Consider the following 49267-nt stretch of genomic DNA (forward strand, 5'->3'; position numbering starts at 1 on the left):
GGTCCGGGCGCGAACAGCGGCCCGGACCCGCCACCCGCTGGCGTGGTTTCACTCGATCCTGACCCGCAAACGCGGTGTTGCCGTCCAGACGCCGCCCGCCAGTGCCGGTGAGGTGCTCGAACGTCTCGTCGACATGCCGCTCAGCGTCTGGACCTACGGTTTCGATCACGAATCGGTGCGGCACCTGGGCCCGATGGCACAGGATTTCGCCACCGCATTCGGTCTCGGTTCCAACGACCGCCGCATCGCGATGGTCGACGCGAACGGGGTGTGCATGGCGAGCATCCAGGCCCTGTACCGGCGCGTCATCGCGCTCGAAGCGGAAGTGGAACGCCTGCGGAGGTAGCGTCCGAGTCCGGTTTTGCGTCCCGGCGTCCGCCCGGCCGCCACCAGTTGGCGTTGCCCAGCAGGTACATCGTGGCAGGCACCAGCACCATCCGCACGATCGTCGCGTCGATGAGGACCGCGGTCGCGAGGCCGACGCCCATCATCTTCACGGTCACGTCCCCGTCGAGCGCGAACCCGGCGAACACCGCCACCATGATTGCCGCGGCGCTCGTGATCACCCGGCCCGTCGACGCCAGTCCCTCGACGACGCTCCGATGCGAGTCGCCCGTGTCGAGCCAGCGCTCACGTATCCGGGAGAGCAGGAACACCTCGTAGTCCATCGACAGTCCGAACAGGATGGTGAACATCAGGATCGGCACCCAACTCGACACGGGAAGCGCGTGCGGAAGTCCGAGTAGCTGCGCGCCCCAACCCCATTGGAACACCATCACCATCACGCCGTAGGCGGCGGCCACCGACAGCAGGTTCATCACGGCCGCCTTCACCGCGACCACCGGCGCGCGGAACACGAACGTGAGCAGCACCACCGACAGTGCGACGACGAACGCGATCACCAGCCACAGCCGTTCGGCGAGGCGGGCGGAGATGTCGGCGAACGTCGCGGTGAGTCCGGTGACGTGGACGCCGTCGGCCGCGTCGGACCGGATCCGCTCCAGCAGTTCGGTACTGCGGGGGTCGCTGGGACCGGTGGTCGGCTGCACCGAGATCAGCGCGGCCGTCGAGTCGGCGTTCATCAGTACGGGCGTCACCGAGGCCACCCCGGGTTCGGCTGCCAGTTCGCGCGCGAGGGCCGGAAGCTCCGCTGCCGGAACCTTGTTCAGGTCGACCGCCACCATCAGGGGTCCGTTGGCGCCGGGCCCGAACTCGGAGTCGATAAGGTCGTACGCCTGACGGATCGTGTTGGCGGCCGGCGCGCTGCCCGCGTCCTGCGGCCACGTCCGCATGCCCAGAACCGGCGCGGCCAGGAGGAGCAGCACCCCGAGCGCCGTCAGGGCCCACAGCCACGGGCGGCGGCTCACCCGGATCGCCCACCGTTCCGTCAGCGGCGACGTCGTGCGACGTTCGGCCCGGGCACGGGACCGCTTGCCCAGCACCCGCGTGCCCGCCAACCCGCACAGTGCGGGAACCACCGTGACCGAGGTGAGCATCACGATGCCGACCATCGCGAATGTGGCGTAGCCGAACGACGCGTACATCGGCAGCCCGGACAGTCGCAGCCCGAACAGGGAGACGAGGACGGTGGTGCCGGCGAAGATCACCGACGTCCCGGCCGTGGAGTTGGCGGCCGCGACGGCGTCCCGCACCGACATGCCGGCCCGCAGTCCCTCCGTGTACCGGGTGACGAGCAGCAGCGCGTAGTCGATCCCGACGCCGATGCCGACCATCGTGGCGATGGTCGGGGCGATGGTGCTGATGCTGGTGAACCCGGCCATGATCGTGATGAGCCCCGACCCGATGCCGACGCCGACGAGTGCGACGGCCAGGGGCAGTCCGGCTGCCACCACGGAACCGAACGCGAACACCAGGATGATCAGCGCCAGGATCATGCCGACCGCCTCGGCGGTGCCCGACGGCGTGGAGATGTTCTCCGGCACCTGCCCACCCAGTTCCACCTGCAGCCCCTGCGCCTGAGTGTCGGCCACCGCGGCGTCGAGGGCGTCGACTCCCTCGCTGCCGTGGAAGTCGGTGACCGGGATGCGGTAGTTGAGGCTGATCACGGCCGTGTCGGAATCCTGGGACAGGCGGGGCGGCGACACGGAGCTCACACCGTTCACGTCGGCCAGCCTGGTGCCGAGATCGGTGAGGACCGCGGGGTCGAGCGGACCGCTGTCGGAGTGCACGACCACCCGGGCGTCCGCTCCCGACATCTCCGGGAATCGTTCACTCAGCAGATTCGTCCCCCGCTGCGACGGCAGACCGGGCACGTTGTAGTCGTCGTGGTTGGTGCCACCGAACGCGGACGCGGCGGCGAACACCAGAACGAGCAGCGTCAGCCACGTGGCGATCACCCGCCAGGGGTGGGCAGCGGCGGCCGAGCCGAGGCGCGCGAGCAGGGAACTCATGGGGGGAGCCTCCAGGAAAGCCGGTTGGTTCTGTCGCCTCCGACTGTGCGCCCGGCGGCTAGTGGCCCACTTGGAACTCGCTTGGGTGGGTGGTCACCCGGGTGCGCGCGGCCTCCACCCAGGCCGGGCAGCCGCAACGTTCGGCCAGTTCGAGCGCCGCCGCGTAGTGGGTGCGGGCGTCCTCGGGCCGGTCGAGGAGCACCTCGAGGTCGCCGAGGATCGTGTCGACAGGGCCGACCGCGAACGCCGCCGTGTCGCCGCCGCCGATCCGGCCGCTGTACGGGCTCAGCTCCGCGTGCACGGCGGCCGCCTCGTCCCGTTCACCCAGCTGCGCGACGACGATGCCCCGCAGCGACATCATCAGGGAGTGGAAGAAGTCGCGGCGGACCGGGCGCAGGTGACGCCGGACCTCACGCGCCCGGTCCGGTTTGCCGTTGCCGAGTAGCGCGAGGGCGTGCAGATCGGCGATCACGTCCGTCGCGGCACTGTCGACGGTCTCGATCACCGCCTCCAGTTCCCCGGCGCGTCCCTCGGTGAGCCGGAGCGTGAACTGTGCGAGGGCGAAGACGCTGTCGGCGTCGAGACCCGCCCGGGTCATCAACTCGTGGCCGCGCCCGTAGTGTCGTTCCGCCGCGGCCAGATCGCCGGTGAGGTGAGCGACCATCGCGCGGCTCATCTCCCGGGTCGCCTGCGCCTGCTGGAACTGATACCGGTCCGCCAGCTCCGACTGGATGCCCATGTGGTGTTCGATCGCCGGGATGTCACCGTTGCCGGAGGCGATCTCGGCCAGCAGGTGGTGGCCCAGCATGGTGAACACGGGAAGCTGCGTCCGGTCGCCGATCCGGAGCAGCTCGTCGCCGATGACGTGGTCGCCGAGCGTGCTGGTCGGGGAGCCGGTGCCGGCGTGGACGGCGCAGAGCACCAGCCCGAGCAGCACCGGGTCGTCCAGGTCGCGGGCGAGAGTCTCGGCCTCCCGGACCGCGGAACCGGTGCGCTCGTGGTCCTCCGCCCCGATCTCGTGGACGAGTGTCACCAGCAGCCGGCACCGCACCGCCGGTTCCAGTTGCTCGTGCCGCAGCAACGCCTCGATCTGATCGACGACGGCCGTGTCCACTTCGCCGTATCGCCGATTGATCCACGGCGTCGGGGTGTCGACGAACGCGAGCACCCGGATCGCCAGGTCGGTGCGGCCCGCGTCCCGGGCGAGCGCGAGAGCCCGCCTCCGCGAACGGGATCCCGCCAGTCCGCTGCCGGCGGCGAGTTGCGTGCGGCTCAGTTCGGTGAGGAGTTCGACGCGCTCGTCCACGGACGCCACTGCGTCCGGCGGCAACCGGTCGGCCGCTCGAAGGGCGTTGTCGAGGAAGGCGATCTCCGCGTCGTGGGCGTAGCGATCGGCGGCCTGCGCCGCGGCCGCGACATTGTGGTCGAGTGCCTGCCGCGCGGTGGCAGCAGACAGCGCCTCCGTGAAATGGTGGGCGAGAGCCGCGACGTCGTGCGGCCGCAGCTCCTCGAGTGCCGTCCCGACCCGCGCGTGCCAGCGGCTCCTGCGCAGCCGGGTGAGGTCGGAGTAGAGCGTGTCGCGGACGAGGGCGTGCGTGAACCGGACGGTCCCGGCGCGCGGCTCGCCGAGAAGTCCGGCGATCACGCCCGATTCGAGTGCGTCGAACACGGCGTCCTCGTCGATTTCGGCGGCACGGGTGAGAACGTCGATGTCGGATTCGCGGCCCACGACCGCGGCCAGCCGGAGAACGGACACGGTGAGTTCGGGGAGACGGGCGATCCGCCGGCGCAGGACGTCCCGCACCCCCTCGGGCACCTCCGACGTGGCCACCAGTTCACCCTCACTGGCCAGGAGCCGGGCGCTCTCCTGCAAGTAGAACGGGTTTCCGCCGGTGCGGTCGGCGAGTGCGCGGAGGGTGTCGGGATCGGGGTCGCGACCCGCCACGTGCCGGATCAGCTCGGCCGAATCCTCGGGTCCGAGTCCGCCCAGGCGGATGCGTGTCGGCTGCAGTGACGCGAGATCGGCGAAGCAGTTCTCCAGGTTCGGGTCCACCTCGTCCGGGCGGAACGCGAGGATCAGCAGGATCGGCGACCGCTGCTGCGCGAGCCGCACGAGGATCGCCAGGGTGTCCTCGTCGGCGCGGTGGACGTCGTCGAGGACGACGGCGAGAGGACCGTGCTCGCGGACGGTCCCGATGTAGTCGGCGACGGCACGGTGCAGCAGGAACCGTCCGCTCGGAGCGTCCGGCCGCGCCGCGTGCGAACGGTCGTCGGAGAGCAGGGGTGCCAGCGCGGCCGTCTCGGTGCCGGGGTCGACTTTCTCGGCCAGTGCGCGCAGGATCTCCACCCACGCCCACGCGGGCGGGGCGCCGTCCACTTCGGGGCAGCGACCCACCGCCACCTGCCACCCGGCGGCGTGCAACGTTCGACGGAACCGGCGCAGCAGCGACGACTTCCCGGATCCGGCGTCGCCGCCCAGGAGGACCACGGGGGTGCCGGGGTCGGCCATCAGATCGGTCAGGGTCGCCATTTCCTCGCTGCGGCCGAGGAACCAGGGGTCCGGGGTGGTGTCGACGGGCCCGGCGGCGAGGGCGGGTGCGGGTGCGGCCGGGACGGTGCCGGTGAGGATCTGGCGTTCGAGTTCCGTCAGGGCGGGACCGGGGTCGAGGCCGAGTTCGTTCGCCAGCCGGCCGCGGGCCTCGCGTAACGCGGCCAGGGCGTCCGCCTGTCTCCCGCTGCGGTGCAGGGCCAGAGCGAGCAACCGCCATCCCTCCTCCCGGAGCGGGTGTTCCCGGGTGAGGGTCTGCGCGTCGAGCACGGCGCCGGCCGCATCGCCGCTCGCGAGGGCGGACGCCACCAGACGTTCGCGCGCGACCACCCGCAGTTCCTCGAGCCGGGCGATCTCGGCGAGAGCCCAGTGCTCGCCGGCCACCTCGGCGAACGCAGGCCCCCGCCACAGGCTCAGTGCGCGCTCGAGATCGGCTCGCCCGGTGTCGGCGGTAGACCGGACCAGGTTCTCGAACTCCCACGCGTCGACACCGGACGGGGGCAGGGTGAGCGCGTAACCCGGGGCCCGGCTCACCAGGACGGTGGAGTCCGCCCGGGGCGCGCGGTGCGGCTCCAGCGCCCGGCGCAGGTTCGAAATGTAGGCCTGAAGCGCGCCGACAGCCCGCGGTGGGGGAGCGCCGTGCCAGAGATCGTCGATCAGCCGATCCACCGGCACCACCTCGCCGCGCGCGACGAGCAGCAACGCGAGCACGGCGCGCTGGCGGGGGCCGCCGAGGTCCACCGCCCCCGATTCGTCCTCCGCCTCGAGCGTCCCGAGTACTCGAATACGCAGCATCGTTCAGCAAGCGTAAGCACTAGTGGCCTCCAAGTCCTCTCCAAGACGCCGAACCGACCCTGAATGCATGACTACGTCAACTGCTCACACCGTCCGCCCCGACACCCGCGAGATGGTGGTGGTCCACGACTGCTTCCGTCGGCAGTTCGCCGCGCTGCCCGCACTCGTCCGGGGTGTTCCCGCCGGCGACACCGCCCGGGCCGGGGAGGTGGTGACGTTCTTCGCGGAACTCGCCACCGCCCTGCACCACCATCACACGAGTGAGGACGACCTGCTGTGGCCGAAGCTGCTCGACCGCGCGCCCACCGACGCGGCGCTGGTGCTGCGGATGGAGGAACAGCACGAACGCATCTCCGAGCTGCTGTCGCGGGCGCAGTCGCAGGGTGCCGCGTTCACGGCGGACGCGGTGGACGGCGAACCGCTGGCGAAGACGCTGACCGCGCTGTCCGCCGCGCTCGACGAGCACCTCGGCGAGGAGGAGCAGCGGATCCTCCCGATGGCGGAGCAGTTCATGACGCTCGCCGAATGGCAGGAGATTGGCGATCGTGGCCGCGCGTCGATCCCCAAGGACCGGCTGCTGGTGTTCCTCGGCTTCATCCTTCATGGGGCGACCCCCGAGGAGCGTCGAATGTTCCTGTCGGAGATGCCCTTCGCGGCCAGGATGGCGTGGTCGATCCTGGGGCGTCGGGCATTCCGCAAGGACTACCGGCGGATCTACGGCACCGAACCGGCCGCCTTCTGACGCCGGATCACCCTGCGCCGCAGCCGGCCCCGGCTGGTGCGCTCCCAGAGGCTGGGTGGTGTGCGCTCGGGATCCATCAGTTCGTTCTCGGCCAGCGGACTGTCTTCGTCCTCGACCGTCTCCGGCTCGAACTTCTCGAGGGTCCGGCCGCCGCCGCGCAGTGCCTCCACGGTGCCCAGGAACGACGTCTCGGTCAGCGTGTCCTCGAACAGCCCGGCCGGGACACCGAGGTGCTCGCAGACGAGCTGACGGCGAATTCCGAGAATGGTCTGCCGCAGCTCCTCACCGTTCGCTGTGTCCGCGGTGACCTCGACCGCCAGATCACACTCGGTGTCGAACCCCATCGACCGGTTGTTGAGGTTCGACGAACCCACGCGCAGGAGCCGGTCGTCCATCACCAGCACCTTGGCGTGGACGTAGATCGGCTCACCGCCCGGCGTGACGGGGTAGTAGACGCCCAGCCGGTTCCCGGTATCGGCCTGCCAGAGCAGGTGCAGCAACCGGCGGCGGGCGCCGTCCATGGCCTTCTGCTCGAGCCAGCCGTCGGCATTGCGCGGCAGCACCAGCACGATCTCCGGTCCGTCCGGTTCCTGTAGTCGCGCGGCGATCGCCTCGGCGAGGGTGCGGGAGGCCAGGTACTGACTCTCGATGTACAGCGTCCGCTCGGCGCCCGCGATCGCAGCCAGATACAGGGCCTCGATCTCCCGGACCTCGTCCCGATCGGCGAGCTCCGGCAGCGTGCGCGCGATGCCCACGTCGACGGAGCGCATCGCCGGCTTCAGCCCCTCCGGCCACGGAGTCCTCCCCGCGATCTCGTCGACGGGCGCCAGATCCTGCCCCGTTGCCGCCTTCCACCGGGTGCGGGCGAGCTCGCCGATGGCCTTCGCCGCGTCCCCGTCGACGGCGGTCGTCGCGTCGTGCCACGGCCCGTACCGCTTGCCGTTCGGCTGCGTCCGGTAATGGTTGCGGTCCCGATGTTCCGGGGTGTCCCACCGGTCCACGGTCATGTCGATGCCGCCGCAGAACGCGAGCGCGTCGTCGATGACGACGATCTTCTGGTGGTGCGCCGAGCCGACGGGGTGGGCGGCGTCGAGTTCGAAGTGCAGGCGGCGGTCGGTCACCCAGTTGACCACGAAGATCGGCGTCATGCCGCGCCCGATCGCGGTAAAGGCCCCGATGTTCCATTTGAGCAGGTAGATGTCGAGATCGGGGCGTTCCCGCGTCAGCCAGGCCAGGAACCGGCCGAGCTGGTTGGGGCCCTCGAGCGTCTTCTCGTCCGGCTCGAACTTGATCCTCGTGTCGAAGTCCCAGCCGATGAGGATGATGCGCCTGCGAGCCTGCAGCATCGCGGACTTGGCATGGCGGAAGTAGTCCGCCGCATCGACGATGCACGCGAGACGATCGGCGTGGGCAACCTGCCAGCACGTGTCACCGGGAGTCAGGATCGTGCCGTCGTCGCTCATGTGTTTTCCGCTCTCCCGGTCTCGTTCGTCCACCCCGTCCCCTGCGGGTGGACGATTCACAGTACTGCGCCACCCCCGCGCAGCTACCGTTGAGAGGTGCGGAGGTGGTGGCGCATCGTGGCGTTGCTCGCACTGGTCAGCGTGCTGTGGGCACCAACTGTCGGTGCGGTTCCGTTGCGGGCCGGTTCGAGCCCCGGCACGGTCGTCGCCTCGTCCGAATTGCCGGCGGAACTCTGGCTCCGCGGAACCGGCAGTGCCTACCGGATGACATATCTGACCACCGACCGGCACGGCATCACCCCGTGCACCGGGATGGTGTTCGTGCCGCCCGGTTCACCGCCCGCCGGAGGCTGGCCCGTCATCGCGTGGGCGCACGGAACGGTCGGGGACTCCGACGCCGACGCACCGTCCGTGACCGGAGTCGACAGGGAATCCTCCGACTACGTGAGCAGCTGGCTGCAACTCGGTTACGCCGTGGCCGCCACCGACTACGTGGGCCTGGGCACCCCCGGGGTGCCGCCCTACCTCGACGGGAAGGTCGCCGGGCGCAGCGTCGTGGACTCCGTGCGCGCCGCCAGGGCGATCGATGCCGATCTCTCCGCCACGTGGATGGCGGTCGGACTGTCCCAGGGCGGGCAGGCCGCGGTGTTCGCCGCACACGCTGCCACGACGTACGCGCCGGAACTCGACTACCGCGGGGCAGTCGCGAACGGGGTGCCGTCGAACATCGAGATGGTGGCGGACTGGAGCGGTCCGTCGTTTCCGCCGCAGGGCCTCGCCGGTCTCACCGTGTACATCTCGTACCTGATCGCCGGGGTCCGTGACGCGTATCCCGAACTGGACATCGACAGCTACCTGACCCCGGTCGGGAAGCAGTTCGTGGACGCCGCTCCCGAAGTGCCGTTCCGGCAGTTCGCGGCCATGACCCGCAACGTGTCGGTGGCGCAGATGCTGTCGCGGGCACTCGACGTCCCGGCGCTGCAGGACGCGTTGCGCGAATATCTCGAGGTCCCGGTCGCGGGTTACGACCGACCGCTGCTGCTCGTCCAGGGGGTCACCGACGCGTCGGTGCCGATCCCGCTGACGGAGAAGCTTGTCGCCGAGATGCACAGTGCAGGAACCGATCTCGACTACCGCGTGTATTCGGGCGGTCACTTCGGCAGCATGTACCAGGCCGGCCCCGACCAGGCGGCGTTCGTCGCCTCGCTGATCAGGTAGGGCGTTCGGATCCGGCCGGCACGCCGAGGTGCCGGGTGAGTTCGCGGGCCGCGGCCTGCCCCGCCCGGTTCGCACCGATCGTCGACGACGACGGGCCGTAGCCCACGAGGTGAATCCGCGGATCCGACGCCACTTGGGTGGCCAGGCGCCCCGTCATCGTGATCCCGCCGCCCGGCCCGCGCAACCGCAGCGGCGCGAGGTGATCGAGGGAACTGCGAAAACCGGTGCACCACAGGATCACATCGACCTTCAGCTCGCGGCCGTCCGACCACCGGACCCCGTCCGCGGTGATCTCACTGAACATCGGTTGCCGCGCCAGCACCCCGCGTTCGCGGGCGGCGCGGATCGCAGGCGTCACGGGCAGTCCCGTCACCGACACCACCGAACCCGGCGGCAGCCCGCGCCGGACCCGGTCCTCGACGAGAGCGACGGCGGCACGGCCGATCTCGGGCGTGAACGGCTCGTCCCGGAACTCCGGTGGGCGGCGCGTCACCCACGTGGTGGTCGTGACGCGGGAGATCTCGTCCAGCAACTGCACCGCCGAGATGCCACCGCCCACGACGAGCACGTGCTGTCCCGCGAAGTCCTGCGCCGAGGCGTAGTCCTTGGTGTGCACCTGGCGGCCGGTGAACGACTCGGCGCCGGGGTAGCGGGGAATGAACGGGCGTTCCCACGTACCCGTGGCGTTGATCAGACCGCGGGCCGACACGACGCCGCGGTCGGTCTCGATCCGCAGACGCTCGCCGCGCGCACACACCACCCGCGTGTGCACGGGACGGTGCACCGGCAACTCGAACTGTTTCTCGTATGTCGCGAAGTACTGGGGAACCGCGGCCGCCGCATGCACCAGCGCGGCCTCCGGGTCGTTCGGGTCCACGCCGATCGTGTCGGCGAAGCCGAGCCCGGGAAGGTCGTGGACACCGTTGACGGTGCTCAGTGTCAATGACGGCCACCGGAACTGCCACGCGCCGCCGGGCCCCGGGGCGTGATCGAGCACCACGAAACCGGACTCCGGTTCCACCCCGAACCTGCGCAGATAGTAGGCGGCAGACAGCCCCGCCTGCCCCGCGCCGATCACGGCCACGTCCACATCGCTGTTCATGTCGGTCCTCACCTCCCCCCTCACAACTACCGGAGAGCCTCGTGTGTTCCGGCCGATTCGGCTGTGGTTGGCTGAAGACGTCCAGTCGGGTGGGCAGGGGAGAATTCGTCAGTGGACAGCAATCACGAAGAAAGCGAGTGGACATGATCGGGACGAGTCGTGACGGCGACGTCTTCACCCTCGAACTGCAACGCCCCGACCGTCGCAATGCGTTGAACACCGAGATCTGCGAACTCCTGCGGGAGGAGACGGAGAAGTCCGTCACCGACGGCGCGCGGGTGATCGTCCTCACAGGGCAGGGCAGCGCGTTCTGCGCCGGCGCCGACCTGTCGGGCGACGTGTACGCCGACGGATTCACGGACACCCTGCTCGAGATGCTGCACACCATCGACTCGGTGCCCGTCCCCGTCATCGCCGCGATCAACGGCCCCGCGATCGGCGCGGGCAGCCAGCTGGCGCTCGCCGCGGACCTGCGTGTGGTCGCTCCCGAGGCGCGCTTCGCCATCCCGGCCGCCAAACTCGGGATCTCCGTGGACCGGTGGACGGTGCACCGTCTGGCCGCCCTGATCGGCGGCGGACCGGCACGAACGATCCTGCTCGGTGCGGAGGAGGTCGGTGCGGACGAGGCACTCGCGCACGGCCTCGCCAACAAGCGCGGCGACCTCGCCGTCGCACAGCAGTGGGCGCACTCGATCGCGCGCCTGGCGCCGCTGTCGCTGCAGCACCTCAAGATGGTGCTCAACGACGACGGCACCCAGAGCCCGCCGCCGCCCGAGCAGCTCGCGGCGTTGCATGCGGCGTGGAAGAGCTACGACGCGCAGGAAGCGCGCGCGGCACGCGCCGAGAAGCGTCCGCCGGTCTTCCGGGGTCAGTAGCCGCTCGCCGCACCTTTCCCGCACGCGTGGTTACAGTTGTCGGGGTGAAAGCGATGAACGCTGTGACGACTGTTTTGGCCACCGCCGCCCTCGGGTGGCTGACGCGGGCTGCGTGGGGGCTTCCGTCTCAGATCGGTGCGTCGCGTGCCAAGGTGCGCCCGTACGCCGCGACGTCGCCGCGGTACCGCGACCGGCAATTCCACAACACCGATCCGAGCAGCATGATGCTGCCCGGATCGGAGACCGGGATCGTCAAGGCACTGATCACGCGGGGCAGCGCGGGACGCCCGCGCAGGCCGATCCCGCTCGCGACACCCCTCGCGCCCGTCGAGGCCGCCGATGCAGCGGTCACCTGGTACGGCCATTCGAGCGTGCTCGTCGAGGTCGACGGGTTCCGGGTGCTGGCCGACCCGGTGTGGAGTCATCGGGTGTCGCCGTCCGCGATTCTCGGTCCGTCCCGCATGCACCCGACCCCGGTCCCGCTGGCCGACCTGCCCGTTCTGGACGCGATCGTCGTCTCGCACGATCACTACGACCACCTCGACATGGCCACCGTGCAGCAACTCGCCGCCACGCAGAAGGCGCCGTTCGTCGTTCCGGTCGGGCTCGGTGCGCACCTGCGGCAGTGGCGGGTGCCGGAGGAGCGGATCGTGGAACTCGACTGGGACGAGTCGACGACGTTCGGCGCACTCACGCTCACGTGCACCGAGGCCCGGCACTTCTCCGGGCGCGGGCTGGTACGCAACACCACCCAGTGGGCGTCGTGGGTGCTCGCCGGACCGAACCGGAAGGTGTTCTTCGGCGGCGACAGCGGGTACACGCCGCGGTTCGCCGACCTGGGCCGCCGGTACGGGCCGTTCGATCTCACGCTGCTGCCCGTCGGCGCCTACGACACGCGGTGGGCCGACATCCACATGAACCCGGAGGAGGCGGTGCAGACCCACGTCGACCTCAACGGCGGCGACGGCACCCGCGGTCTGCTGGTGCCGGTGCACTGGGCCACGTTCAATCTCGCGTTCCACGCGTGGTCCGAGCCGATCGTCCGGCTGCTCGCGGCCGCGCAGGAGAAGGGCACCCCGGTGGCCGTGCCGATGCCCGGACAGCGCATCGACGCGTTGAAGCCGGCGGCCCAGACACCGTGGTGGTCCGCGCTCGGCTGAGTCCGGCGCGCATCCCCTCCGAGCGAAGCCTCGTTGCGTAGCCTTTGACCATGGCATACGACGAAACGGGCACCGACAGCGTTGCAGTCGTCGCAGTGGAGGGGTTGACGGCCGCCCAGGTGGCGGAGCGGGTGGCGGCAGGCAAGACCAACGACGTGCCCGATCGGGCCAGCCGATCGGTACGCGACATCGTCCGCGCCAACGTGTTCACCCGGATCAACGCGATCCTCGGTGTCCTCCTGATCATCGTGCTGGCCTCCGGTTCGATCATCGACGGCATGTTCGGCCTGTTGATCATCGCCAACAGCGGGATCGGCATCATCCAGGAAGTGCGGGCCAAGCGGACCCTCGACAAGCTCGCGATCGTCAGCCAGACCAAACCGGTGGTGCGCCGCGACGGTGCCGCCGTCGCGATGGCACCCCGGGAGGTCGTGCTCGACGACATCATCGAGCTCGGCGCCGGCGACCAGATCGTCGTCGACGGTGTCGTGGTCGAGGCGATGTCCCTCGACATCGACGAATCCCTCCTCACCGGTGAGGCCGACCCCGTGCACAAGGACGCCGGCCAGCAGGTGCTGTCGGGAAGCTTCGTCGCGTCCGGCAGCGGCTGTTACCGCGCCACGAAGGTCGGAAGCGACGCGTACGCCGCCAAACTCGCGGACGAGGCCAGCAAGTTCACGCTCGTGCACTCGGAGTTGCGCAGCGGCATCGACAAGATCCTGAAATTCATCACGTATCTGATGATTCCGGCCGGTCTGCTGATCATCTACAACCAGTTGTTCTCCAGCGGCGAGTCGATCCGGCCGGCGCTGAGCGGGATGGTGGCCGCGCTGGTCCCGATGGTGCCGGAGGGACTGGTGCTGATGACGTCGATCGCGTTCGCGGTCGGGGTGGTCCGGCTCGGTCAGCGGCAGTGCCTCGTGCAGGAGTTGCCCGCCATCGAAGGTCTCGCGCGCGTCGACGTGGTGTGCGCAGACAAGACCGGAACGCTCACCGAGAACGGCATGCGGCTGTCGGAACTGCGTTGCGCCGACACCGCCGACACCGAACCGTCCCGTGCGGCACTCGCCGCGATGGCGGCGTCCGACCCGCGGCCGAACGCCAGCGTCCTCGCGATCAAGGAGGCGTTTCCCGACGACCCCGGGTGGGGTGACGCCACCGCGGAGGCGCCGTTCTCCTCGGCCGAGAAGTGGAGCGGACAGTCGTACGGCACCCACGGCAACTGGGTCCTCGGTGCGCCGGACGTCCTGCTCGACCCCGGCAGCGACATGGCCAGGCAGGCCGAGGAAGTGGGGTCCTCGGGACTGCGGGTGCTCCTGCTCGGCAGTTGCGACGTTCCGGTCGACCACCCCGCGGCGCCGGGTGCGATCACACCCCGGGCGCTGGTGATCTTGGAGCAGCGGGTGCGTCCCGACGCCCGCGGCACCCTCGAGTACTTCGCGAGCCAGAACGTCACGGTGAAGGTCATCTCGGGTGACAACGCCGTGTCGGTCGGCGCCGTGGCCGGATCGCTCGGACTGCCCGGCGGCGACCGTCCCGTCGACGCCCGCGAACTGCCCGACGACCGCGACGCCCTCGCCGAGACCCTGGAAACGTCCACCACGTTCGGCCGCGTGCGCCCCGATCAGAAGCGGGAGATGGTGGGGGCCCTGCAGTCTCGCGGTCACACCGTCGCGATGACCGGCGACGGCGTCAACGACGTGCTGGCCCTCAAGGACGCCGACATCGGGGTGTCGATGGGCTCGGGCAGCCCCGCCACCCGCGCGGTGGCGCAGATCGTGTTGCTGGACAACAAGTTCGCCACCCTGCCCTACGTGGTGGGTGAGGGCCGCCGGGTGATCGGCAACATCGAACGCGTCTCGAACCTGTTCCTCACCAAGACCGTGTACTCGGTGCTTCTGGCGTTCCTCATCGGCATTACCGGTGTGCTGTCGCAGATCTTCCATTTCGAGCCCGTGCCGTATCCGTTCCTGCCGCGGCACGTGACGATCGCCGCCTGGTTCACCATCGGCATTCCTGCGTTCATCTTGTCGCTGGCTCCCAACAACGAGCGGGCGCGCTCCGGCTTCGTGCCGCGCGTGATGCGTCTCGCCGTGCCGTCGGGCGTGATCATCGGTGTCACGACGTTCATTTCGTATCTCCTCGTCTACGCCGGCCCGGATCAGACGGAGACGCAGAAGATCCAGGCGGGCACGTCGGCACTGATCACCCTCATCATGATCGCGCTGTGGGTGCTGGCCGTGGTCGCGCGGCCGTACGTGTGGTGGAAGCTGGTGCTGATCTTCGGATCCGTAGCGGGATATCTCATCCTGTTCGCGTTGCCGTTCACGCGGGAGTTCTTCAAACTCGATCCGACCGACGTCGGCGCCACGACCTCCGCTCTCGTGTGCGGGCTCGTGGGAGTGGTTCTCGTCGAAATCGGATGGTGGGTGACGGGCCGCCTGCACGGTGAGCATCGCCGCCTCTTCGCGGTGCCGGAAGACCTGCCGGGCGTGCACTGACGCGATTACCGCTCGCGACGATTCGAACGGTTGGCGTCGCCGAGTCAATGCTGTGAGACTGGGTGCACGGCGAGTGATCGAACTCGGTCGGAATGCGTGCGCATGCACCGGAGGAGGAAGAACGATGAGTTTCGTCGACACACTGAAGGGCCTGCTGGGCAAGGGGAGGGAAGCCGCTTCGCAGAACGCGGACAAGGTTCACGGCGCCATCGACAAGGCCGCCGACGTCGCGGACAGCAAGACCGGCGGCAAGTACAGCGACAAGATCGACAAGGCCGCCGACGCGGCGAAGAAGGCTGTTCCTCCGAAGGAGTGAACACTTCTCACACAGACGCGCGTGGGCCCCGGTTCTCGGACCGGGGCCCACGCGCGTCTTCGGAGATGACCCGCGCACGGCGGGCAGGCGCGGCAGAATCGGTGTCGTGAACGGCGTCCTCGTGCTCCTCGTCATCATCGCGGCCATCGCGGTGACGAGTTTCGCGAAGCGCCGGGACCTGCAGGCGCCGCTGGTGCTCGTGACGATCGGGTCGGCGGCGTCGTTCATCCCCGGGATGCCGCGCCTCGAACTGGACCCGGAGGCCATTCTCGGTGTGGTGCTGCCGCCGCTGCTGTACTCCGCGGCGCTCAAGTTCTCGGTGGCCACGTTCCGGCGCCACCTCGCACCGATTCTCCGGCTGGGGATCTTCACCGTCCTGGCGACCGCCATCGGGGTGGCCTTCTTCTCCAACTGGCTGGTCCCCGAATTCACGCTCGGCGCGGCCCTGGTCCTCGGCGCCGTGGTCGCGCCGACGGACGCGGTCAGTGCCGTCGCGGTCGGCCGCAGGCTCGGCCTGCCGAACCGGGTGATCGCGATCCTCACCGGTGAGGGACTCGTCAACGACGCCACCGCGCTGACCCTGTTCACCGTCGCCGTCTCCGCTGTCGTCGGGGCGAAGATCCCGGTCCACCCCGTGGTGTTCTTCGGCTACGAGGTGGTCGGCGGGGTCCTGATCGGACTGGTGCTCGCCAAGATCGTCGAGTGGGTGCGTCACCGCATGTACGATTCCCCGCTGGAAACGGTGCTGGGGCTGATGCTCCCGTTCGCCGCGTACCTCGCCGCCGAGGAGGTGCACGCCTCTGGTGTGCTGTCGGTGGTCGCCGCGGGGTTCCTGATGGGGCACAAGGCCACCGACGCCTCCGTGGCCACCCGCATCCAGGAGCGGTCGCTGTGGGAGAGCGTCGACCTCCTGCTCGAGATGTTCGTGTTCGCCTACATGGGACTGCAACTGAAGTTCGTCATCGACGACGTCCGAGACCAGGGCCTACCGGTGCACCACGTCTTCTTCTACGGCTTCGCGGTCCTCTTCGTGGTCATGGCGATACGGCCGGCGTGGATCCTGCTGCACTGGCTCCGCCGCCGGGTCGGGCTGGCGATCGAGGCGCCGGGCGGCTCGGTGGAACTCGGATGGCGGGAGAGCCTCGTCGTGTCCTGGGCGGGAATGCGTGGGGTCGTCACGCTCGCCGCCGCGTCCGGTGTGCCCGTGGTCATCGCGAGCGGGCAGCCGTTCCCGGGGCGCGAGGTGATCCAGGCGATCGCGTTCGTCGTGGCCGTCGGCACGCTGCTGATCCAGGGCGCCACCATGCCGCTGCTGATCCGGAGACTCGATCTGGCGGATCCCGGCGAACGCGAGCGCGAGGAGGAACAGGTGAAGCTGGCCCGCGCGATCTCCCGCGACGCAGGCGAACGGGCCCTCGTCGAGTTCGCCGCACACCCGCCGGAGGGAATCGACCGAGCCGACCTGACCGACATCCTCGACCGGGTGCGGCGGTCGATGCGGGCGCGGCTCCAGGCCGAGGAAGCGGAAGACGCCGCGGAGAAGCAGCGGGCCGGCGCACTGTTCGACCACTACCGTCGCGCGGCCCTGCGCGCGCAACGCGAGGCGATCATCGCCGCCCGCGACGCGGGCACGCTCGACGACGAGGTGATGCGTAGCGTGTTGGAAGGCCTCGATGTGGAGGAGGCAGCAGCCGAGGAGCGGGTGCGGAGACGTCGCGAATGAGGTGCGAGGTGGGTGTGCGTCCGGTGCGAACCGCCGTGGTCGCCCTTGCCGGTGTCGTAGCGCTGACCGCCTGCGCCACGGACGAGGCGTCCCCGGGCCCGTCTCCCACCACCTCGCTGGCCGCACCCTCCGCCCCTTCCGTTCCGCAGGCGCCGACAGGGGATCAGCGTGGCGCACTGATGAGCCAGGAGGCGGTGCCCGACATCGATCCGGCGATCACCGCACTCGGCGCGACGGCCACCCGGGTCGTCTACCGGTCGACGTCCGGTGTCGACGGCGGCGGCTCGGAGGTCGTGGGCACGGTCTTCACTCCCGCAGGCCCCGCACCGGACGGCGGCCGGCCCGTCGTCACGGTCGGGCACGGCACCACCGGCGTCACCGACGAGTGCGCCCCCTCGTCGTCGCCGACCCTGCTGGGCACGACGAACCTCGTCCGCCCGCTGCTGCAGCGGGGGTACGTCGTGACCGTCACCGACTACCAAGGACTCGGCACCGACGGCCCACATCCTTACCTCGAACCCGACACCGCCGCCTACGACCTGATCGACGCGGTCCGGGCGGCGCGCAACTTGGTGCCGGACGCGTCGACGCGCTGGGCGGCGATCGGGGTCTCTCAGGGCGGTCAGGCGTCGTGGTCCGCGGCCGAGCACGCCGACGACTACGGCGACGGGCTGGAGTTCGTCGGCTCGGCGAACCTGTCACCCGCGGCCGATCTGTCGGGGATCGTCGCCGACGGGACCGTCGAACCTCTGTCGTGGCCGCAGAAGATGTTCCTTCCCTACCTCCTCGAGGGACTGAAGGTGGTGCACCCCGAGCTGAATCCGGACGACTACATGCGCGGCGCGCTCGCCGCCACTCCCGACGTCACGCTGTCGTGCGTCGCCGCGAAGCTCCCCGAGAAGTGGACGGTGGCAACCCAACTCACCCCGGCCGACACGGGTCCGCGGACGGAGGCCGACGCCGAGCGCATGCGAGGGTGGCTCGAGGACATCGCCCTGCCGAAGAACGGGGCGGGCGGGCCGATGCTCGTCGTCGTGGGGGAGCGGGACAACCTCATTCTGCCGCAATGGACTTCGCAGTCCGTCGACCACGCGTGCGCACTCGGCGACGTCGTCGAGTTCGACTCCCGGCCCGGCGAAGGGCACGCCGACGGGCGCTCCGTCCCCGGCGCGGTGCAGTGGATCGCCGACCGCTTCGCCGGCGTGCCCGCACCCGACACGTGTCCCGAGGGAGGAACACCGTGAAAAACGGCGATCTCGAACGGCTGCGGACGCTGTGCCTCGCCCTGCCCGAGGCGACGGAACGGGTCAGTCACGGCGAACCGGCGTGGTTCGTCCGCAAGGCACCGCAGTTCGCGTCACTCGCCGACCGTCACCACGACGACCGGGTGTCGTTCTGGGCGGCGGCTCCGCCGGGAGCGCAGCAGGATTGGGTGCAGCGTGATCCCGGCAGGTTCTTCGTCCCGCCGTACGTCGGGGGACGCGGGTGGATCGGCGTCTATCTCGACGTCCCGCAGGATTGGGACGACGTCGCCGACATCGTCGAGGACGCCTACCGCACCGTCGCCCCGAAGACCCTGATCGCCCGACTGGACGCCGGCGAATGACGGGAACCGTCGTCGCCGTCGTCGCGTTGCTCGTCCTCATTCCCGTCGTCGCGTTCACCGCGGTGTGGCTGCGCGCCCGGCGCGAGCTGACGACCCCCACCGAACGGGCCGTTCACACCACCCTGCACACGGCGTCGCTGGCGGCGCGCCCGTTGCGGCGGGGACTCGACGAGACGTCGGCGGAGGAGGCCGCGCCGCACCTGCGCCAGCTGACCGGCGCGCAGGCGCTGGGCGTCTTCGACGCCGCCGGTGACCTGCTCGCATGGAGCGGACCGCACGAAGCCATGACCGAACAACTGCACGACGCGGCCGCCCGCGCCGTCGACGGGGAGCGCCGGGTGCTCGTCGCCTACGGTGGCCTCGTCCGGGGCGCGGGCGACAACGCGGTGCGGGCGTTGATCGCCCAGCCCCTGCTCATCGAGGCCACCGGCGTGGTCGGGGTGCTCGGCATCGTCACCACGGAAGACCCTGGTCCGGGCATGCTCGGCGCCGTCACGGAGGTCGCCCGGTACGCGTGCAGCCAGATCGAACTCGCCGACCTCGACGCGTCCCGCGCCCGACTCGACCGCGCCGAGGTCCGGGCGCTGCGCGCGCAGATCAGCCCCCATTTCATCTACAACGCGCTGAACACGGTGGCGTCGTTCGTCCGCACCGATCCCGATCGCGCCCGGGAACTGATTCTCGAGTTCGCCGACTTCACGCGGTACTCGTTCCGTACGGCAGGGGAGTTCACCCTGCTGGCCGACGAACTACGCAACATCGACCGTTACCTCACCCTCGAGCGCGCCCGGTTCGGCGACGCCCTCGCGGTGAAATTGCAGGTGGCGCCGGAGGTGCTGAACGTGGTGCTGCCGTTCCTCGCGCTGCAACCGCTGGTCGAGAACGCGGTGCGGCACGGAATCGCCGCCAAACCGGACGGTGGCACCGTCAGCATCGTCGCCGCCGACGAGGGCACCGACTGCGTGATCAGCGTCGAGGACGACGGGGTCGGCATGGATCCCGACCTGCTGCGGTCGGGGTCGCTGGACTCGGTGGCCGAGACGTCGGGGGTGAAGGAGGCGGCGCACGTCGGGCTCGCCAACGTCGACGACCGCCTGCGCGCCGCGTTCGGCAACGACTACGGACTCGTGGTGGAGACCGCGCCCGGTGCGGGCACCAAGGTGAGCATGCGCGTCCCGAAGTTCCGGCGGGGGATCTCGACGTGAACGGGAAGAGTCCGTGCGACGATTGCTGTCGTTGTGAACCACACTGACGACAAGTCTCCGGACGCACCCCTGACCGTGCTGGCCGTCGACGACGAGAAACCCGCCCTCGACGAGCTGGCGTTCCTGCTGCGCGCCCAGGACGCGGTCGGGGACATCCGGACCGCGGGAGATGCCACCACGGCGCTGCGCATACTCCGCGACGGCGAGATCGACGCCGTCTTCCTCGACATCAACATGCCCGGACTCGACGGACTCGAGCTGGCCGGGATCCTCGCGAACTTCGCGTCCCCACCGCAGGTGGTGTTCGTGACCGCCCACGACGACCGGGCCGTCGCCGCATTCGACCTCGGAGCCGTCGACTATCTCCTCAAACCCCTGCGCGAGGAGCGGCTGGCGGAGTCCGTGCGCCGCATCGTCGAGGGGCGCCGCAGGCGGGTCGACGCGGGACCGGCCGCCCCCACCGACGAGGTGATCCCGGTCGAACTCGGCGGCATCACCACGCTCGTGCACCGGTCCTCCGTCGAGTGGGTCGAAGCGGACGGCGACTACGCCCGACTGCACACCGCGGACGGCTCCCACCTCGTCCGCATCCCCATCTCGGCACTGGAGACACGCTGGGCGGACGCCGGGTTCCTGCGGGTCCACCGCTCGTACCTCGTCGCGTTGCCGCGGGTCACCGGAATCCGGACCGTCGGCAACGGTCTCGTCGTGTGCCTCCGCGCGCACGGCGACCACCCGCCCGTCGAACTGCCGGTCAGCCGCAGGCACACCCGGATGCTCAAGGACCGGCTGGTCCGGGCGCCGAAACAGACATGGACCGCGCGATGAGTTCGCCGGAGCGGGTGCGGGTCGTCCTCGCCCAGCGCCGCGGTGCGCGGATCGTCCGCACCCGGGTCGAGGTGCAGGAACAGACCGCGGTCGGGGACGCGATGATCCGGGGACTCGTGCGCACCCAGCTCGTGCTGGCCATCCGGCTCGCGCTCCTCGCGGCGTGCCTGCTGTGCGCGGTGCCGCTCGTGATGTTCCTGTTCCCGGCGTTGTCCGACGTGGCGGTGCTGGGGATCCGGCTGCCGTGGGTGGTGCTCGGGGCGCTCGTGTACCCGGTGCTCCTGACCACCGGCTGGATCTACGTGCGGCAGGCCGAGCGCAACGAACAGGAATTCGCCGACCTGGTGGACGACTGAGCATCCCGTGACCACCGACCAACCCATTCCCTGGCTGACCCTGGCCGGTCTCGCCGCGGCCGCGGTCGCGACGGTGGCCATCGGCATCTACGGAGTGCGGTTGGCGCGCACCACCTCCGACTTCCTCGTCGCGTCCCGCAGCGTCGGGCCGCGGTGGAACGCCGCCGCCATCTCCGGCGAGTACCTCTCGGCCGCATCCTTTCTCGGTGTCGCCGGCCTGATCGCGAAATACGGTGCCGACGCCCTCTGGTACCCGATCGGCTTCACGGCCGGCTACCTCGGGCTGCTGCTGTTCGTCGCCGCGCCGCTGCGACGCTCCGGCGCGTACACGGTGCCCGACTTCGCCGAGTTCCGGCTCGGCTCCCGCCGGCTCCGCACCCTCGCGATGCTCGTCGTCGCCGCCGTCTGCGCGCTGTACCTCGTCCCGCAACTCCAGGGCGCAGGGCTGACTCTGAACATTTTGCTCGGGGTGCCGACCTGGGTCGGGGCCGTCGTCGTCGGGCTCATCGTCATCGCCAACGTGGTGGGCGGCGGCATGCGGTCCATCACATTCGTCCAGGCCTTCCAATACTGGCTGAAACTCACCGCGGTCGCGATCCCGGCGCTGGTGCTGTCGGTGTACTTCTTCGGCGACCACCACGAGCTGGGCGCCGCCGCACCACCCACCGTGAGCGAGCAGACCACGGTCGACATCACCACCGACGTCGTCGTGCAGGTGTCCGAACCGGTGACCGTCGGCGGGTCGGGGACGATCGACGGGGCCGCGGCGACCGGTGACGTTCTCCTCGAGCCGGGCGAGCACCACCTCGGCGAGGGCACGTCGATGACCCTCGAGGCGGGCGCCCCGGTGCCCGTGGTCGCGGGCGCTCCCGCCGACAACTCCGACTGGATCGCCCCCGGCTGGGGATTCGGCGGCGACCACCCGATGTACCAGGTGTACTCGCTGATCCTCGCGACGTTCCTCGGCACGCTCGGGCTGCCACACGTGCTCGTCCGGTTCTACACCAACCCCGACGGGCGGGCCGCGCGGCTGACGTCGCTGGCCGTGGTCGGGCTGCTCGGAGTGTTCTACCTGTTCCCGACGCTGCTCGGGGTGTTCGCCCGGCTGTACGTGCCGCAGCTGCTCATCACCGGCACGTCCGACGCCGCGGTCCTGCTGCTGCCCGGCTCCGTGATCTCCGGGTGGGCCGGGCAACTCCTCGCCGCACTGGTGGCGTCCGGGGCCATCGCGGCGTTCCTGTCCACGTCGTCCGGCCTGCTCGTCAGCATCGCCGGGGTGCTCAGCACCGACGTCCTGCGCGGGCGGATCCGGGACTTCCGGATCGCCGCAGTCCTGGCCGGGGCGGTGCCGCTGGTGCTGTCGCTGGCGGTGACGTCGCTGGACCTGTCGCGCACGGTCGGGCTGGTGTTCGCGGTCGCGGCGTCGACGCTCTGCCCGCTGCTCGTGCTCGGCATCTGGTGGCGTGGACTGACCGCCGCCGGGGCGGGTGCCGGGATGGTCGCAGGCGGGCTCGTCGCCGGCTGCGCCGCCGGGATCTCGGTGCTCGGCGGCTTCACCGTCGACGTCTGGAACGGCTGGCCCGCGGCGATGGTCGCGTACCCGGCCGCCGTCAGCGTTCCGCTGGCCTTCGTCACGATGGTGCTGGTCAGCAAGGTGACGAAGCGTCAGATTCCCGCCGACCTCAGCCGGATCTTCACCCGCATGCACGCCCCCGAGCGGCTCGGGGTGGGCTCCGACCGCGAGCGGGAGCTCCGCTCCCCGTGAGTGCTTGACGAGTCTCTGCACTCCTCGAGCACGCACGGGCGGCGAAGCCGCTCGTCGCGGTCGGGTGACCGTTCGACGCACAGTCCGGCAGCTCGTCGTGTGACAGGCGCCACAACCTATTTCTGTGACTCAACTCTCACTAACGTCGGTGGCCAGTTCACTTCACACGACCAAGGAGTCTGCAGTGACCACAGCCGATCTCAGTGAGGGCGCACCGCAGAAGCGGCGCGCCCCTGATGCGCAAGCCTTCGTAGACATGCAGGCGAGCCCGGAGTTCCAGGAGTTGCGACACCGCCTGCGTAGTTTCGTCTTCCCGATGACGGCGTTCTTCCTCGCCTGGTACGCGGCGTACGTCCTACTGGCCACGTACGCGCCCGAGTTCATGGCCACCAAGGTGATCGGCAACATCAACCTGGGCATCATCCTCGGTCTCGGCCAGTTCGTGACCACGTTCGTGATCACCGCGCTGTACGTGAAGTTCGCCAACCGGGAACTCGACCCGCGCTCCGCCGCGATCCGCGACGAGCTGGAAGGACCGCTCAAGTGATCACCACACTCGCCGCAGGCACCGACGTCGGCAACCCGATCCTCAACATCGCCATCTTCGTGGCGTTCGTCGTGATCACGATGACCATCGTGATCCGTGCGAGCCGCACCACCAAGAAGGCCTCGGACTTCTACACCGGCGGCGGTCAGTTCTCCGGACCGCAGAACGGCTTCGCCATCGCCGGCGACTACCTGTCGGCCGCGTCGTTCCTCGGCATCGCCGGCGCCATCGCGGTGTACGGCTACGACGGCTTCCTGTACTCGGTCGGCTTCCTCGTCGCCTGGCTGGTGGCCCTGCTGCTGGTCGCGGAACTGCTACGCAACACCGGCCGGTTCACGATGGCGGACGTGCTGAGCTTCCGGCTCAAGCAGCGTCCCGTGCGGATGGCCGCGGCGCTGTCCACGCTGGTGGTCTCGCTGTTCTACCTGCTCGCGCAGATGGCGGGCGCCGGCGGACTCGTCGCGCTGCTGCTGAACATCGACGGCAAGGTCGGTCAGGGCGTCGTCGTCGCGGTCGTCGGTGTGCTGATGATCGTGTACGTGCTCGTCGGCGGCATGAAGGGCACCACCTACGTCCAGATGGTCAAGGCGGTGCTGCTGGTCGCCGGTGCGGGCATCATGTTCTTCCTCGTGCTGTTCGCGGTGCGCGGCAACTTCTCCCAACTGCTCGCCGACGCCCAGGCGACGGTCGCCGGTTCGACGAACGAGGCGATCGCGGGCCGCGACATCCTCGCTCCCGGCGCCAAGTACGGCATCAGCTCGATGAGCAAGCTCGACTTCATCTCGCTCGGCATTGCCCTGGTCCTCGGCACCGCGGGCCTGCCGCACGTGCTGATGCGGTTCTACACGGTCCCCACCGCCAAGGAAGCCCGCCGCTCGGTCACCTGGGCGATCGGACTGATCGGCGCGTTCTATCTGTTCACGCTCGTCCTCGGCTACGGTGCCGCCAAGATGGTCGGCCCCGACGTCATCCTCGCAGCGCCCGGCAAGGAGAACGCGGCGGCGCCGCTGCTCGCGTTCGAACTGGGCGGCACCATCTTCCTGGCGATCATCTCCGCGGTCGCGTTCGCAACGATCCTCGCGGTCGTGGCGGGGCTGGCGATCACGGCGTCCGCGTCGTTCGCCCACGACATCTACGCCAGCGTCATCAAGCGCGGACACGCGTCGGAAGAGTCCCAGGTGCGGGTTTCCCGGATCACGGTCGTCGTGATCGGTCTCGTGTCGATCGTCCTGGGCATCATGGCCATGGGCCAGAACATCGCGTTCCTGGTGGCGCTCGCCTTCGCGGTGGCCGCCTCGGCCAACCTGCCGACGCTGCTGTACTCGCTGTTCTGGAAGAAGTTCAACACGACCGGTGCCTTGTTCAGCATCTACGGCGGCCTGGTCAGCTGCCTCCTGCTGATCGCGTTCTCCCCGGCCGTGTCCGGTAAGCCGTCGTCGATGTTCCCCAACGCCGACTTCGACTACTTCCCGCTCGCCAACCCGGGCATCGTCTCCATCCCGCTGGCGTTCGTGCTCGGCGTCGTCGGCACCTACATCGGCCGCGGCAAGGCGGAAGATCCCGCCAAGCAGGCCGAGATGGAGGTCCGCTCCCTCACCGGTGTCGGTGTGGAGAAGGCCGTCTCCCACTAATGCCTTCGGCCTGTGAGTACTTATTAACCGCCCGCGGTTAATAAGTACTCACAGGCCGTTAGGCTGCACCAATGGCGAAACTCACGGTCAAGACCGATGTTCCCCTCAGCCCCCAGGACACCTGGGAGAAGGCCTCGAATCTGCAGGACTTCGACAAGTGGTTCGTCGTCCACGACGGCTGGCGCGGCGAACTTCCCGAGACCCTCACGGCCGGAACCGAGATCAGTTCCGTCGTCACGGTCAAGGGACTCCGCAATCGCGTGAAGTGGACGATCAAGGAGTACGACGCCCCGAACCGCATCGTCCTCAAAGGTGACGGCAAGGGTGGCGTGAAGCTCGGAATGGTGCTCGACGTCCAGGCGAAGGGCGACGCGTCCGAGGTGGCGTTCACCATCGAACTCGGTGGCGCACCGCTGTTCGGACCCATCGGCTCGGGTGTCGCGAAGGCACTGAAGGGCGACATCGAGAAGTCCCTGACGACGTTTGTCGAGCTGTACCGCTGATCAATCGAGGACGTGCGCGCCGCCGGTGTCGGTGATCCACTCGGCGGCAAGGGCGTCCAGCGTCCCGTCGGCATAGAGCGAATCGACGGCCGCCGAGACGCACGCGGTGAGCGGACTGTTCTTCTCCAGCACGAGGCCGAAGAATTCGGTGACGGCGTTCGGGCGCGGGAACTGCCCGACGAGGACGCTGTCCTTCACCTCGTTGGCGGTGATCTGAAATCCGGTCGGGATGTCGACCACCAGCGCGTCGATGTCGCCCGCGGCCAGGGCGGCCTTGGCGTCGTCGGTGGTGGTGAAACTGACCGGTGCCTGGCGGGGCTGCACGGTCTGGGTGATGGCGTCGAAACTGGTGGACCCCACCTGCGCCCCGAGGCGGAACGGCGCGAGGTCGGCGAGCGATTTGGCTCTCGCCGCTGGCGAGTTCTTCAGCGCCAGCACCGACTGCGTGACGGCGTAGTAGGGCGTACTGAAATCGACCGTCTCGCGCCGGGTGTCGGCGATCGTGAACTGGTCGATGGCGAAATCGAAGTTCTTCTCGCCGGGTGCCAGCGCGTCGTTGAATGCGACGGTCTCGAATTGCACCTGGTCCGGACCGTATCCCAGCTTCCCGACTACTTCCCGGGCGACGGCGCCCTCGTAGCCCTTGCCGTTGGACGGGTCACCGTCGACGAACCACGGCTGGTACGACGGACTGTCGGTGGCGATGGTGACCACGCCGTCCTGCGCGGTCACGCCGCTGCCGGGGGCGCAGTCGCCGACCGCGCGGGTGGACGGAAGTTTGGTGAACGCTTCGGGAATCGTCGAGGCTTCGGCCCGGGCGTCGACCTCCGACGCTGTGTCGGTGGAGCAGGATCCGGCGAGCAATGTCAGTGCAGCGGACATGGCGGCGACGGCTGTCTTGGGACCTCGGTGCACCCCGCCATCTTGCCTGGCGGGTAGCGATCCGGCCAGCGAAGCGGCCGCGCGGCGCACAATATGTATGTATTGGCGGAGGGAGGTGCGCGTGGCCACGGCGGGAACTCGGCAACTGACGGTCGACGGACATCGCCTGTCCCTGACCAATCTCGGCAAGGTCCTCTACCCGGAATCGGAAACGACGAAGGGCGAGGTCATCGACTACTACACGCGGATCGCGCCCGCCATGCTCCCGCACGTCGTCGACCGTCCCGCCACCCGCAAACGCTGGCCCAACGGGGTGGACAGCGAGCCGTTCTTCGAGAAGAACCTCGCGGCCTCCGCACCGGCGTGGTTGGAGCGTCGTTCACTCGAGCACTCGGATCGGTCGGTGCACTATCCGCTCCTGAACTCGGTCGCGGCGCTTGCGTGGGCGGGGCAGCAGGCCGCACTCGAACTGCACGTCCCGCAGTGGCGGTTCGACGGCCCGCATCGGGGGCCCGCCACCCGGATCGTCTTCGACCTCGATCCCGGTCCCGGTGTGGGCCTGACCGAATGCGCGGAGGTGGCACGGGCCGTGCGCGACCTGGTCGCGAACCTCGGCTGGACCGCGTACCCGGTCACCAGCGGCAGCAAGGGTATTCACCTGTACGTGCCGCTCGACCGGAAGCTGGACGGTTCGGGCGCGTCGACCGTCGCGAAACAAGTGGCGACGGGTCTCGAGAAGCTGCGGCCCGAACTCGTCACCGCCACCATGGCCAAGGCGGTGCGCGCGGGAAAGGTGTTCGTCGACTGGAGCCAGAACAATCCGTCCAAGACCACCATCGCACCGTATTCGTTGCGGGGACGCTCCCAGCCGTATGTCGCGGCGCCGCGGAGCTGGGACGAACTCGACGACCCCGACCTACGGCAGCTGCGGTTCGAGGAAGTGCTCGAACGGTGGGAGTCGGACGGCGACCTGCTCGCCGGACTCGACCCGCCGATCGAGGACGACGCCGCCCTCGCCGAGTACCGCCGCAAGCGTGATCCCGGACGGACACCCGAGCCGATGCCGGACACTGTGCGGCCGGGGAAGGGGAACAGTTTCGTCATCCAGGAACACCACGCCCGGCGCCTCCACTACGACCTGCGGCTCGAACGCGACGGGGTGCTCGTGTCGTGGGCGGTGCCGAAGAACGTGCCGACGACGACGGGGGAGAACCGGCTCGCCGTGCATACCGAGGATCACCCGCTCGAATACCTCACGTTCTCCGGGACCATCCCGAAGGGCGAATACGGCGGCGGCGGGATGACCATCTGGGACACGGGCACCTACGACACCGAGAAGTGGCGCGACGACGAGGTGATCGTCCAGTTGCACGGCGGGCAGGTGGACGGCCGGTTCGCGCTGATCCGCACGAAGGGCGACCAGTGGCTGATGCATCTGATGAAGGATCAGTCGCCGGGTGGGTCGCACACGTCCGAATTGCCGCGGGGACTGTCACCGATGCTCGCGAGCCCCGGCACCCTCGACGGACTGGACGCCGACGAGTGGGCGTTCGAAGGGAAGTGGGACGGGATCAGGGTGATCGCCGAGATCAGTGGCGGCGAGCTGAAGCTGACGAGCCGGGCAGGCAACGACAAGACCCGCGACTACGCCCGATTGGGTTGGATGGCAGACGCTCTCGGCGACCACGAGGTGGTCCTCGACGGTGAAGTCGTCGCGTTCGACGAGCGGGGTGTCGCGAACTTCGGCCTGCTGCAGCAGGGCAACGAGCCGCACTTCCTGGCGTTCGACGTGCTGTATCTCGACGGAGTGTCGTTGTTACGCAAGAAGTACACCGACCGGCGCCGCGTCCTCGAGGCACTGGCGGCCAAGGTGGACAACCTGGTCGTTCCGCCGCAACTGCACGGGTCCGCGCAGGACGCTCTGGACGAGAGTCGCGGCAAGGGCTGGGAAGGTGTCGTGGCCAAACGCCGCGAGTCCGTGTACTTGCCGGGCAAGCGGGGGTCGAGCTGGATCAAGGTGAAGAACTGGCGCACACAGGAAGCGGTGATCGGCGGGTGGCGCCGGGGTCAGGGCGGGCGGTCCACGGGAATCGGGTCGGTCCTGCTCGGCGTCCCCGAGGACGGTGGGCTGCGCTACATCGGGCGCGTCGGAACCGGCTTCACCGAACGGGATCTGCAGGAACTCGCGTCCACCCTGGGGCCGCTCGAAACCGACACCAGCCCGTTCGTCGAAGACCTGCCCACCGCCGACCGCAAGGGCGCCGTGTGGGTGACCCCCACGCTGGTCGCGGAGGTGCGATTCATGGATTGGACCGGCTCGAAGAGACTGCGGCACCCCAGCTGGCGTGGGCTCAGGGACGACAAGACACCCGAGGACGTCGAAGTGGAGGTCTCGTGATGACCGGTATCCGATTTCAATCGACTCCGGAGAACGAGATCCCCGTCTCCGTGCCGGTCGACACCGTGCTGGCCCGCACCGAGTCGCTGGTGCTGTGGCTGACCGACGTTCACGTCTACAGCTGTGGTGTCGAATTCACGATCCAGGCACGCAGACCCGAGTCCACGGTGCTGCTCGACATGTTCGGCTTCGGCAAACCCGCGTCGTCGAACAGCAGCGGGCCGTTTCTGTTCGGCGTCGAGTACGCGGACGGCAGTGTGTTCACCAACCTTCCCGGCGCCCGGATGACCGACGGCCTGCACGGCGGAGCGGGGCGCGGCGGGCCCCTCACCGGTGACAAGACGTACTTTCTGCAGCCGCTCCCGCCGCCGAAACGCTGGTCGATGATCACGGCGTGGCCCTACTTCGGTGTCCCGGAGTCTCGGACCGACCTCGATTCCGCCGTGTTCGCCGAAGCCGCGGAGCGGGTGGAGACATTGTGGCCGGAACCGGTCCACGCACTCGTCGAGGCATCGGACGGTCGACAGCAGCCGCCGGCGCTCGAATTACCGCCAGGGGGCTGGTTCGAATGGGCCGGCCGACGCCGTGTCGAATGATCCGGGCGGTTCCTGTGTCGGGGTGCGCAGCGCCGGGGGTGTGAAGACCGGCAGGGGTGCGGACGTCGTGTCCTCGTCCGGGTGCTGCTCGGAGACACTCACGTCTGCGTTCGGTGACGCCGTGCCGCTGGCGACGGCGATCCCGGCGGCGCCGACGACCGAGAGGACGAAGGCCGCGCCCCCGCCGATCGCGATGCGGGTCTTGGTGTGGGACATGGTGTGGATTTCCTCCGGTGATCAGGGACCGACGACGGTTCCGCCGTCGACGGGGCCGACTCCGCCGGGCGACTGCGGGGCTGCGGGCGGGGCAGGCTTCGGGCCGCCGCCGACGGGGAATGGATTGGTTTCGGGTTCGAGAACGCCCGGCTCGACCTGGCCCGGTCCTTCGAACGGACCCTTCGGGGGGTGAACGGGGTCGACGACGACGGGCGGATCGACGACGACGGGCGGGTCCACCACGACGGGCGGCTGGGCGATGGGCGGTTGCGCAACCGGCGGCTGGGCGATGGGCTCCTGGGCAACCGGCGGCTGGGCGATCGGTGCTCGGACGATGGGCGGTGCTGCCACGATGGGCGGAACGACACCCGGTCCCGGCGCCACCGTTTCGGTGTCGGCCGAATAGCCTGGCGCCGAATACTCGGGATTCACCGAGTAGCCGGGGTCTGCGACGACGATCCGACTCGGGGCCGGCGCGATCGCCGGAGCGGGCTGCTGCTGCGAGTTGGCCCCCTCCGAGCTCGGGGTCGGAGCCCCCTCGGTGTGTCCACCGGCAAGAACGATCACTGCGGCTCCTGCGAGGGAGAACGTGAGGGCGGCGGTTGCGCCGATCGCGATGCGGGTTGCGGTGTGGACGATGGGGTGCCTCCGGTGGATTGGGTGGTCTAGCTGGGCTGTCAGACCAAGCTTGCGCCGGACGCGAGCCTTTCGACAGGCACCCCAGGGTGCGCATCCCCCACCCCGCGGCGGAACCGCGGGCAGCCGCCCCCGCGCTGTTTACCGACGGATGTGCCGGAATCACAGGCAATTGCGTCGGAATCCGGCCAATGTCCCTGCGGCTGTGGTGCGGTGAGCGCTACCCACTCACGACAGGTCGCGGAACGTCATGACGAAGCCGGCCATGGCGGCGAGCACGGCCAGGACGTAGACCGGCACCTGCACCCAGACGGGTGCGGTGCGGTTGACGATCATCGCCGCCGCCAGTGCGACGACGATGAGCACCACACCGTAGAACGGGGTGCGCTGAGGGTGGTCACCTCGTGCCATAACCACCAGTGTGCCCCGCGTCGGCGGCTATCCGACCGCCTCGGGCACCCGCGTCTGCGCGACCCACCGGCCGCGTTGCCGGGTGATCTCGATCGGGTGGTCGAAGCATTCGCTGATGTTGTCGGTGGTGAGGACGTCCGCGACGGGGCCCTGCGCGATCACCCGGCCGTCGCGGATGAGGACGGCGTGGGTGGTGGTGGTCGGGATTTCCTCGAGGTGGTGGGTGACGAGGATGCTGGCGAGGCTCGGGTACGTGACGCGCAGCTCGTCGAGCGCGGTGAGAAGTTGTTCTCGCGCAGCCAGATCCAGGCCGGTGGCGGGCTCGTCCAGCAGAAGGAGTTGCGGCTCGGCCATGAGGGCTCGCGCGATCAGAGCCCGTCCGCGTTCGCCCTGGGACAGGTTGGGCCACAGGGCATCCGCGTGCTTCTGCATGCCGAGGGACGCGATGAGTTCGTCGGCTCGGGCGACCTGGCCGGCGGTCGGTGACCACCTCGGCACGAACTCGGGTGTGTTGGTGAGACCGGTGAGCACGACGTCGCGCACCGTCAGTGGCGCGTCGATCCGGTGTCGCGGGTTCACGTGCCCGATGTGGGCGCGCAACTCCCGCATGTCGACCCGGCCGAGCTGATGGCCGAGGACGTGGACGGTGCCGTGGGTGGGGTGCGCGAAGGCGCCGAGCATGCTCAGCAGCGTGCTCTTGCCCGCACCGTTCGCGCCGAGCAGCACCCAGTGCTGTCCGCGTTCGATGTGGAGGGTGATGTCGCTGAGCAGATACCGCCCGCTCCGCACGAGGTCGACATGGTCGGTGCTGACGACCGAATTCGGGGTGGTCACTGATGTTCGCCTTTCCGCAGAATCGACATGGTCGGATCGAGATTGGCGGCGGTGGCGGCGACGGCAGCCTCGGCATCGCCTGCTTCCAGCGCGCGAACCAGGTCGTCGTGTGCGCAGCTCGTGTCGGGTCGGCCCGGTTCGTGGTCGACGAGTTCGGCGAGCGCGTCGACGAGGAGCGGCCGGATCGAATCGAACAGGGCGGACAGGATCGAGTTGCCTGCGATCTCCAGGATCGCGGTGTGGAAGTCGAGGTCGGCCGCGACGAAGACGGCGGTCGACGCGGTGGTGCTGTCGTGCCGGGCCGACAGCTGCTCTCGCAGTCGCCGAAGATCCTCGGGGCGTGCGCGTTCCGCGGCGAGCCGGGCGGCCTCGATCTCGAGGGCGCGCCGCACCTCGTACACCTCGAGCAGGCGGGCGCGGCGCAGCAGCTTCTCGAGTCCCGCACCGCCCGTGGGTGGTTTCGCGACGAACGTGCCGACCCCGTGCCGCACGTCGAGCAGGCCGTCGCGGGCGAGCAGCCGGACTGCCTCGCGGACGGAGGAACGGCCGACGCCGAGTTCGGTGGCCAGTTCGGCCTCGCTGGGGATGCGACTGCCGAGTGTCCACTTGCCGTCGCGGATCCACGCGGTGAGGAGTTCCTCGAGCTGGGGAACCAGCGGTCCGCTGCGGAGGGTGTGACGTCCGGCCATTCGGCGACGCTAACACAGTCCTCAGACGTCTGAGGACTGTGGCGGAGCCTATGGTGAACCGGAGAGAACCACCGCAGCAGAGGAGAGGTGCACCATGGCCATCGCCACCGCAGACCGTGTCACACGGGAAGAGTTGCTCGACTTCGTCCGTCCGCGCCATCGCAGCGTGCTGATCACCCGGAAGCGCTCCGGCGGGCTGCAGATCTCCCCGGTCACGTCGGGACTCGACTCGGAAGGCCGGATCGTCGTCGCCACGTACCCGCAGCGCGCCAAGGCCGCGAATGTGCGACACGACCCCGCCGTGAGCATGTGCGTGCTCTCCGACGAGTTCAACGGCGCCTACGTGCAGATCGACGGCACGGCCGAGGTACTGGACATGCCCGACGCACTCGAGCCGCTGGTGGAGTACTTCCGCGGCATCTCCGGCGAACATCCCGACTGGGACGAGTACCGGGACGCCATGCGGAAGCAGAACAAGAGCCTGATCCGGATCACCATCGACGAGTGGGGACCCATCGCGACCGGTGGCTTCCCGCCGGACACCGATCGCGGATAGGTCCCCGTCACCTACTCGACGGCACCCGCCGAGCGCAGCTGCTCGATGCCCGCCGCGTCGTACCCGGCCTGCGCGAGGATCGCATCGGTGTCCTGCCCGGGCCGCGGGGCCGGCCGGGGAACGGGCGCCGGGGTGCGGCCGAAGCGCGGTGCCGGTGCGGGCTGGCGGATGCCACCCACCTCGACGAACGTTTCCCGTTCCTTGTTGTGGGGGTGCTCGTGCGCCTCCCACGGCGACAGGACGGGCGACACGCACGCGTCGGAATCGGCGAACAGTGCCGCCCATTCGTCCCGCGGTCGGGTCGCGAACACCTCGGCGAGGCGCTTCTTCAGTTCCGGCGCCGCATCGAGGTCGTACTGCAACGGCAGATCCTCGCCGCTCAACCCCAGCACCTCGAGGAGTTCACCGTAGAAGTGCGGTTCGACGCACCCGACCGCCACGTGCAGACCGTCGGCGCACTCGTAGGTGTCGTAGAACGCGGCGGCCCCGTCGAGGACGTTCCGCCCCCGACCTTCCTGCCACAGCCCGGCGGCGTTCATGCCGTGGACGAACGCCGTCAGCAGCGCCGCGCCGTCGACCATCGACGCGTCCACCACCTGCCCGCGGCCCGACCGGGAGCGCTCGTGCAGCGCGGCCAGGATTCCCATCGTCAACATCAGGCCGCCACCGCCGAAGTCGCCCAACAGGTTCAGTGGCGGCACCGGCCGCTCCCCGGCACGCCCGATGGGTTCGAGCGCGCCTGCGAGCGCGATGTAGTTGATGTCGTGCCCGGCCCGACGTGCGAGGGGACCGTCCTGGCCCCAGCCGGTCATGCGCCCGTAGATCAGACCGGGATTGCGGGACAGGCAGTCGTCGGGGCCGATGCCCAGGCGTTCCGCGACGCCGGGACGGAAACCCTCGACGAGGATGTCGGCGCGTTCGACGAGCGTCCGAACGGCCTCCAGCCCCTCCGGAGTCCGCAGGTTCACGGCGATCGACCGTCGTCCGCGGTCGAGCACACCCGACGGCGCCATCAGCCCGCTGCCGCCGTCACCTGCCCGCTCGACGCGGATCACGTCCGCGCCGAGGTCGGCGAGGATCATGCAGCCGAACGGGGCGGGCGCGAGGCTCGCGAGCTCGACGACGGTCAGCCCGCTGAGCGGCCCGCCGGTCACGACACCCCCTGCGCGTCGCGGGGCAGCCCGAGCATGCGTTCCCCGATCACGTTGAGCTGCACCTCGGTGGTGCCGCCGTAGATAGTGGTGGCGCGGCCGGCGATCAACTGCTCCATCGCCTTGTCGCTCGGCTCCCCGGGAATGCTCACGGCGCCCGCCGCCCCCAGTTCGGCGACGACGAATTCGGCGATCGACTGTCCGAGCCCCATGCCCAGCAGCTTCCCGACGCTGGACGTGATGCTCACGTCCGCCCCCGACAGCTGCTTCAGCACGATCCGTGCACCGATCAGATCGATTGCCTGGCTCTCGGCCACCAGTTCGCCGACGCGGAAGCGTGCCAGCGGGCCGAGGTCGCGGCCGCGGGCGAACTGCAGCAGATCCTTGTCGGTGGCGTAGGCCTCCATCTTCTGGCTCAGGGCCACCCGCTCGCCCGCGAGGGTCGTGCGGGCCACGTTCCAGCCGTCGTTCACGTTCCCGACCACGTTCTCGTCCGGGATGAACACGTCGTCGAGGAAGACCTCGTTGAACAGGGCCGAGCCGGTCATCTCGCGCAGCGGACGGACGGTGACCCCCGGCGTCGACATGTCCAGCACGAAGTACGTGATGCCCTCGTGTTTCGGCCTGGACGGGTCGGTGCGGGCGATCAGCATCGCCCAATCGGAGAACTGTGCCACCGTGGTCCAGATCTTCTGCCCGGTCACCGTCCAGCCGCCGTCGACCTTCTCGGCCTTGGTGGTCAGCGACGCCAGATCGGAACCGGCCCCCGGTTCGCTGAACAGCTGGCACCACACGAGATCTCCGCGCAGCGTGGGGACGGCGAGATCCCGCTTCTGCGCGTCCGTGCCGTGGGCCACGACCGCCTGTACCGCCCAGCCGCCCATCAGCAGCTGCGGCATCGGGATTCCGGCGGCCTTGATCTCCTGAGCGATGACGATCTGCTCGAGCGGGGACGCGCTGCGCCCGTACGGTTTCGGCAGGTGCGGCTGCACCCAGCCGCCGTCGCCGAGTGCGATCAGCTGGTCGTCCTCGTCGAGGCCCACCAGCGGGGCGAGTTCCGCCCGCACCTCGGTCCGGATCGCCTCGGCTTCGTCCGGCAGTTCCAGTTCGGAGGTGCGGGCGGTGCCTGCGAGGGACTGGTCGGCCACCCGAGTGGCCCGCTCCTCGCGGGTGCCGAGGAGCCCCCGGATGGCCAGCGCCCGGCGGTAGAACAGGTGTGCGTCATGCTCCCAGGTGAATCCGATGCCGCCGTGGACCTGGATGCAGTCCTGTGCGCACTGCACCGCGGCATCGGGAACGACCACGGCGGCGATGTCTGCAGCGAAATCGGCGGTGTCGTCGCCGTTGTCGAGGGCGGAGGCGGCATCCCACAGCACCGCGCGCGCCTTCTCCAGGGCGATGCCCATGTGGGCGCACTTGTGCTTGACGCCCTGGAACTGGCCGATCGGTCGCCCGAACTGCACCCGCGTCTTCGCGTACTCGGATGCGGTGGACACGCACCAGGACATCACGCCGATCGCCTCCGCACCGAGGACGACGGTGGCGACGGACCGGACGCGCTGCTCGCTCAGACCGTCGAGGATCCGGTCGGCGCCCACGTGGACGGCGTCGGCGGTGATCCGTGCGGAACCGCGGAGCACGTCGATGCTGTCCTGCACCGTGACGGTGACGTCCGCGGAATCGACGACGGCCCAGCGAATGTCGTCGCCGACGGTGATCGGGAGTAGCAGGATATCGGCGTGTTCGCCGCCGAGAACCGCGTCCGCGACCCCGGTGACGCGGTATCCGCCCTCGTCCGCCGATACGTCGAGTGGGCGGCCCAACGCGACTGCGGCGGTGTGTGATCCGTCGAGAAGACCCGGCATCACCTCGATGCCGACCTTGGAATCGGCGGCCGCCACGAGCGCGGCGGACAGCGCGGTCGGGACGAACGGACCCGGGGCGGCCGTCCGGCCCAGCGCTTCGAGAGCCATCGCCAACGTGAGGAGCCCGGCGCCGTGACCGCCCTTGTCCTCGGGGACGTGCAGTCCCAGCAGGTCCTGGCCGACGAGAGCATCCCAGAACGGCGGAAACTTCTCCTCGCTCGTGGACTCGACCGCGGACCGGACATGATCGGAGGTGATGGTGTGTTCGGCGAAAGCGCGGACCGAGTCGGCGAGGGCCCGGTGTTCCTCGGTCAGCCCGAGCCCGAGCTCGTACGTGTTCTTGGCCATGTCGCGGCCCTTCAGCCGAGCCGGTCGGCGAGGTCGGCGACGGTCCACGGGCCGTCGCTCTCGATGGTCGTGACGTCGTGCCAGCCGGCGAGCTCGGAGATGGCCCCGCCCTGCACGGCGAACACCTTGCCGGTGATCTTGCAGTTCGCGTCGGCGAGACGCGCGACGAGCGGAGAGATGTTGGCGGGGCTGAACGCGTCGAACTCGCCCTCCGGCACCTCCTCGGCGAACAGCGCTCCCATACCAGGGGTGGCCAGCGTGAGCCGGGTGCGGGCGATCGGCGCGATCGCGTTGACCCGGACGCCGTAGCGCTCGAGCTCGTCCGCGGCGACCAGAGTGAGTGCGGCGATGCCCGCCTTCGCGGCGCCGTAGTTGGCCTGGCCCGCGTTGGGCATGAACGTGCCCGACGCCGACGCGGTGTTGATCACGGACGCGTTCACGGTTTCGCCCGCCTTGGTCTGCGCCTTCCAGTACGCCGCCGCGTGGTGCAGGGTGGCGGCGTGGCCCTTGAGATGCACGGCGATGACGGCGTCCCACTGGCTTTCGGTCATACCCGCGATGAAGGCGTCCCGCAGGATGCCCGCGTTGTTGACGAGGACGTCGAGTCGGCCGAACTCCCTGACCGCTTGATCGACGAGTCCTTCGGCGCCGTCCCAGGACGCGACGTTGTCGGTGTTCGCGACTGCCCTGCCGCCCGCGGCGACGATCTCGTCGACGACCTGCTGCGCCGGGCCCGCGTCCTCGCCGGTGCCGTCGTTCGCACCGCCGAGGTCGTTGACGACCACGGCAGCGCCCTCACGGGCGAAGAGCAGTGCGTGCTCCCGGCCGATTCCGCGTCCGGCGCCGGTGACGATGGCCACCCGTCCGTCGAGTGTTCCCATGTGCGTACTCCTAGGCTTCTGTGTCCGCGATGACGGCGAGGCCGTCCTTGATGACGAGTTCGTCGCCGACGGTGGTCTCGTAGGCGTACGACGTTGTCCCGCCCGGGGACTCGGCGACCTGCCGGAACTGCGTGGCGATGTCCTGGCCGGGCAGGACGGGTTTCGCGAACCGCACCGCGAGCCGGCGGAGGCGTTCGACCCGGCCGTCGGCGAGTTCGGTGAGCGCCGCCCACGACGTGAACGCCATGGTGCACAGGCCGTGGTTGATGATTCCGGGAAGTCCGGACATCCGGGCGATCTCGTCGTCCAGGTGGATCGGCATCGGATCACCGGAGGCGGGCGAGTACCGGAACGTCTGGTCCTCGTCGATGTGCTGGGTGATCGACGCGACCGGGGCCTGTCCGCGCAGGGACTCGTCGAACCGGTGCGCGGGTGCCTGCTCGCCGAGTCCGGCTCCCGCATCGACCTTCCGGAAGAACGCGGTCATCCACTGCTTGTTGACCAGTTCACCGTCGTCCGTGGTGGTTTCGACGTAGACGACGACGGTGGAACCGTTCTCCCGACCCTCGAATCCGATCGGTTTAGCACGGACCATGAGGTTGTCGCCGGGACGGATCGGACGGTGGAAGTGGAAATCCTGCTCCCCGTGCACGAGTTTCATGAGCAGTTCGACCGGGGCGACGGACAGTGCCGCCGGTGCCATCGACGTGAACGCGGGGACCACGGCGAACACCGGTGGCGCGACGTCGCCGGCGAGATGGCGTTCGATGGGATCGTTGGTGGCCGCGGCGTATTCGGCGATGCGCTCGGCGGTGACCTCGAACCGTTGCGGATCGGTCCACTCGCCGAGGCCGCTCGTGTCGAATTCGACTGTGGGGGTGGTCATGCGGATCAGCCCACCATGTCGGCGAACCCGGCCAGGGACGCCTCCAGATCCGCCTTGGCGTTCTTGGCGACGGCCTTGCCGATGGGGCCGACGATCATCGTGCCGGTGAAGCTCGCGTCGATGATCGCCGTGGATCCGGCGCCGTCCGGCTCGACCTTCAGCGTGAATTCGACGGTCACCCCCGCCATGCCGGTGCCGGAGATCTTCACCATCTCGGGCACCTGCACCTCGGTGACGGTCCACTCGATCTTGTTGGCCATGCCCATCACGGAGACGACCTCGGTGAACTTCGATCCGAGTGACACGTCGGCGGGGATTTCGCTCTTCCACGACTGGTGGATGGTGAGCCACTCCTCCCAGCGGGACAGGTTGGAGAGCGCGTCCCACGCCTTGTCGGGGGAGGCGGGCAGGGACGCTGCGACGGAAACGGAAGCCATTATGTACTCCTGGTGTTCGGGGTGAAAGGAATTGTGAGAGAGACGGATCAGAGTGCGCGGTAGGCGGTGACGACGACGGCACCACCGAGGCCGATGTTGTGCTGGAGGGCGACCGCGGCGCCGTCGACCTGGCGCTTGTCGGCCGTGCCGCGGAGTTGCCAGGTGAGTTCGCTGCACTGGGCGAGGCCGGTGGCGCCGAGGGGATGCCCCTTGGAGATGAGTCCGCCGGACGGGTTGACCACCCAGCGCCCGCCGTACGTGGTGTCGTCGTTGTCGACGAGTTTGCCGCCCTCGCCCTCGCCGCACAGGCCGAGCGCCTCGTAGGTCAGCAGTTCGTTGGTGGAGAAGCAGTCGTGGAGTTCGATGACGTCGATGTCGTCCGGCCCGATGCCTGCCTGTTCGTACACGCGGGCCGCGGCCGTGCGGGTCATGTCCGCGCCGACCAGACTGATCGCACTCCGATCCTCGAACGTGCTCGGGAGGTCGGTGACCATGGACTGGCCGACGATCTCCACGGCCTGCCCGGCGAGGTCGTGCTTGTCGACGAACTCCTCGCTCGCGACGACGACGGCACCGGAGCCGTCCGAGGTGGGGGAGCACTGCAGTTTGGTGAGGGGCCCGTAGATCGGCTTCGAGCCGAGGATCTCGTCGAGCGTGTACTCGACCTGGAACTGGGCGTACGGGTTGTTCTGTGAGTGGCGGTGGTTCTTCACGCCGATCTCGGCGAACTGTTCCGCCGTGGTCCCGAACCGTTCCATGTGTTCCTTGCCGGCGGCGCCGAACATGTAGGGGGCCGGCGGCATCGCGAACTCCTGAAGTTCGGCGAGCGCGAGGAGGTGGCGCATCATCGGCTGTTCCCGGTCGTCGTACGTGGACCCGAGCGAACCGGCCTGCATCTTCTCGAAGCCCAGCGCGAGTGCGCAGTCCACCTGCCCGCTCCGGACCGCCTGCGTGGCGAGGAAGAGCGCGGTCGACCCCGTCGAACAGTTGTTGTTGACGTTCACGATGGGAATGCCGGTGAGGCCGAGTTCGTAGACGGCCCGCTGTCCCGACGTCGACTCGCCGTACACGTATCCGACGTACGCCTGCTCCACGAGCCGGTACTCGATCCCGGCGTCCTCGAGTGCCCTGCCACCGGCCTCACGCGCCATGTCGGGGTAGTCCCACTCGCGTGCACCCGGCTTCTCGAACTTCGTCATCCCGACGCCGACGACGAACACTCTGTTACCCATTGCGGCTCCCTGAGTCCGGAGAAATGTGTGTGTGACACCTTGTCTCACCAAAGTATGTGAGACAAGGTGTCCAGTCAACAGTCGGGTGGGTAACGTATGCGTGATGCCGGACAAAGTGGAAACCGCCGCGTCGCCCCAGGGGGACGGCCGCGCCACGCGCTGGGAGGACCACAAGGCGGAACGCCGCAGCCGGATTCTCGAAGCCGCGATGGACGCCATCAACGAGGACGGTCCCGACGTGGGCGTCCAGCAGATCGCGAACCGCGCCGACGTCCCGCGATCGGTGGTCTACCGGATCTTCACCGATCGCGGTGACCTCGACGAGCAGCTACGCGGGCGCATCATCGAACGACTGATGGCGGACCTCGCGCCCACGTTGACACCGGAGGGGACAGTGGGCGAGGCAATCGCCCGCGCCGTGGAGACGTACCTGCGGTGGATCGTGGAATATCCACGGCTCCACCAATTCCTCGGCACCGGATCGCCGGGCAGGCGGACGACCGGCTCACGTGTGGTCACCGGAACGAAGACCGCGATCGCGCTCCAGCTGTCGGGTCTGCTCGCGACTGTCCTCGACACGGTGGCCGGCAACTCTGACCTGGCCGAGGCGCTGGCCTTCGGGTTGGTGGGACTCGTGGATGCCAGCGTCAATCGATGGCTGAGCAACCCGCAGTCGGCGCTCGGCAGCGACGAGCTGGCCGAGTTCCTCGAGGTGTCGATCTGGCAAGTGCTGCACGGCAATCTGGCGCGGATCGGCGTCACCATCGACCCGTCGACCCCGGTGTCGGAACTGCAGTAGTCGGCCGGGTATGGCCAGCTACCATGGCTTTCATGCCCTCCCGGCGAGGTTCACCGGCCGCTTCCGAGCAGGCCTGGGTGTCGGACACGGCGGTCGGTGACGCCGTCGCGCGCTTCGCCAGTGCCTGGGAATCCTCGTCGTCCGCGCCCGATCTGGTCGCCTACCTGCCCGCGTCTCCCGCGCTCCGCCGGGTCACGCTCATCGAACTCGTCAAGGTCGACCTGGAGAACCGCTGGCTGCGCGGCGACCACCCGAAGCGGCTCGGCCAATACTGTGAGGAGCTGCCGGAACTGCGGCGGTGGCCGTTGCCGCCGGATCTGCTGTACGAGGAGTTCCACATCCGGCGGCGCAGCGGGGAGTCGGTCGAGGCGAGCGAGTACACGCAGAATTTTCCGGGTCAGGCCGGTGAGCTCGACGAACTGTTCGGCACCGGGGAGTACCACAGCACGGTGCTCCATCGCGGGGAGACGACGCTGTCGGTGTCTCCGGGGAGCGGCGGAACGCTCGACGATCTGGAGGTGGGCCAGCGGATCGACGATTTCGATCTCGTGACCGGTCTCGGCAGGGGCGCGTTCGCGCGGGTGTTCCTGGCCCGGCAGCGGTCGCTGCAACGGATGGTCGCCGTCAAGATTTCCCTGGACCACGGCACCGAGCCGCAGACTCTGGCCCAGTTCGACCACGACTACATCGTCCGGGTCTTCGATCAACGCCTCCTCGCGGGCCGCGACCTGAGACTGCTGTACATGCAGTACGTCCCGGGCGGCACCCTGCTCGACGTGGTCGCCCGGGTTCGTGAGACGCCACCGGATTCGCGCAGCGGCGCCGTGCTGCTGGACGCGATCGACCGGGCCCTGGTCGGTCGAGGCGAGATCCGGCCCAGCGAATCCGGGGTGCGCCGGGAGATCGCGGCGCTGACCTGGCCCGAGACGGTCGCCTGGCTCGGCAGGCGGCTGGCGGAGGCGCTCGACTACGCCGGACGCCACGGCGTCCTGCACCGCGACGTCAAACCGGCGAACGTGTTGCTGACGACGGAGGGCGTCCCCAAGCTCGCCGACTTCAACATCAGCTTCAGCCGCAACGTCGCCGGGTCGAGTCCGGTCGCGTACTTCGGCGGCTCGCTGGCCTACATGTCACCCGAACAACTCGAGGCGATCCACCCGGACCGGCCGGGCGCACCCGGTGATCTCGACACCCGCAGCGACCTGTATTCGCTCGCAGTCGTCCTGTGGGAGTTGCTGACCGGCAGAAGACCTTTCGACGACAGCGACGCCGAACTGCGCTCCCACCCGCCCGGCGACCGCACCACTCTGGACGCGATGCTCGCGCGGCGGCGCGGACCGGACGAACCGGCCGCCGACGCGCTGCCCGCCGACTGTCCGAACGCGCTGCGGCGAGTGTTGCTGAAATCGCTGGCGCCGGCACCGAAGGATCGGTTCTCCTCCGGTGCCGAACTCGCCCAGCAGCTCGACGTCTGCCTCGACGCGCACGCCCGAGATCTGGTCGATCCGCCGCCGGGAAGCTGGCGGCTGCGGATGCGGCGGTGGACGCACCCGATCATGTTCCTGGCCATCGCAGTTCCCAATCTGCTGGCGATCCTCTACAGCTACCAGCACAACAGCACCCTGATCATCAGCAAGCTGCCGCCCGCCGCGCAGGAGAATTTCGAGCGGATCACCCGGATCGACTACACGGTCGCGTTCCTCATCGGAGCCGTGGGCACGGTGTCGATGGTGATCTACCTGACGATGGTGGCCGGCGGGCTGCGCCGGGGGCGGGTCTACACCGGCGCCCAGCTCGCCCGGGCGCGCCAGGACACCCTGCTGCTCGGCCAGCGGTGTGCACTGCTCTGCCTCGGTCTGTGGATCGTCAGCGGCCTCGTCGTGCCGATCACGTTGGAGGTGAGCGGCAGTCAGGTTCCGTGGAACACGATCGTCCACTTCACTGCATCTCAGCTCGTGTGCGGAGCGATCGCGGTGGTCTACCCGTTCTTCTTCGTGAACTTCTACGCCGTCCGCTGCCTCTACCCGGTGTTTCTGCGGCACGGCGAGATCAGTGCGTCCGACGCCAGGATGTTGAAGCGGTTGGGGCGCCGCAGCACGTTCTTCCTCGCCGCGGCCGCCGCCGTGCCGCTGCTCGGGATCGCGGGAGCCACGTTCATTCCCCCGGAGGACCTGCCCCGGGTGATCGTCGCGCTCCGCGTCCTGTGCGTCGGCAGCGTCATCGCGTTCGTGGCGGCCTACTGGATGTTCCGGATGCTGTCCGAGGACCTGCACGCGCTGGAGCGCGTCGTGTCCGGTGCGCCGCGGCACGAGTGATCAGGCCGAACCCGTGAACGTCAGCCACAGCAGCGAGACATTGAGCACGACGATCAACGACGCCGCCACCCAGGCGGCGACCGTGGTGGCCGTCGCGTTGCGGTGGACGCCCATCAGGTCGCGGCTCGACGTCATCCGCACGAGTGGAATCACCGCGAACGGGATGCACAGGCTGAGAACCACCTGACTGAGGACGAGCGCGAACGTGGGATCGACGCCGATCGCCAGCACGACCAGTGCCGGAATCAAGGTGACCACCCGGCGCAGCAACAGCGGGATGCGCATCGACAGCAGGCCGTACATGATCTCGGAGCCGGCGGCGCAGCCGATCGACGTGGACGCCAGGCCGGACGCCAGCAGTCCGACGGCGAAGACGACGGCGACGGTGGGGCCGAGCGAACTCTGGATGGCGGCGTGCGCGCCGTCGATCGAATCGGTGCCCGGAATGCCGCGCAGGGCCGAGGCGGCGAGCAGCAGCATGCCGATGTTGACCGCGCCCGCCACGATCAGCGCACCGACCACGTCCCACTTCGTCACCCGCAGCAGTCGCGCGAGGCGGGGGCCTTCCAGGTCGTTCCCGTGCCGGTCGCGGGCGAGGGCGGAATGGAGGTAGATCGCATGCGGCATCACGGTGGCGCCGAGCATGCTCGCGGCGAGCAGGACCGTCTCGGTGCCCTCGAAACGCGGCACGAGTCCGGCAAGCGCGTCCGTACCCGACACGTCGGTGAACACGAGCCCGGTGAGGAACCCGACGGTGATGATCGTCAGGAGTCCCATCACGACGAACTCGAACGTCCGCTGTCCGCGGCGGCTCTGGATCGACAGGATGCCCATCGACACGACGCCCGTGATCAGGCCTCCGACGAAGAGGGGAACGCCGAACAGGAGATGGAGTGCGATCGCGCCGCCGATCACCTCGGCGAGGTCGGTGGCGATCGCCATCGCCTCCGCCTGCAGCCAGAACGCGCGGCGGTTCCCGGTCCGCAGGCGGGTCCCCAGCATCTCGGGCAGTGATTTGCCGGTGACCAGCCCGAGTTTCGCGGACAGGTACTGCACCAGCACCGCCATGGCATTGGCGAGCACGAGCACCCAGACGAGCAGGTACCCGTACTTCGCGCCCGCGGTGAGGTTGGCGGCAACGTTTCCGGGGTCGACGTACGCGATGGCAGCCACGAACGCGGGCCCGAGGAGCGCGACAGTTCGGATGCTGCCCTTGCGGGGCGAGCGGCGCGGGAGGAGAGGGCGGGATGCCTCGATGCTCACGGAGCTCCTGGTCGTGGTCTGCGGATCTACCTGCTGATTCGTCTCTCCGCACTATAGATTTAGGGATTGCGAACTTACAAGCGCGGGGCCGGATCGGCTCGGAACTGCCACCTCGGCGCTATATTGACTAGAACGTGTTCTATTCGCGGTGGAAGGGAGTCCCGATGGGACAGGTTCTCGACAGAATCGACGGCGTCGCCGAGGAGATTCGCGGGCAGGCCGTCCAGTCGGAGGCGGATTGCCGGCTCACCGACACCGCCGCAGCCCTCCTGCGAGACTCCGGCGCGATCCGGTTGCTGCAGCCCAAGCTCTACGGCGGCTACGAGGTCCACCCCCGCGAGTTCGCCGAGACCGTCATGGGAGTCGCCGCACTCGACGGTGCGAGCGGATGGGTCACCGGGATCGTCGGCGTGCACCCGTGGGAACTGGCTTTCGCCGACCCGCAGGTGCAGGAGGAGATCTGGGGCGAGGACAACGACACGTGGATGGCGTCGCCGTATGCGCCGATGGGGGTCGCGACACCGGTCGACGGCGGATACGTCCTGAAGGGACGGTGGTCGTTCTCGTCCGGCACCGACCACTGTCAGTGGGCCTTCCTCGGGGCAATGGTCGGCGACGGCGAAGGTGGCATCGCGATGCCGCCCTCGTCGCTGCACGTGATTCTGCCGCGCACCGACTATCAGATCGTCGAGGACACGTGGGACGTCATCGGACTGCGCGGAACGGGAAGCAAGGACCTGATCGTCGACGGTGCATTCGTCCCGGGCTACCGGACGTTGAACGCGTCGAAGGTGATGGACGGACGTGCGCAGAAGGAGGCGGGCAGGCCGGAGCCTGTGTACAACATGCCGTACTCGTGCATGTTCCCGCTCGGCATCACCGCCGCCGTCATCGGCATCACCGAGGGCGCGCTGGCCTGTCACATCGCGGTGCAGAAGGACCGCGTCGCCATCACGGGCCAGAAGATCAAGGAGGATCCCTACGTGCTCAGTGCGATAGGAGAGTCCGCCGCCGAAATCAATGCGTCGCGGGTCTCCCTCATCGAGACCGCCGACCGGTTCTACGACAAGGTCGACGCGGGTAAGGAAATCACATTCGAGGAGCGTGCGATCGGACGCCGCACCCAGATCGCCGCGGCCTGGCGTGCGGTGCGTGCCGTGGACGAGATCTTCGCGCGCGCCGGCGGTGGTGCGTTGCACTACAAGACTCCGATGCAACGGTTCTGGCGCGACGCGCACGCCGGTCTGGCGCACGCGGTCCACGTGCCCGGACCCACCAACCACGCGAGCGCGCTCACCCAGCTCGGCGGCGAACCGCAGGGGATGATGCGGGCCATGATCTGAAGCGCCGGGAGGCCGAGGCGCGCGCCCCGGCCTCCCGGCATCGGATCAGAGTGTGGCTGCGGCGAATCCGGTCTCGAGGTCGGCGAGGATGTCGTCGATACCCTCGATGCCGACGGCGAGCCGGACCAGTCCGGGAGTCACACCGGCGGCGAGTTGCTCCTCCGGGGTCAGCTGCGAGTGCGTGGTGGACGCCGGGTGGATCACCAGCGAGCGCACGTCTCCGATGTTCGCGACGTGGCTGTGCAGGGTGAGCGCGTTGACGAACTTCTTGCCCGCGTCGATGCCGCCGGCCAGTTCGAACGTCACGATCGCGCCCGGACCCTTCGGGGTGAGCTGCCGTGCGCGCTCGTGCCACTGCGAGGACGGCAGACCCGCGTACGCCACGGACGTGACCTCCGGGCGGGCCTCGAGGAACTCCGCCACCTTCTGGGCGTTGGCGACGTGCCGCTCCACGCGCAGGCTGAGGGTCTCGATGCCCTGCGCGATGAGGAACGCGTTGAACGGGGCGACCGCCGAACCGAGGTCGCGGAGCAGCTGCACGCGCGCCTTCAGCGCGTAGGCCGGGGCGCCGAGGTCCGCGAAGACGACACCGTGGTAGCTCGGGTCCGGGGTGGTGAAGTTGACGTGGCGGCCCTGGGTCCAGTCGAACGTGCCGCCGTCGACGATGACACCGGCGATCGCCGTACCGTGACCGCCGAGGTACTTGGTGGCCGAGTGCACCACGATGTCCGCGCCGTGCTTCAACGGTTGCAGCAGGTACGGCGTGGCTACCGTGTTGTCGACGATCAGCGGGATCCCGTTGTCGTGGCCGACCTTCGAGATTCCCGGGATGTCCAGGATGTGGTTCTTCGGGTTGGCGATCGTCTCACCGTAGAACGCCTTGGTGTTCGGGCGGACGGCGCCGCGCCACTGCTCGAGGTCGTCCGGGTCCTCGACGAACGACACCTCGATGCCGAGCTTGGGCAGCGTGTAGTGGAAGAGGTTGTAGGTGCCGCCGTACAGGTACGGGCTGGAGACGATGTGGTCACCTGCCTCCGCGAGGTTCAGCACCGCAAAGGTTTCCGCCGCCTGCCCGGAGGACAGCAGCAGTGCGGCGACGCCGCCCTCGAGCGCGGCGATGCGCTGCTCGACCGCGTCCTGCGTGGGGTTCATGATGCGGGTGTAGATGTTGCCCGGCTCGGCCAGACCGAACAGCGCGGCAGCGTGATCGGTGCTGTCGAACGTGTACGAGGTGGTCTGGTAGATCGGCAGCGCCCGCGCCTTGGTGGTCGCGTCGGACGTCTGCCCGGCGTGGATCTGCTTGGTCTCGAACGACCAGTTGACGGTGGGATCGATGCTCTCGGTCACGAGTGGTGTGCTCCAGATTCGGTGAGGTGGATGTGGTGAATCAGTTGTCGCCGGTGAGTGTTTCGACCACGGTGCGGACCGGGGTCTGATTGCGGGTCAGGTCGAGGACGGGGCAGTGCGCATCCACCGCCTCCTGCAGTTCGAGGTAGCGCTCCCGCGATTCCGGGCCGGTCAGCGTCACGACGACGCGCACTTCGCCGAACCCGGCACGTACGGCCTCGTCGAAGCCGAAGAACCCGCGTACGTCGAGGTCGCCCTCCGCCCGCGCCGAGATGTCGTCGACGCGGACACCGAGCTTCTCGGCCCAGAAGCGGTACGTGACCACCTGGCAGGAGAGCAGCGACGCGAGATAGTACTCCACGGGATTGGCCGCCGAATTGTCGCCGCCGAGCGCCGGTGGCTCGTCCACCTCGACGCTGTACTTGCCGAGCGTGACGGTGCTCGCGACGGCGTCGTGCGCCTGCGCGGAGGCGCGGAAGACGACGTGAGCGTTCGCGGAATCCTCGGACACGGCGTCGCGGGTGGCGCCGATGACCGACGCGAGATGCGAAACGGATGCAGTGGTCATGACAGTAAGAATCCTTCGAAAACGAGGGTGTGCAGGAAGAACCCGGCGCGAAACGTCACGCCGGGACGGGTCCGATCAGGAGATCGGACACCTCGAGGTACACACCAGTGCGAAATCGACATGGCGACGCCGCGTCAGCAGCTCACCTGAGTCGATCACGCCGGATTCGGTCACGGATCAGACTGTAACCGCACGACACGCATTCCGACCAGTCCCATAGGAATTCTGCTCACGGAGTGGGCAGCGCGCGGCACAGGGCGTCGAGAGTGGCCGAGAAACGCGCGGACGACGGCGTGCTGTAGCCGACGACGAGTCCGTCGGACCGGTCCGCGGGACCGTCGGGATGACGGAACGTGCGTAGACCCTCCACCGCGAGACCGAGGGACGCGGCCCGGTCGACGGTGGCCGCCTCGGTCCCGTCGGGAAGTTCGAGTACGGCGTGCAAACCGGCCGCGATGCCGGTGACGTGCACGTGTGGTGCACGGGCGGCGAGGGTTTCGACGAGGGTGTCGCGCCGGCGACGGTAGAGGGTGCGCATCCTGCGGACGTGCCGATCGAATGCGCCCCTCTCGATGAAGTCGGCCAGGGTCAGCTGGTCCGTCGCGCTGACCCATCTCTCGTATCCGCCCTTGACTGCCAGAACACGGTCGATCAGGCGTTCCGGCAGCACCATCCAGCCCACGCGGATCGCGGGGGAGAGGGTCTTGCTCACGGTGCCCAGGTATGCCACCTCGTCCGGAGCCAGACCCTGCAGGGCGCCGACGGGTTGGCGGTCGTACCGGAACTCCCCGTCGTAATCGTCCTCGATCACGATCGCGCCCGTCGCACGTGCCCATTCCACGAAAGCCGTTCTCCTGCCGGGATGGAGCGGCCCGCCGGTAGGGAATTGATGGGCCGGGGTGAGCAACGCCGCCGACAGTTGCCTGCCCGTCGTATCCGGGGGCTGCGCTCCGCGGTCGTCGAGTTGCAGGGGGATGGTGGAGACGCCGGCATCGCCGAGCAGCTCGCGATGAAGGTGCAACCCATACCCTTCGACGGCGATCGGCCCCTTCGCGGCGCGGGCGAGCAACCACAGTCCGTGCCCCGAGCTCGCACTGACCACGATGTGGTCGGGATCGGTGCGCACTCCTCGTGCCCGAGAAAGGTATTCGGCGAGAGCGTGACGGAGCTCGGGACGTCCCCGCGGATCACCCGGTCCGAACGCGTCGTTGGGTGCCGCAGTGAGCGCCCGGCGGGCCGACGCCATCCAGGCGGCACGCGGAAACTCCCCGACGTCGGGAGAACCGGGCATCAGGCTCAACGCCGGTCGGGGCGCCGCCGCGGAACGGGTGTGCGGACGTCGGGCCGGCTCGCCTGCCCGGTCGGCGACCCGGGTCCCCGACCCCTGCCGGGCGGTGAGCCAGCCCTCGGCCACGAGTTCGGCGTACGCCTCGGCGACGGTGTTGCGGGCGATGCCGAGGTCGAGGGCCAGGGTGCGGGACGGCGGGAGGGTGGTGCCTGCGACGAGCCGTCCCGATCGAATCGACTCGCGCAGAGCGGAAACCAGGTTCGCGCGCACCCCCGGCGCCCGTCCGCCGCCGGACGCGGTGAGGTCGAGATGGAGGTCGCGGCCCAGACCCGAATTGGCCCAAGTTTCCATGCACGAATTGAACCATAGAGATGGGCTATTTCGCGCTTACTGTTCTCGTATGACCACAACAGAGCGCAAGACCCGCGTCGACCTCGCCCGCAAGGCCCCCGCCGTCTACAAGGCGATGATCGCCCTCGACGCCGCGGCACGGCAAGGCCTCGACCCGGAGCTGGTCGAGCTGGTGCTCACCCGTTGCTCCCAGATCAATCACTGTGCGTGGTGCATCGACATGCACACCGCCGATGCCCGCAAGATCGGCATCAGCGAACAGAGGTTGTACCTGCTGGGCGCGTGGGAGGAGGCGCACGGGCTGTACACCGACAAGGAGCGTGCCGCGCTCGCGCTCGCCGAGGCGATCACCGTGCTGACCGACGGCTTCGTCCCCGACTCGGTGTACGAGGAGGCGGAGGAGCACTTCGAGGAGAAGGAACTGGCGCAGCTCATCTCGCTGGTGCTCACGATCAACGCGTGGAATCGCATCGCCGTGAGCACGCGGAAGACCCCGCGGGTGCGCTGATCCCGGGTAACGGACCCGCCGCCTCGCGCCCGCTGCACTGCCGCCCGCTCAGAAGTTTCCGCGGGCGGCTTGTTCGCGTTCGATGGCTTCGAAGAGGGCTTTGAAGTTGCCGATGCCGAAGCCGAGGGAGCCGTGGCGTTCGATGAGTTCGAAGAACACGGTGGGGCGGTCG

Annotated in this window: 44 protein-coding genes; 24 read left to right on the forward strand and 20 right to left on the reverse strand. The window is 69.1% G+C overall.

All coding sequences use genetic code 11. From position 1 onward, the window contains the following. Positions 1-346, forward strand: a 346-nt coding sequence (locus tag G9373_RS29680; protein WP_240960813.1) for a tail fiber domain-containing protein, incomplete at its 5' end; no start/stop codon positions are given. Here G9373_RS29680 and G9373_RS29685 read toward each other — a convergent pair. Then, positions 306-2411: an MMPL family transporter gene (locus G9373_RS29685; protein ID WP_167118274.1), complete on the reverse strand. Its 2106-nt coding sequence runs from the start codon at positions 2409-2411 to the stop codon at positions 306-308. The genes G9373_RS29680 and G9373_RS29685 overlap by 41 nt on opposite strands. 58 nt (positions 2412-2469) lie before the next feature. After that, complete coding sequence (locus tag G9373_RS29690) at positions 2470-5754, reverse strand: BTAD domain-containing putative transcriptional regulator (RefSeq protein WP_133986157.1); 3285 nt, start codon at positions 5752-5754, stop codon at positions 2470-2472. A 67-nt stretch (positions 5755-5821) separates the two neighbouring features. On the opposite strand from G9373_RS29690, the gene G9373_RS29695 reads away from it, so the two are divergent. Next, entirely contained in the window at positions 5822-6496 is a 675-nt protein-coding gene (locus tag G9373_RS29695) for a hemerythrin domain-containing protein (RefSeq protein ID WP_043790590.1), read from the forward strand. Here G9373_RS29695 and G9373_RS29700 read toward each other — a convergent pair. Beyond that, a complete protein-coding gene (locus tag G9373_RS29700; RefSeq protein WP_167118277.1) occupies positions 6469-7959 on the reverse strand; it encodes a phospholipase D-like domain-containing protein in 1491 nt (496 codons plus the stop codon). The two genes, G9373_RS29695 and G9373_RS29700, sit on opposite strands and share 28 nt — an antisense overlap. A gap of 117 nt (positions 7960-8076) precedes the next feature. On the opposite strand from G9373_RS29700, the gene G9373_RS29705 reads away from it, so the two are divergent. After that, the gene (locus G9373_RS29705) at positions 8077-9177 is read left to right on the forward strand and encodes a lipase family protein (protein ID WP_043790588.1); all 1101 of its coding nucleotides are present in this window, start codon (positions 8077-8079) and stop codon (positions 9175-9177) included. Here the strand turns inward: G9373_RS29705 and G9373_RS29710 are convergent. Next, positions 9170-10279: an NAD(P)-binding domain-containing protein gene (locus tag G9373_RS29710; protein WP_005260531.1), complete on the reverse strand. Its 1110-nt coding sequence runs from the start codon at positions 10277-10279 to the stop codon at positions 9170-9172. The genes G9373_RS29705 and G9373_RS29710 overlap by 8 nt on opposite strands. Positions 10280-10422: 143 nt before the next feature. Between G9373_RS29710 and G9373_RS29715 the strand changes: the two genes are divergently transcribed. From G9373_RS29715 to G9373_RS29780, 14 genes are all read left to right on the forward strand, one after another. Continuing rightward, on the forward strand, positions 10423-11154 hold the full coding sequence (locus G9373_RS29715) for an enoyl-CoA hydratase (protein ID WP_005244016.1): 732 nt from the start codon (positions 10423-10425) through the stop codon (positions 11152-11154). A gap of 53 nt (positions 11155-11207) precedes the next feature. Beyond that, positions 11208-12314, forward strand: coding sequence for an MBL fold metallo-hydrolase (locus G9373_RS29720; protein WP_133986160.1), 1107 nt, complete (start codon positions 11208-11210; stop codon positions 12312-12314). A 50-nt stretch (positions 12315-12364) separates the two neighbouring features. Next, positions 12365-14815, forward strand: a complete 2451-nt coding sequence (locus G9373_RS29725; RefSeq protein ID WP_005568485.1) for an HAD-IC family P-type ATPase — start codon at positions 12365-12367, stop codon at positions 14813-14815. Positions 14816-14939: 124 nt separating this feature from the next. Next, on the forward strand, positions 14940-15131 hold the full coding sequence (locus G9373_RS29730; RefSeq protein WP_005244012.1) for an antitoxin: 192 nt from the start codon (positions 14940-14942) through the stop codon (positions 15129-15131). 106 nt (positions 15132-15237) lie between these two features. Next, positions 15238-16854: a Na+/H+ antiporter gene (locus G9373_RS29735; RefSeq protein WP_054246017.1), complete on the forward strand. Its 1617-nt coding sequence runs from the start codon at positions 15238-15240 to the stop codon at positions 16852-16854. Continuing rightward, positions 16851-18098, forward strand: a complete 1248-nt coding sequence (locus G9373_RS29740) for a lipase family protein (RefSeq protein WP_167118280.1) — start codon at positions 16851-16853, stop codon at positions 18096-18098. Before G9373_RS29735 ends, G9373_RS29740 begins: the two co-directional genes overlap by 4 nt. Continuing rightward, positions 18095-18460 carry an MmcQ/YjbR family DNA-binding protein gene (locus G9373_RS29745; protein ID WP_065489440.1) on the forward strand — a complete coding sequence of 122 codons (366 nt, stop codon included), beginning with the start codon at positions 18095-18097 and terminating at the stop codon, positions 18458-18460. The genes G9373_RS29740 and G9373_RS29745 overlap by 4 nt, the downstream gene beginning before the upstream one ends. Continuing rightward, positions 18457-19665 (forward strand): histidine kinase, encoded by a 1209-nt coding sequence (locus G9373_RS29750; RefSeq protein ID WP_064080292.1) that lies wholly within the window; start codon positions 18457-18459, stop codon positions 19663-19665. Before G9373_RS29745 ends, G9373_RS29750 begins: the two co-directional genes overlap by 4 nt. Positions 19666-19698: 33 nt before the next feature. Further along, the gene (locus tag G9373_RS29755) at positions 19699-20493 is read left to right on the forward strand and encodes a LytTR family DNA-binding domain-containing protein (RefSeq protein WP_005244000.1); all 795 of its coding nucleotides are present in this window, start codon (positions 19699-19701) and stop codon (positions 20491-20493) included. Next, positions 20478-20849, forward strand: coding sequence for a hypothetical protein (locus G9373_RS29760; protein ID WP_005243998.1), 372 nt, complete (start codon positions 20478-20480; stop codon positions 20847-20849). The genes G9373_RS29755 and G9373_RS29760 overlap by 16 nt, the downstream gene beginning before the upstream one ends. A 7-nt stretch (positions 20850-20856) precedes the next feature. Continuing rightward, positions 20857-22614, forward strand: coding sequence for a cation acetate symporter (locus tag G9373_RS29765; protein ID WP_167118283.1), 1758 nt, complete (start codon positions 20857-20859; stop codon positions 22612-22614). Between the two features lie 184 nt (positions 22615-22798). Further along, the gene (locus G9373_RS29770; RefSeq protein ID WP_005260521.1) at positions 22799-23161 is read left to right on the forward strand and encodes a DUF485 domain-containing protein; all 363 of its coding nucleotides are present in this window, start codon (positions 22799-22801) and stop codon (positions 23159-23161) included. Continuing rightward, positions 23158-24792 carry a cation acetate symporter gene (locus G9373_RS29775; RefSeq protein ID WP_007298176.1) on the forward strand — a complete coding sequence of 545 codons (1635 nt, stop codon included), beginning with the start codon at positions 23158-23160 and terminating at the stop codon, positions 24790-24792. The genes G9373_RS29770 and G9373_RS29775 overlap by 4 nt, the downstream gene beginning before the upstream one ends. 71 nt (positions 24793-24863) lie before the next feature. After that, a complete protein-coding gene (locus G9373_RS29780; RefSeq protein WP_167118286.1) occupies positions 24864-25295 on the forward strand; it encodes an SRPBCC family protein in 432 nt (143 codons plus the stop codon). Here the strand turns inward: G9373_RS29780 and G9373_RS29785 are convergent, their stop codons facing one another. Beyond that, a complete protein-coding gene (locus G9373_RS29785) occupies positions 25296-26177 on the reverse strand; it encodes a transporter substrate-binding domain-containing protein (RefSeq protein ID WP_167118290.1) in 882 nt (293 codons plus the stop codon). 97 nt (positions 26178-26274) lie between these two features. On the opposite strand from G9373_RS29785, the gene G9373_RS29790 reads away from it, so the two are divergent. Both G9373_RS29790 and G9373_RS29795 read left to right on the forward strand, forming a co-directional pair. Continuing rightward, positions 26275-28575, forward strand: coding sequence for an ATP-dependent DNA ligase (locus tag G9373_RS29790; protein WP_167118293.1), 2301 nt, complete (start codon positions 26275-26277; stop codon positions 28573-28575). After that, positions 28575-29171 (forward strand): hypothetical protein, encoded by a 597-nt coding sequence (locus G9373_RS29795; RefSeq protein ID WP_005568464.1) that lies wholly within the window; start codon positions 28575-28577, stop codon positions 29169-29171. The genes G9373_RS29790 and G9373_RS29795 overlap by 1 nt, the downstream gene beginning before the upstream one ends. Here G9373_RS29795 and G9373_RS29800 read toward each other — a convergent pair. The 5 genes from G9373_RS29800 to G9373_RS29820 all read right to left on the reverse strand — a co-directional run bounded on the left by G9373_RS29800 (position 29121) and on the right by G9373_RS29820 (position 31957). After that, positions 29121-29387, reverse strand: coding sequence for a hypothetical protein (locus G9373_RS29800; protein WP_054246023.1), 267 nt, complete (start codon positions 29385-29387; stop codon positions 29121-29123). The two genes, G9373_RS29795 and G9373_RS29800, sit on opposite strands and share 51 nt — an antisense overlap. A 21-nt stretch (positions 29388-29408) precedes the next feature. Then, entirely contained in the window at positions 29409-29954 is a 546-nt protein-coding gene (locus G9373_RS29805; RefSeq protein ID WP_064080293.1) for a hypothetical protein, read from the reverse strand. A gap of 297 nt (positions 29955-30251) precedes the next feature. Further along, positions 30252-30434 (reverse strand): hypothetical protein, encoded by a 183-nt coding sequence (locus G9373_RS29810; RefSeq protein ID WP_005260513.1) that lies wholly within the window; start codon positions 30432-30434, stop codon positions 30252-30254. A 27-nt stretch (positions 30435-30461) separates the two neighbouring features. Beyond that, complete coding sequence (locus tag G9373_RS29815; protein ID WP_054246025.1) at positions 30462-31268, reverse strand: ATP-binding cassette domain-containing protein; 807 nt, start codon at positions 31266-31268, stop codon at positions 30462-30464. Then, positions 31265-31957, reverse strand: coding sequence for an FCD domain-containing protein (locus G9373_RS29820; protein WP_005574039.1), 693 nt, complete (start codon positions 31955-31957; stop codon positions 31265-31267). Before G9373_RS29820 ends, G9373_RS29815 begins: the two co-directional genes overlap by 4 nt. A 94-nt stretch (positions 31958-32051) precedes the next feature. Between G9373_RS29820 and G9373_RS29825 the strand changes: the two genes are divergently transcribed. Then, a complete protein-coding gene (locus tag G9373_RS29825) occupies positions 32052-32513 on the forward strand; it encodes a PPOX class F420-dependent oxidoreductase (RefSeq protein WP_005574040.1) in 462 nt (153 codons plus the stop codon). A gap of 11 nt (positions 32514-32524) precedes the next feature. On the opposite strand, the gene G9373_RS29830 is transcribed toward G9373_RS29825, so the two are convergent. The 6 genes from G9373_RS29830 to G9373_RS29855 are packed head-to-tail and all read right to left on the reverse strand — an operon-like array spanning position 32525 to position 39313. Further along, positions 32525-33667, reverse strand: coding sequence for a CaiB/BaiF CoA-transferase family protein (locus tag G9373_RS29830; protein WP_054246027.1), 1143 nt, complete (start codon positions 33665-33667; stop codon positions 32525-32527). Next, positions 33664-35877 carry an acyl-CoA dehydrogenase gene (locus G9373_RS29835; protein ID WP_167118296.1) on the reverse strand — a complete coding sequence of 738 codons (2214 nt, stop codon included), beginning with the start codon at positions 35875-35877 and terminating at the stop codon, positions 33664-33666. Before G9373_RS29835 ends, G9373_RS29830 begins: the two co-directional genes overlap by 4 nt. 11 nt (positions 35878-35888) lie before the next feature. Further along, positions 35889-36758, reverse strand: a complete 870-nt coding sequence (locus G9373_RS29840) for an SDR family oxidoreductase (RefSeq protein WP_005572132.1) — start codon at positions 36756-36758, stop codon at positions 35889-35891. Between the two features lie 10 nt (positions 36759-36768). Continuing rightward, on the reverse strand, positions 36769-37644 hold the full coding sequence (locus G9373_RS29845) for a MaoC/PaaZ C-terminal domain-containing protein (protein WP_005572133.1): 876 nt from the start codon (positions 37642-37644) through the stop codon (positions 36769-36771). 5 nt (positions 37645-37649) lie between these two features. Beyond that, positions 37650-38081, reverse strand: coding sequence for an SRPBCC family protein (locus tag G9373_RS29850; RefSeq protein WP_167118300.1), 432 nt, complete (start codon positions 38079-38081; stop codon positions 37650-37652). A 47-nt stretch (positions 38082-38128) separates the two neighbouring features. Beyond that, positions 38129-39313, reverse strand: coding sequence for a lipid-transfer protein (locus G9373_RS29855; protein ID WP_005572134.1), 1185 nt, complete (start codon positions 39311-39313; stop codon positions 38129-38131). Positions 39314-39416: 103 nt separating this feature from the next. Here G9373_RS29855 and G9373_RS29860 point away from each other — a divergent pair, with 103 nt between their 5' ends. Beyond that, the gene (locus tag G9373_RS29860) at positions 39417-40112 is read left to right on the forward strand and encodes a TetR family transcriptional regulator (protein WP_043792959.1); all 696 of its coding nucleotides are present in this window, start codon (positions 39417-39419) and stop codon (positions 40110-40112) included. A gap of 23 nt (positions 40113-40135) precedes the next feature. Next, on the forward strand, positions 40136-42427 hold the full coding sequence (locus G9373_RS29865) for a serine/threonine-protein kinase (RefSeq protein WP_206032762.1): 2292 nt from the start codon (positions 40136-40138) through the stop codon (positions 42425-42427). Here G9373_RS29865 and G9373_RS29870 read toward each other — a convergent pair whose 3' ends face one another. Further along, the gene (locus G9373_RS29870) at positions 42428-43690 is read right to left on the reverse strand and encodes an Nramp family divalent metal transporter (protein ID WP_005572137.1); all 1263 of its coding nucleotides are present in this window, start codon (positions 43688-43690) and stop codon (positions 42428-42430) included. 164 nt (positions 43691-43854) lie between these two features. Between G9373_RS29870 and G9373_RS29875 the strand changes: the two genes are divergently transcribed. Further along, the gene (locus tag G9373_RS29875) at positions 43855-45033 is read left to right on the forward strand and encodes a hydroxylase (protein WP_005260501.1); all 1179 of its coding nucleotides are present in this window, start codon (positions 43855-43857) and stop codon (positions 45031-45033) included. Between the two features lie 45 nt (positions 45034-45078). Here G9373_RS29875 and G9373_RS29880 read toward each other — a convergent pair whose 3' ends face one another. From G9373_RS29880 to G9373_RS29890, 3 genes are all read right to left on the reverse strand, one after another. After that, positions 45079-46380, reverse strand: a complete 1302-nt coding sequence (locus G9373_RS29880) for a bifunctional o-acetylhomoserine/o-acetylserine sulfhydrylase (RefSeq protein ID WP_005572138.1) — start codon at positions 46378-46380, stop codon at positions 45079-45081. A gap of 40 nt (positions 46381-46420) precedes the next feature. After that, complete coding sequence (locus G9373_RS29885) at positions 46421-46948, reverse strand: OsmC family protein (RefSeq protein ID WP_054246032.1); 528 nt, start codon at positions 46946-46948, stop codon at positions 46421-46423. 229 nt (positions 46949-47177) lie between these two features. Further along, the gene (locus G9373_RS29890; RefSeq protein WP_054246033.1) at positions 47178-48587 is read right to left on the reverse strand and encodes a PLP-dependent aminotransferase family protein; all 1410 of its coding nucleotides are present in this window, start codon (positions 48585-48587) and stop codon (positions 47178-47180) included. A gap of 49 nt (positions 48588-48636) precedes the next feature. On the opposite strand from G9373_RS29890, the gene G9373_RS29895 reads away from it, so the two are divergent. After that, the gene (locus tag G9373_RS29895; protein WP_054246034.1) at positions 48637-49095 is read left to right on the forward strand and encodes a carboxymuconolactone decarboxylase family protein; all 459 of its coding nucleotides are present in this window, start codon (positions 48637-48639) and stop codon (positions 49093-49095) included. Positions 49096-49267 lie beyond the last annotated feature (172 nt).

Source organism: Rhodococcus sp. A14 (genome assembly GCF_011603105.1).
Taxonomy (GTDB): domain Bacteria; phylum Actinomycetota; class Actinomycetes; order Mycobacteriales; family Mycobacteriaceae; genus Rhodococcus_F; species Rhodococcus_F opacus.

Bases quoted from the DNA above. Each gene is read 5' to 3' on its own strand.
- G9373_RS29685 (WP_167118274.1), bottom strand. From the start codon at position 2,411: ATGAGTTCCCTGCTCGCGCGCCTCGGCTCGGCCGCCGCTGCCCACCCC.
- G9373_RS29690 (WP_133986157.1), bottom strand. From the start codon at position 5,754: ATGCTGCGTATTCGAGTACTCGGGACGCTCGAGGCGGAGGACGAATCG.
- G9373_RS29695 (WP_043790590.1), top strand. From the start codon at position 5,822: ATGACTACGTCAACTGCTCACACCGTCCGCCCCGACACCCGCGAGATG.
- G9373_RS29700 (WP_167118277.1), bottom strand. From the start codon at position 7,959: ATGAGCGACGACGGCACGATCCTGACTCCCGGTGACACGTGCTGGCAG.
- G9373_RS29710 (WP_005260531.1), bottom strand. From the start codon at position 10,279: ATGAACAGCGATGTGGACGTGGCCGTGATCGGCGCGGGGCAGGCGGGG.
- G9373_RS29715 (WP_005244016.1), top strand. From the start codon at position 10,423: ATGATCGGGACGAGTCGTGACGGCGACGTCTTCACCCTCGAACTGCAA.
- G9373_RS29720 (WP_133986160.1), top strand. From the start codon at position 11,208: ATGAACGCTGTGACGACTGTTTTGGCCACCGCCGCCCTCGGGTGGCTG.
- G9373_RS29725 (WP_005568485.1), top strand. From the start codon at position 12,365: ATGGCATACGACGAAACGGGCACCGACAGCGTTGCAGTCGTCGCAGTG.
- G9373_RS29730 (WP_005244012.1), top strand. From the start codon at position 14,940: ATGAGTTTCGTCGACACACTGAAGGGCCTGCTGGGCAAGGGGAGGGAA.
- G9373_RS29740 (WP_167118280.1), top strand. From the start codon at position 16,851: ATGAGGTGCGAGGTGGGTGTGCGTCCGGTGCGAACCGCCGTGGTCGCC.
- G9373_RS29750 (WP_064080292.1), top strand. From the start codon at position 18,457: ATGACGGGAACCGTCGTCGCCGTCGTCGCGTTGCTCGTCCTCATTCCC.
- G9373_RS29760 (WP_005243998.1), top strand. From the start codon at position 20,478: ATGGACCGCGCGATGAGTTCGCCGGAGCGGGTGCGGGTCGTCCTCGCC.
- G9373_RS29780 (WP_167118286.1), top strand. From the start codon at position 24,864: ATGGCGAAACTCACGGTCAAGACCGATGTTCCCCTCAGCCCCCAGGAC.
- G9373_RS29785 (WP_167118290.1), bottom strand. From the start codon at position 26,177: ATGTCCGCTGCACTGACATTGCTCGCCGGATCCTGCTCCACCGACACA.
- G9373_RS29790 (WP_167118293.1), top strand. From the start codon at position 26,275: ATGTATTGGCGGAGGGAGGTGCGCGTGGCCACGGCGGGAACTCGGCAA.
- G9373_RS29795 (WP_005568464.1), top strand. From the start codon at position 28,575: ATGACCGGTATCCGATTTCAATCGACTCCGGAGAACGAGATCCCCGTC.
- G9373_RS29800 (WP_054246023.1), bottom strand. From the start codon at position 29,387: ATGTCCCACACCAAGACCCGCATCGCGATCGGCGGGGGCGCGGCCTTC.
- G9373_RS29810 (WP_005260513.1), bottom strand. From the start codon at position 30,434: ATGGCACGAGGTGACCACCCTCAGCGCACCCCGTTCTACGGTGTGGTG.
- G9373_RS29820 (WP_005574039.1), bottom strand. From the start codon at position 31,957: ATGGCCGGACGTCACACCCTCCGCAGCGGACCGCTGGTTCCCCAGCTC.
- G9373_RS29825 (WP_005574040.1), top strand. From the start codon at position 32,052: ATGGCCATCGCCACCGCAGACCGTGTCACACGGGAAGAGTTGCTCGAC.
- G9373_RS29835 (WP_167118296.1), bottom strand. From the start codon at position 35,877: ATGGCCAAGAACACGTACGAGCTCGGGCTCGGGCTGACCGAGGAACAC.
- G9373_RS29840 (WP_005572132.1), bottom strand. From the start codon at position 36,758: ATGGGAACACTCGACGGACGGGTGGCCATCGTCACCGGCGCCGGACGC.
- G9373_RS29845 (WP_005572133.1), bottom strand. From the start codon at position 37,644: ATGACCACCCCCACAGTCGAATTCGACACGAGCGGCCTCGGCGAGTGG.
- G9373_RS29850 (WP_167118300.1), bottom strand. From the start codon at position 38,081: ATGGCTTCCGTTTCCGTCGCAGCGTCCCTGCCCGCCTCCCCCGACAAG.
- G9373_RS29855 (WP_005572134.1), bottom strand. From the start codon at position 39,313: ATGGGTAACAGAGTGTTCGTCGTCGGCGTCGGGATGACGAAGTTCGAG.
- G9373_RS29860 (WP_043792959.1), top strand. From the start codon at position 39,417: ATGCCGGACAAAGTGGAAACCGCCGCGTCGCCCCAGGGGGACGGCCGC.
- G9373_RS29865 (WP_206032762.1), top strand. From the start codon at position 40,136: ATGGCTTTCATGCCCTCCCGGCGAGGTTCACCGGCCGCTTCCGAGCAG.
- G9373_RS29875 (WP_005260501.1), top strand. From the start codon at position 43,855: ATGGGACAGGTTCTCGACAGAATCGACGGCGTCGCCGAGGAGATTCGC.
- G9373_RS29885 (WP_054246032.1), bottom strand. From the start codon at position 46,948: ATGACCACTGCATCCGTTTCGCATCTCGCGTCGGTCATCGGCGCCACC.
- G9373_RS29890 (WP_054246033.1), bottom strand. From the start codon at position 48,587: ATGGAAACTTGGGCCAATTCGGGTCTGGGCCGCGACCTCCATCTCGAC.
- G9373_RS29895 (WP_054246034.1), top strand. From the start codon at position 48,637: ATGACCACAACAGAGCGCAAGACCCGCGTCGACCTCGCCCGCAAGGCC.